The organism is Alphaproteobacteria bacterium HT1-32 (assembly GCA_009649675.1).
Taxonomy (GTDB): Bacteria; Pseudomonadota; Alphaproteobacteria; order Rhodospirillales; family HT1-32; genus HT1-32.
In genome coordinates, this window is record WJPL01000004.1 from 57672 (window position 1) to 115342 (window position 57671).

The window sequence follows — 57671 nt, forward strand, 5'->3', positions numbered from 1 at the left end:
CCATGAAGAGGTCATGGAGCGGCCGGGACAGTATGAAGGGATGCTTGAAGAAGGCGGCATGAACTATTCCGGGGGACAGCGGCAGAGGCTGGAAATTGCCCGTGCGCTGGCCAGTGATCCGCGCATCCTGATTCTGGATGAAGCGACCTCGGCACTGGATTCAGTGACTGAGAAGCTGGTCGATGACAATCTCCGCCGCCGGGGATGTACCTGTCTCATCATTGCCCACCGGATGTCGACGATCCGCGATTGTGACGAGATCATCGTTCTGGACCGGGGGCAGATCGTTGAACGGGGAACGCATGACGATCTGCTGGCGGCAAACGGTGCCTATACCCGTCTCATCGGTATTGAGGGATAGGGCAGATGGCACAGGAGACCGCGGATCAGATTCTGAATTCGATTGATATCGACCAGCTTGGTGGTGAACGTCAGGCAGCGGAAGGCAATACTCCCCTGCATCTGGAAGATGTTGAGTCAGCAGTACTGGTGCTGGACGGACATCTTGATGTGTTCGCGGTCAGTTTTTCCGAAGATGGCAGGATTGACCGGCGTTACAGTCTGTATCGTGCGCATCGGGGCGATCTGGTGGTCGGCCTTCCGCCGGGCGGGCCGAATGAAACCGGATCCCGGTACTTTATTGAGGCTGTCGGTTCTGTCGGCACCGTCGTGCTTGATAAGATCACGACCGCCGCCATGCAGGTTGTTCCGGAGGCTGTTCTCGCCGGAATGCTCGACCGTCTGGCAGAGGGGCATCTGTACAGCTTCGAGCATGGCCGGCCAGCCAGAACAACGACAGTTATGGGCGTTGGCGACCACTCGGAACTGCACAGGGCTATCGCGGCCTTCGGCACGGGCCACAGGCCGGTCTGGCTGCGGGCAGGGAGTGACCTGCTGATGTATGGGGATACCGCCCTGAACGCCACCTGCCTGCCGGTCACATCTTCGGCCTGGGCAGAGGTAACGGACAGCCAGCAGGTCAGTTGCCTCGGGTCAGCAGATCTGGTTGTCGATGGCAGCTGGTATACTGCCCTGTCAGGGTTTCTGACTGTTTGTCAGAATATGTATGCTGTCCGCATTGCAGAAGCTGATGAACTTGTTCGGGCACAACTGACCAGAACGCGTGAGGTCGAGGGCAGGGCGCTGGAGGATGCGCTGCTCGGGATGGCCTCGACCATCCGGCCGTCCCGGTTTCCTGCCGAGATGTTTGGCGATGTTCATGATCCGCTGCACCGGGCCTTTCTTATTGTCGCCCGTGATCAGGAGATTGAGGGCAGTGAAACCCCGATGTCACTCAGGGCGGGCGTTGGTGTAAGCCCCATTGATGCGCTGGCCCTGACTTATCGGGTTCGCACCCGTCCGGTTCTGCTGCGGGACCGCTGGTGGAAGAGCGATAACGGGCCCTTGATTGGCTATCTTGAAGCCGACAACAGCCCGGTTGCCCTGTTACCGGTTGCGGGTGGAGGTTATCGGATTCTTGACCCGCAACAGGGCACCGACAAACGCGTGACTGCCGCTATTGCTGCGGATGTTCTGGTCGAAGCCGTCATGCTCTACAGGCCGTTACCGGAAACGGTTGCCGGCATTGGCGGGCTGATCGGCTTCATCATGCCGAAAATCAGGATGGATTTGCGGCGTATCGCACTGATGGGTGTTCTGGGCGGTATGATTGCGGCTTTCACGCCGGTGATGACGGGGCAGCTGATCGAAAAAGTCCTGCCTCGCTCTGACATGTTTCAGCATGCGCAGATCATCATTGCGCTGGTTTGCGCCAGCTTCGGTGCAGCCGTGTTCGAGGCAGTGAAGTCATTCGCCCTGCTGCGGATCGAAAGTCAGGCTGACCTGTCACTGCAGTCATCCATCTTTGACCGGGCGTTACGGCTGCCGGCCCGGTTCTTCCGGGGCTACACAGTCGGTGATCTGACAGACCGCGTGCTCGGGGTTCAGACGATCCGCCAGACACTGACCGGCACAACCCTGCAAAGCCTGCTGAGCGTCCTGTTCAGCTGTTTCAGCCTGATATTGCTTTTCTTCTATAACTGGAAGCTGGCGCTGGTGGCGGTGGCGATGGTTCTGGTCGCCATTCTGGTCACGATCTATCTCGGAATTCGTCAGCTTGAACATGAACGTGAGCGGATCAGGCATCAGGGGCGCGCCGAAGGCTTCATCCTGCAGATGCTGACTGGCATCAATAAGCTGCGGGCAGCGGCTGCCGAGAAAAGGGCCTATGCCAGATGGGCGAAGTTCTTTACCGAACAGAAGGGCCGGTTTGTTCAGGCCCAGCGGTTTGCCAACTATCAGGATTTGTTCCAGTCGGTTTTCCCGGTTCTCGCTACGGGAGTAATTTTTATTGCCGCATCCGTTTTCATTGAAGATGCGGCGAATCAACTGGCGCTGGATGCACTGGTGGCCAAGGGCGGAGAAGAACCGGCAGAAATCATGTCGACCGGTGACTTCATCGCATTCAATACAGCCTTCGGACAGTTTCTGCTGGCAATGACGGCGCTGTCGACGGCGCTTACCCGGTCGCTGGCAGTCATTCCGTTATATGAACGCATGCGCCCGATCATCGAAGCTGAGCCGGAAGTGAAAGCGGAAAACCTGCTTGTCGAAACCCTGCAGGGCGGCATTGAAATCAGCCATCTCGGTTTTCGGTACGCGGAGGGTGCTCCCCTTGTTCTGGATGATCTGTCGCTGACGATTCGGCCAAATGAGTATGTTGCCATTGTCGGTTCCTCCGGCAGTGGAAAATCAACACTTGTCCGGTTGATGCTGGGGTTCGAGAAGCCGGAGTCCGGTGAAATCCTGTTCGACGGGATACCGCAGAAAAGTATGGATATCTCAGGGCTTCGCCGCCAGATGCAGGTTGTTCTGCAGCATGGAAAGCTGACAAATGGCAGCATCTTCACAAACATCGTCGGTTCGACAACCCTGACCCAGGATGATGCCTGGCAGGCAGCCCGGCTTGCTGGTTTCGACAAGGATATCGAAGCATTGCCGATGGGAATGCATACGGTCATCACCGAGGGTGTCAATACCCTGTCCGGGGGGCAGCGCCAGCGCCTGATGATTGCCCGTGCGCTGGTTCAGCGTCCGGCCATTCTGTTGCTTGATGAGCCAACCAGTGCGCTCGACAACACGACGCAGGATATTGTGATGACATCGCTGCGTGAGCTGAACGCAACTCGAATTCTTATCGCGCACCGGCTGTCCACCGTTCGCCATGTCGACCGCATTCTGGTGATGGACAGGGGAAAGCTGGTCCAGACGGGAAGTTATGACGATCTGATATCAAAACCGGGTCTGTTCGCAGACATGGCCAAACGTCAGTCACTTTAATCACGACAAGAGGGAGCAGGGGTATGCGCAAGGTATTGTTTATTCTGGGGCAGCTGAGTGACAGCGACGCCGAATGGATGTCACGGTCCGGTGTCCGGCGGGCCGTTGGGGACGGAGACATTCTGATCCGGCAGGGTGTTCCGGTGGCCAGTATCTTCGTTCTGCTTGAGGGGCAGTTGCGGATTGAAGATGAAAAGCTCGGCGTGATAGCAGTGCTCGGTTCGGGCGAAATCGTCGGCGAGATGTCCTTTGTGGATGATGCGATGCCTTCTGCTTCCGTCATTTCAGATGGCAGCAGTGTGGTGCTGGAACTGAGCCATGCCGCAATTGACCAGAGATGCGAAACCGACCCGGCATTCGGAATGCGCTTCTACAAGGCGCTCAGCTTCTTTCTGGCAGACCGGCTCCGCGGGACTGTCCGGCGTCTGGGTTATGGTCAGGGCTCCGCTCTGGACAGTGAAGATGTGCTGGAAGACGAACTGGACGAAAAGCTGCTCGATTCAGTCTCGCTTGCCGGTGACCGTTTCGACCGGATGCTGAAACTTCTGTCATCTGCCCGGCAGGGATAGGTGACGTAACAGGTGCTGACTATTGCCGAAGCACTCGACCGGCATGCCCGGATCAATCCGGATGGCGTTGCCTTTACCTACCTGATTGACGGGGAACGAGAGACCACTTCCCTGTCTTTTCTGGATCTCGCCACACGTAGCCGGGAGCTGGCAGCAGTCATGCGGCAGCGCCGCCCCGAAAGCGAGCGGGCATTGATCCTGCAGGCGCCGGGCATTGATTTTGTTGTCTCGCTCTGTGCCTGTTTCTATGCCGGTATTGCTGCTGTTCCGGCGCCGCTTCCTGCAGCACGGGCGAACAGCCGCTCAGCCCGGAGGCTGAATGGTCTGTTTCAGGATGCTGCGCCGGACATGGTGCTGACCCATTCAGAGTCTCTGTCGAGGGTGCGCTGGGTGACCGACCGGCAGGCCGGGATGCCGGACAGTGCCTGGCTGTCAGTGGACCTTGTACCGGGGGAGGGCACTCTGCCGGGCAGTGATGGTGTGGCAGAGGTGACGCCCGACACTTATGCCTTGATTCAATATACATCAGGTTCAACGGCCAGCCCCAAAGGGGTGGTCATCAACCATCGCAGTCTTTCGCATGATCTGGCCGGGATTGCCGAAAAGTTCTCCCTGACAACGGAAAGCGTTGTCGTCAGCTGGCTGCCACCATTTCACGATATGGGGCTGATCGGCGGCATTATCGAAGGGATCTGGAGCGGGTATCACACCATATTGCTGGACCCGAAACATTTCCTGCAACGCCCGCTGCGATGGCTTGAGGCCATCGACAGATACCGGGCTGATGTCAGCGGTGGCGTGAACTTCGCCTTTGACCTGTGCAGTCAGTCTGCCCGGACCTCTCGGCCTGAGGGTCTGGACCTGTCCTGCTGGCGACTGGCTTTCAGCGGGGCCGAGCCGGTCCGGGCTTCGACAATTACCCGGTTCTCGGAAATCTTTTCAGATTACGGATTCAGCGGGGAGGCTTTCTACCCCTGTTATGGCCTCGCGGAGGCGACCCTGATGGCAACCGGCCCTGAGCCGGGAAGCAGGCGGCCGCTCCTGACCCGCTTTGATACGGAAGCGTTGCAGGAGGGTCGTGCTGTGACAGCTGCTGGTGAAGACCGGCAGGTTACGGAACTGGTCAGTTGCGGAAGCCCCTGCCGGGATACAGTGGTCGCAATCAGGGACAGCGAAACAGGTCAGGCCTGCGCCGACGGGATCACAGGGGAAATCTGGCTGTCCGGCCCTGTCCTGATGCAGGGATACTGGAACAGGCGCACGCGGAGGGCGGATGAGGAATTCCGGCCTTTGTCCGACCAGTCAGCAGATCGTTATCTGGCGACCGGTGATCTGGGCTTTCTGCTTGAGGGAGAGCTTTATGTTACCGGCAGAAGCAAGGACCTGATTATCATCCGTGGCAAAAATTATGCGCCGGGAGACATTGAGGAGGCCGCCGGAACCAGCCATCCCAGCCTGTTGCTCGACGGGGTCGCAGCTTTTGGTCTTGATCCGGGGACGGGGGAAGAGCTGGTTGTTGCCTGCGAGGTCCGGCGGGAGGATCGTCACCATGCCGACAAAAGCGGGATACTGAACGCGATACGGCGGAATATTACGGAATGTTCGGGACTGTCCGCGCATGACATCGTTCTGCTGAAACCCGGCTCGCTGCCGCGAACCACGAGCGGTAAAATTCAGCACCATGCCTGTCGCGATTGTTATCTGAACGAAACCTGGTCTGTGCTGCTCAGTCAGAAAACAACGATGACAGCGTCGTCGAATCAGGCGGATCATCGTTCTCTCGTCATCCGGCCGGGCACGCCGGGGGCACGCCTTCAGCAGCTTGAAACTTATCTCGGAATGACACTGGAAGCGTTGACCGGGGTGTCACGGGCCTTCATCAGCCGGGATACTCCCTTGTCTGAAACCGGACTTGATTCACTGAAACTGATCGAATTTTCACTTCATATCGAACGGGATCTGGAGCGACCTGTCAGAACGGACTGGTTCGATGCCGAAACCACGATAGGAGAACTGGCTGACCTGATCCGGGGAAGGTTCTCCGCAGAAGCTGTTTCTGCGACCGGCTGGCATGCAGATGGTGATGGTGCGATGGCACCAATACCCTTGTCGCCGAGGCAGCATGAAGTCCTGCATGCCGGCCTCACAGACCCCGTGACCTTCGTTGAAGTTGTCCTGTTGCGAACGCCGGTTGACGTCGATCAGGCCGCTCTGGCGGCGGCAATTGAATGGATGACCCGTCATTACGACGCTTTCTCCCTGCGCTTTCGGCATGAGGACGACAGGTGGGTACAGCAGTATAGCAAGGCGGGGGATGGTATTGCCTTCGAACGGGTTGATGCCGCAAATATCGCCCCCGCCGGGTTTGCGGAGCTTCGGTCGAAGCTTATGAGACAGTTCAGATCAGAAATCAGTCTTTCGGAGGGGCCGCTGGCGAAGGCCTTTCTGATTGACCGGGGGGCTGGTGAGCGGGGGATGATGATGATCGGTTTCCATCATCTGGTGGTTGATGCGGTATCCCTGTCGATCTGGGTGATGCAGTTCGAGAGCGCCTATACATCTTTCCGTAATAACGGGTCGCATGATATTTCCGTGGCGGCACTGCCTTATGGCCGATGGCTGCAACTGCTTGATGATCATTACCGGACAGAAGATGTCTCCGGACAACTGAAGTACTGGCAGGATCAATGTATCCCAGCACCGGGGAAAACGGCTGAGGGGTACGCTTTTGAAATATCAGATGGTGAGGGGAAAAAGTCATGGCGTATGGCCGGAACGCGAGAGCTTTCGCGGTCCCGGAACCTGCGTCTGCTGCAGAAATTCCCGACCGGTGGGGAACGCAGCAGCGTGATGGCTTCTGCGCTGGCATGGGCCTGGAAACGACTGACCGGTGAGGAAGACCTGCTGGTCAGGCTTGAAGGTCATGGACGCCTTTCCTTTGACCAGTCCGATCCATTCTCGTCGATCGGGTGGTTTGCCTGTCGGTATCCGTTTCGGGTGACAACCCGGCAGCCTCTGACAGTGGATGACATTGTTGATGATACGCTGGCCCGTTTCCGGGCTGTTCCAGCAATGGGAACGGGTTATGACATGCTGATGCAGGGGAGAGCCGGAGATGCAGCCCGGTCAGTGATCGAAAGCCTGCCGAAGCCGCTGGTGGCGCTTCAGTATAGGGGCAGCATTGATGATGCCTTCCGGTCAGACGTCGATTTTCCTGTTATCGGGTTTATTCATGATTCGGTGAACTGGAAGGAACTTGCGGACCTGACAAACGATCCGGCGATTCTGCATATGTCCTCCTCTCTGCGTCGCAACGTCCTGCAATGGAGTTTCGTGGCGTCGGAAGAGCTGGATGAAGATGCGGTCAACCTGCTCTTCGAGGGAGTTGATGAGTTTCTGTCACTTCTGATCCCGGAGCCGGAAGCAGCCTGACGGTCCGTTGCCGGATGACCTCAGGGGATCATCCAGATAATGGCAATGATGATCCCGAGTATACCGGCAGCGATGATAAGGCCGGGACGCCAGGGCGTAATGGTGTCTGGCGTATCAGACTGTTGTGGTCCGCGCAGTCGGGCAATGGCCTTGTCGCGGAACAGTGACTTCCGGACAGTCCGGTCTTTTGCGTCTGGCCCGGTCATCCCTATGTCTCCTCAACCCGTTTATCTTTCGCAAGGATCGCGCGCAGGTCCTGCCGTTGTTCAAAGGCTTCAAATCCGCCGGACCAGGATATGCGTCCAGCCTCCAGCAGGATGATGTTGTCGGCTTCACGGATCGCGCTTTCCCGGTGCGTGACAAGGATACAGGTAAGGCCCAGCATCCGGATATTGGCAAAGATGCGCTGTTGCAGGTCTTCCTGAATGGCATTCGTGGCCTCATCCAGAATCAGGAGGGACGGGTTTCGCACCAGCTGACTGGACAGCAGAAGGCGTTGCTCCTGCCCGGTCGAGAATTTGTCCCGCTCCAGAATTGTCTGCATACCCATTGGCATGTCTGCAATTGTTTCGGTCAGTCCGGCCAGATGGGCGGCTCGTTCTGCGTCTGCCAATGTGTATCGGGAAAAGCCGGTGATATGATTTCTGAGTGTCGAGGCGTTCTGGATACGATCATCCTGCTGGACCATGCCGATGCGGCGACGCCATTGCATCAAATCAAGGCTATCAAATGCAGAATCACCGTATCGGACCTGTCCCTTGTCTGGACGTTCAAATCCCAGCAACAGGTTCAGAAGGGTGGACTTCCCGCTGCCTGATGGCCCGGCGATAGCCGTGATAGTCCCGGGCTCGATCGTAAGGGAAACGCCCTTCAGGGCGGGAAGGCCGGCTCCCGGATAGCTGTACCAGATATCACGGGCCGTCAGGCTGGCCTGTGCGGGAGCGGGCTTGCCGGCGGGTTCCAGCGGTGCATCCAGCAGGTCATGCAGATCCGGCGTAAATGACAGGGCTGCACCAATCTGCCGGATATTTGTCGTGATGGATTTCAACGATATCAGGCAGAGCCAGAAGACAGTCATTGCCAGAATTTTTTCCGGCAAAAGAATGCCGGCGGAGGCTTCGGGCATGGTCAGCAAGGACAGGAAGATGAACGCAGACAGCCAGATTGCAGCCTGTTGCGCCAGTCTGCCGGCCATTGCATACAGGGTGACGCGTCTTTCTGCTGCAATCGACTGACGCTGAATTTTTCCCCAGCTGTCAGCGGCACGGTTCTCGGCTTTCAGGCATCTGAGACGACCGATACCGCGTAACATGTCGGACAGGAATCGCCGTGCGGAGAGGCGGTGATTAAACCAGAGCCGGTGATGCTGACGGCTTCCCGCAGCGGTTATCAGTGATATCAGTAGCGGCGGGAATGTCAGGATCAGCCCTGAAACAGCCAGCCGCCAGTCAATGACAGAGAGGGCGAGAAGCCCCCCGGTCAGCATCGCGACATCGGTTGCTCCGGAAGGTGCTGCGGCTCGCATCTGGTCAAGAATACGGGCGACTGCGCCCAGTCCACGCGCCAGCTTTTCGGGGCGTACCTTGCGGACGAATGCGGGGCTGATTCTGATCAGCCTCTGGTACAACTGGCGCATGACACCGAGTTCAAGTCTGGTGTGCAATCTGACACCGGAGATTGTCAGTGCTGTGGCCAGCAAAACCAGGATACCGGCACCCGCGATAATGCTGATGACCAGCCGGATGGTCATCAGGTTGTCTGTCATATCAAGACGGGCAGCCAAACTGAGGAGGAAGGGAAGCGCCGCGACAATCAGAAGCAATGCCAGACCGATGATGAATATTCTGAGGCAATCGGAACCGATGTCAGTCTGCTTCCGCCAGAAGAGGCTGGATATCCGGTTGTCAGAAAGATCATCTCGCGGATAGACCGCGTATCCTTCGGAGTTGAGAATATCTGCCGGTTCTGTTCCGGGTGGAGTGGCGGTCTTGTACTCATTACCTGCTGGCAGAACGGCCTGCGGCATGCCGCTGCCGGTCAGAATGCCGACAAATGGTGTGATTGCCTCATGCCACCAGTTTCGGCGGTAAATATCGACCGGGCGAACAAAAAATCCGTTTTTGCGGGCTGCGTCGTGAACCGGTTCACTGCTGCTCTCCGCATGCACTTCGCTTTCTGCCGCGGGGGCGGGGAGGGTATATTTTGCGCGAAGGGTTTGGAAAACATCAGACAAATGGTCGTTAAAGATTGCCTCTGAAACTGGTGCCGGATCTTCCCATGGCTCCGTGGCCGGTTGTTCGCTGGTCATCACTGCCGCGCCGGGATTCAGGTCCAGCCGTTCCAGTTTGCCGTGCCGGAGGCTGTACAGCTCGTCGCAGGCGGTCAGGGTCGAAGTACGATGGCTGATGACAATCAGGCTGCAACCGATGTTGCGAAGGTTGCTGCGGAGTTCCTCCTCAAGCAGGGGATCAAGCGCATCAAGCGCCTCATCAAGGACAATGACGGAAGGCTTGTGCAGAACGGCCCGCGCAATTTCCATACGCTGGCACTGACCGCCACTGAAGTTCTTTCCGCGTGCGGCGACGTGACAGTCCAGCCCGTCGGGTCTGGCACGGATGACCTCCGTGAGACAGGCTGCGGCCAGTGCAGCCCAAATCTCGGATTCGGTTATTGAAGCATTCCAGAGCGTCAGGTTATCGCGCAGGCTGCCATCAAACAGGAACACGGACTTGTCGACCCAGGCAACTGGGACAGGCCCCTCATGGCGGATGCAGGAAATGCTGCCGCTCCATGGCTGATGCAGGCCCGCCACGAGGGCGCCAAAGCTCGACTTTCCACCGCCGGAGGGGCCGGTAATGCCAATCTGCCCGCCTTCCGGTAAATCAAGGCTGAGTTCATGAAACAGGGGAGGGCGCGTTCGGGAATGACCGAAAGTGACATCCTTCAGGCTGAGTGCAGTCGTGCCGCCCGGATTGCCCGGAGCTTCTCCGGCTGGTTGTTTTCTGATGCGCCGGTCAATCGCTGAACTTTCATGGATGTCGTCAATCCGGATCAGCAAATGCCATATAACATCAAGTGTGCTGCACAGGCCACGCCAGCGAGAGATAAGTAGCAGGAGACCGCCGGACAGCAGAAGCAGCTGAAAGGAAACTGTTCCGGAGGTTGCGGGCAGAAGCACGGAGGCGCCAGCGAGGGCAAGTATCAGCCAGCTTCCTGCCTGTATCGCCATCTGTTCCGCAGAATTCCGGGCGGCGTCACTTTGCTCATAGACAAGGCAACTGGCGAGGGAACCAAGACCGGAGGCAAGAAAGTCCTCATCGCGTCCGGCTATCTTGCTGCGTTCGATTTCCTCCAGATTGGTCGAGAGGTTGCCGAGATCCTGATCTCTCTTCGATCTGACGATACGCTGTAGGTCGGCAAACCGGAAATAAGCATAAGTGATTCCGGCCAGAACCATGATGAGGCTGGCGGCGACCGCGATCCCGACCGCCGGATGCAGCCAGACCATCACCGAAAGGAGGATGAGCAGTGGCGGCAGGGTCAGAATGGCCGGAAGGATAATTGTCGCCAGCTGGTCTGCGACATTATCGACATTAGACAAGGTCCTGAACATATCGCCGGGAAGACGGTAATTGAGAAAATGATAGGAACTTCCCAGCAGCTTATTCATCAGTGCTGTGGTTTCGGCCCGGCTGATATCCTCGCGGATGAGCCGGAGAGCCAGATGACGACAGGTTGCGAGAGATATCTGTCCCGCCAGTAACCCGGCGATGATGTGGTACGAGGTTGCCAGTGTCGTTAGCAGGTCTGATGATTCAGGGTGACTGATCGTCAGCGCCATCAGGGTCAGCATGATGGCCTCGGCTATGGCGAGCGAGATAACTCCTGCAACAAGCAGTCGGGTCCGCCGGGAGGTGCGCTGCCACAGACCCCTGAAAGACGTGAGCCGGGGCGGGGTTCGTGGTGGCTCGGAATGTGTTTCCCCGACGACATCATCGTCAGGGCGCAGCCGGACAATGATGCCCGTGAAGCTCTGGTCGAGTGTGTCGCGGTGGATCCTGATGCGGCCCTGCGAAGGGTCGTTAAGCGTGAACCATTCATCCCCGACATTTTCCACGACGACGAAATGAATGAAATCCATATGCAGGATGAAGGGTGTGGGTTCGGTGCGAAGCTTATCAAAACTCAGCCGGTGGCCACTGCACCGGAAGCCGAACTCCCGGCCAGCACGGACGATGTCCGAGGCACTCAGACAATCCCTTGAGACCCCGGTAACCCGCCGGATTTCCTCCATGGGAACCTGCCGCCCGTGATAGGCCATCATCATGGCCAGCACGGCAACACCGCATTCGGTCGTCTGAAACTGCAGGCGTGTCGATACCGGGTTTCTGCCGGCGTGGAGGGGGTCAGTTTTCAAGATGGGCAGACCTGAGGGTGAAACAGAATAAACAGTAATGATATAAACTGCTTAACAATTTGACAGAGCCAGTCGGATGCTACGGCAATATCTGCGATTGATGGTATGCGGTCATATGTTTTCGTGCATTCATATCATGGTTGCCAGAGGATGGTATGACGAGAACAGAGGGGATGATCTTTGCGACCATTTGAAGATGTCCGGATTGTGGACCTTACGCATGTTTTGTCCGGTCCGTTTTGCACATATCAGCTGGCTTTGCTGGGGGCGGATGTCATCAAGATTGAGGAACCCGTCCATGGGGATTACATGCGGCGGCGTGGCTCGGATAACCGGTTGCGTGAACGTCATATGGGCGATCACTTCCTTTCGCAGAATGCCAATAAACGGTCACTCGCCATTGATCTGAAAGACCCGCGGGGTGCCTCTCTGGTGCGCCGCCTCGCAGTTGACGCAGATGTGCTGACCGAGAATTTCAGGCCTGGTGTGGCTGCTGGTCTGGGACTTTCCTATGAGGACCTGTCGGCTGACAATCCGGGACTGATCTATTTATCTCTGACAGCTTATGGTGGTGGTGGCCCCCAGTCTGGCCGGGGCGCTTACGATAATGTCGTTCAGGCCGCCGCCGGGATGATGTCCGGAACAGGTGTTCCGGGTTCAGGCCCGCTGAAGACAGGGACGCCGGTTCTCGACTATGCCAGTGGTGCAATGGCTGCTTTTGCTGTTGCGTCGGCCTTGTTTCAGCGCACCCATACCAACCGGGGGCAGTTCATTGATATGTCCATGCAGGATACCGCAATTCTTCTGATGGGGACTGCGGTGATGAACGAATTGCATGGGGGGAAGACCCATAAACCGCATGGCAATGATCACGCTCTGGCCGCAGCGAGTTGTTATGAGGCCTCTGATGGCGAGCTGATTATGCTGGGCTGTTGTACGCAGACGCAGTTCGAGCAACTCTGTCGCCTGCTGGACCGTGATGATCTTGCTGCCGACCCGCGGTTCCGTGATGTCAACAGGCAGGATCCTTACCGGGATGAGCTGGTCGCCGAACTGGCCGCCGTCATGCGGACACGTACAGCCCGTGAGTGGGAGGCCAGTTTGGCAGATACAGTACCTGCGGCCCGGGTTGGCACCCTGCGCGAGACACTGACCTCCGAACATCTCGAGGGACGGGGCGTGTTGCAGAAACTACCTGAAACGGCAGGCGCCGGTGCCGGAATAACAGTGCCGGCGGCTGCCTTCTCTTTCGCCGAGGACGGGCCACGGATCGACAGATCACCGCCCGTGCTGGGTGAGCATAGCAAGGATATTCTGATGGAATCCGGGCTGAATGAAGCAGACATCGCGACCCTTGTGCGGGATGGCGTTGTGGCCACCCCGGTTGTCAGCTCGGATTGAATTCCTCAGCAAAGATTGCTTCCGGAGAGAGGCCAGGCTCATCGAGTTTTGTCCGGGCGGCTGCGATCATCGGAGCTGCTACGCTTCAATCCACCGGGGCCAGTTTGTCGAGTTTGGATCAACGCCAGGGCCCAGAGTGTCTCGGACCTCGCGTTTCAGGATGGTAATCAGCTTTTCCGCCATCCGGTCGAGCGATGGGTGTTGTCGCCAGCAAAGACAAACGAAATGGCCGGAATCGACAACGGTTTCAAATGGGGCGATGAGCGTGCCCCGCCTCAAAGCGTCGGCAACTTTCATTCGTTCGCCGAGGGCAATGCCGTAACCTTCTGTAGCGGCATGGTATGCTGTCATTCCGCTGTCGACAGTCATGCAGTTGGCCTGATCAATGTTGCCTATTCCGGCCCGGTGTATCCAGTCGTTCCACTGGACACTTACATGACGGTAAACCAGCAGGGGATGTTCAAAAATCTGTTGTGGCAGTTCCAGGGGGGCATCAATGCCGGCCCGTCGGGGGCAGCATACAGGTGTGAAGGATTCGAGATAGAGACGTACAACGCGGAATTTATCAGAGCCGCGAGGGGCGAAGTAGTCAGGCACTACCGCGAAATCAATGTCCCGGTATGCGATGTCTGCGCTTGTCACATCAAGGCTCAGGTGAAGTTCGAAATCATGAACGGCTGACTTGATCCGGTTCATGCGAGGTGCCAGCCAATGCGCGCCAAGTGTCGGCAGGGACCATACAATATGCCGGGCGCCAGATTTGGTTCGTTGCTGCAGTCTCTCTGTCACGACTCTGATCTGGTTGAACGACCTGGTGACACTTTCATGATAGGTGCGTCCTGCCGGGGACAAGGAAACACCACGGGTATGGCGTTCAAACAGTTTCAATCCGAGGTGAGTTTCCAATAATTGGATATACCGGCTTACAGAGCCGACAGAGACGTTCAGTTCTTCTGCTGCATCCCTGAAACTCTCATGTCGGCCAGTTACCTCAAACGTTCTGAGGGCATTTGGAGATGGCAGTTCCATGGCCGTAATTACCCATAGTGTTCAATAAATTAGAACACTATGGGTAATTCTTTGAAATTGCAATCCGATGAAACGTGACGCAAAAACCATGCGGCGGAGTTGGCAGAAAACCCGGTTTGTCCGGCAAATTTTTTGATTCCCCCGCTGCATTTGGCGCGCCGAAAACCGCAGACGGCAGCTTTCCGAATGCATCACATAATAAAGTTGGGAGAAGTCCAGAGATGAGAAGTTCAGTTTTAGGGGCTCTGACATTTGCAGCGATGTCAGCGGTTACTGTTGCCGCAAATGCTCAAGCTGTAGAGGTCCGTATTGCGAGCCATGTATCCGAGGCATCGCCGCTCTATGAAAATGCCTTGCTCTTCGTCGACGAAATCAACAAGAAATTGCCGGGTAAGTTTGACTTCGGGTTTTTCCCGAACGGTCAGTTGGGTAAAGAGCCTGCCCTGATCGACAATATCAAACTTGGTACCCTTGAAATGGGTATGGTTGGCGGCAGTGTTCTGAAGCTTGACGATAAGCTTGGCCTGTTTGATCTGCCGTGGCTGTTCAAAGACAGAGCACATGTGGTTCGCAGTGTGAAAGGCGAGCTTGGCCGTCAGGTTATTGCCCGTCTTGAAGACAAGCAGAACTTCATCGTGCTTGGTATTTATGAGAGTGGCTTCCGCCATGTCATCAACACGAAGCATTCAATCAAAACGCCAGAAGATATGAAGGGGCTGAAGATTCGCGTTGCCGGCTCGAAGTACAAGCGAGATGGTTTTGCCGCGATGGGTGCGGACCCGGTTCCTGTTGCATGGCAGGAGACCTTTACGGCCATTCAGCAGGGTGTTGTGGATGGTGCAGAAGCAGCCCTTTATGGCCATTACAGCGCGAACCTGTACGAGATTGCTGAAAATCTCAGCCTGACCAGTCACAATTTCGGCCCTTCGTTTCTGATCATGTCGAAAGCCTTTTTTGCGAAACTCAGCGATGAGGATCAGAAGATATTCCGGGATGTTGCCCGGGATATGATTGATGAAGCCTATGCGCAGGCTGCCCGTCAGGAGAAAGGCTATCTGGACAAGATGGCTGCACAGATCAGCGTCAATGATGTGGATCCGATACCGTTTCAGGTGAAGGCCAAGTCGGTTTACGACAATTACACATCTCAGTTCGGTACGGACTGGCTCGATCTGGTACGGGGGAAATAAGGTGTCTTCTTACTCTTTCCGACAGTGTCTGAGTAGGGTGTCATGAAGTTGGTCATTTATTTGGACCGCGTGATGGCTGTTGTCGCTGCACTGCTTGTGGCGACAACGGCTATTATCACCTGCGTTGCTGTTTTCTTCCGGTCCGTGGTGGGGGCTTCTCTTCCCTGGCCGGAGGAAATCAGTGGCAACCTTCTTGTCTGGACAAGCTTCGCCGGCGCTTATATTGCCGCCCGGACGCATGGGCATATAGCGTTTGATCTTGTGGTTGATAAGGTGCCGCTGAAGTTGCGGAAAATTCTTTTGACCGCAAACGATCTCATGCTGTGCATGTTCTTCGGCTTGCTCTTCTGGTTGTCCTGGCAGGCGATTTCCGTCGTTGGCGGCAGTTCTCTGGAGACAGTCCCCCTCCCCAAAGGTTTGTTCATGGCGGCGATTCCTTTCGGCGCCGGGACTCTGATTATCGCTATCCTCGCGGGTACGTATGAGCGCTGGAAAGGCGTGACAGAAGGAGCGGAACAGTGGTCGGAGTAATTGTCGGTATTTTGCTGCTGTTCCTGGCTCTCGGGATTCCTGTGGGCTTTGGTCTTATGCTCACGGGTGCCGCTGGCATGTGGCTCAGCGATATCCCGCTGCTCACAATCCCCGTTCAGATGTTCTCTGGAATGGATAGTTTTCCGTTGCTGGCCATCCCGATGTTCATTCTCATGGGTGAACTGATGTCGGCTACGAGTATCGCCGAACGTCTTATACAGCTGGCGGCCGCACTGGTTGGCTGGTTGCGTGGTGGTCTCAGTCAGATCAATGTGCTGACCAGTATGTTCATGGCAGAAATGAGCGGGTCTGGAGTTGCTGATGCGGCTGCAGTCAGCAAAATTTTTGTGCCGGAAATGGAAAAGCAGGGATATCCCCGGGCGTTCGCTGCTGCGATTACGGCATCGTCGGCGACACTTGGTATTATTATCCCGCCATCAATTCCTGCTGTGCTTTACGGCGTTACCACGAATACGTCGATCCGGGATTTGTTTATTGCCGGTATCGTGCCGGGAATCATCCTTGGTGGCGGCTTCATGATCGCAAACTACATTTTTGCGAGAAAAGGAAATTTCCCGGTCGACAGCGCATTTGAAGTGGCCCGTCTGGGTGTTGCGTTCAAACGTGCCCTTGTGCCGCTGATGATCCCGGTTCTGGTGATCGGGGGGCTTATTGTCGGCTTCTTCACACCAACCGAAGCATCGGGTATCGGTGTGTTTATTGCTTTCGTGTTTGGCCTTCTGTTGAGCCGTGACCTTACTTTCCGGAAGATTTTCGAGGTTCTGACGGCTACGGCCAGGCAGGCATCAGTCGTGATGATGCTGATTGCCGGTTCGGCCATTCTCGGGCAGGTGCTGGCAAACGAGCGTATTCCGCAAGGTCTGGCGGCTGGCCTCGGTGCGCTTACAGACAACTATGTTCTGATGCTATTGCTGATCAACCTGCTGTTGATTGCTTTGGGCATGATACTTCATGCGACTGCGACGATCATCATCGTTGTGCCAATTCTTCTGCCTCTGGCACAGCAGATTGGCATTGATCCGGTTCATTTCGGGATCATCGTCTGTCTCAATCTTGGTATCGGTCAGCAGACACCACCTGTGGCTTCGATCGTGCTGACGGTTTGCTCGGTCACGGGTGTCAAACTCGAAGAGATCATGCGTTACAACAAGTGGTTCATTCTGGTGATGTTCACGGTTCTGATGCTGGTTTCCTACCTTCCCATAACGGCGCTGTGGTTTCGCTGAGGCGCTGTAACTCAACTTACGACCGGCATGGTTAAGTGCCGAAGAGGTATCAAATGACGAAAAACTGGGTCAATCGACCTGAAGGATCGACCTGGGCTGACTGGGGTGATGAGGATGAGCTAGGCCGGGTCAATCTGCTCAATCCGGAACGGGTCAGGGCTGCGGCCGCAGAAATTCAGGAAGGTCTGACTTTCTGTCTGTCGCTGCCGTTGAATCTGCCCGGCGGGAACAGTGTGAATCCAAAGCGGTTTCCGCCGCGATTCGGGACGGTGAATTATCCGCCGAACACGGATGGGGCATATTACAATATGGCCTGGGAGCAGCATCAGCCCGGTAATAAGGATGTGTCCTCTGACGAGTTCACGACGCTGTGGAACCAGTACTCAACACAATGGGACAGCTTCGCGCATTTCGGCACCCTGTTTGACGTCGATGGTGACGGTGTTGAACGCCGGGTCTATTACAATGGTTTCCGTGCGGATGAAGATGTGCTGGGCCCTGACCATCCGGATGGTCAGGGGGCGCGTCGTCTTTCTGTCGCAGGAATGGCAAAAGCCGGCATGCAGGGCCGTGGTGTGCTGCTCGACATGGTGCCGCATGTCGGTACAGAACGCAGCGTTATTGGATATGACGCGCTGATGAGGATGCTGGATGCGGACGGGATCGAGATTGAGGAGGGTGATTTCTTTCTCTTCCATACCGGCTGGGACAATCTGATTCTCGAAATGAACGGTCAACCTGACGCAGAAAAACTGCATAAGTCGGGTGCGGTGCTGAATGGGTATGATGACAGGCTGCTGGACTGGATTACGGATAGTGGTGTCGTTGCGCTGATTTCCGATAACCTGGCAATTGAAGATGCGCATGGGTACGGGACAACCCGGAATGGCTGTTCACGGTTACCGATCCATCGTCACTGCCTTTTCAGACTTGGTGTACATCTGGGTGAACTCTGGCATCTGGCTGAATTGTCTGCGGCGCTGCGGAAGCATGGGCGCTCGCGCTTCATGCTGACGGCACCGCCCCTGTATCTGCCCGGAGCAGTTGGTTCGCCCCTGACACCGATTGCGACGATATAGGGATATCTGAAGACTCTATATTCTGAGAATTGAGTTTCCGCATAAAACATTGCCGCTCCCTTATCGGGGAGCGGCAATTTTATTGTGCGCCTAAGAGAATGCGCGTTTCAGGGTTGGAATGCGTGAGAGGATCACCTGATCGACTGCCATGACGACAAGGATTGCAATTCCGGCCATCGGGAAGGCGAGTGAGACGGCCAGTCCCACAAGCACGGCACCCTGCCAGAGTGGCATGTTTCTCGGCAAGGCGGGGGCTGCCAGACGGATTGCACCTGCAGGACGACGCCTGAACCACATCACAACACTGCTCAGACAGAGGAACAGGACGGACAGGCAGATTGCCGTATTTGCCAGAACACTCCAGAGACCAAGGGTTCCCATATGCAGGGCAATACCGACAGCCATGGCCTGCCCGGCGAGAGAATAGTCTTCAAAGCGAATATCAGCGAGCACCTTGCCCGTGTACTGATCGATGTGAACCGTGCGGTCAGACATCGGGTCCGGGCTGTCCGTACTCATGGAATCCCGGCTGAAAGTATAGACGCCGGAAGCCCCGCCCGGCAGGTTCATCTGGTAACGACCGTCAAATCCGATCCGGCGGGCGAGATTGTCCATGTTGTCGATCGTCATTGCCGTTCCTTCCGGCATGACTGCCAGGCCAGCCTGACTGCCTGATGCTGGCATCGGCGTTTGTTCCAGTGCCCAGGGCACTTCCTTCGGGCCGTGGTTCATGCTGGCATGGGTTTCGTCCGACAGGGGGACATTATCCCATTTCTCTGCCGGAAAAGTATTCCATGCCTGAACAAATTTACCGCCCCATACACTGGCCCAGGACAGGCCGGAGACCAGAAAGAACACCAGAAACAGCGACAGCCACAGACCAAGAACGCCATGCAGTGATTTCCACAGGCTCCGGCCCTTTTGCGAGAATGCGGGGATCAGGGCAGAGCGCCAACCGGCACCCCGTGGCCACCACATGTAAAGACCTGTTCCGATCAGGACCATGCCGAGGGATGCCGCGATCTCAATCATCAGGTCGCCGGTGTCACCCAGCAGCAGGCTGCCGTGAACATTGTCGGCAAAATCATACCACCCGCTGCGTCGGGGAAAGTCTGTGATGACTTTTGCGGTATAGGGGTCAACGACGACGGTGGTCGCAACGCCGTCAAGATCAACACGAAAAATAGCCGCCAGATCCTCGGCGCGGGGGGCGACATATTGTTTCAGCGTACCACCGGGAACGGCGGCGACGGCAGCGTCTGCCTGTGCTGATACAGGTTGAACAACAGCCTGCGGGACAACCGAAATGCGTTCACCGTCGCGCCCGTCGATAAGGGCAATCCAGGCCATGGTCATGCCGGTAATGGCCAGTATGGCAAAAAAAGGAATGACGTAGAGACCGGCATAGAAATGCCAGCGCCATGCCGCGAGATAGAATTTATTGACGGAATCCGTCGTCGTGGCGTCGTCGGTTGAGACGCCGTCCGTATTGGTTGAGACCATGTGTCTCTCCTCTGGTTTGATGACGATGTGAGTGCTTGAAATCAAACCAGAGGTGGCGGTGCCCTTGCGTTGTGAGTGTTGTGGGTATCCCGTGACAGCAAGGCAGACTTGCCATGTCCGGGTATCCAGTGACTGTAATCTGTTGGGGTAAGCAGCAGGTTGCCGGCAGTGACAGCCACAGCCTGAGCCTGCATCGACCAGTCACAGGGCGCGCGCCTGTCTTCTTCGACGGGCTGGCCGTGCTGGTCAACGGTGATGGTTTGAAAACTGTCGCCGGAACAGATGACGATCTCGATGCCACCCTTTGAGAAGACCGGCATCGTGCTGACAGAGAAAATGGCGAACAGCATCAGGGGCAAAAATAATGCCGCTACCACCATTCTCCGTATGTCTGACTGTCTCAGCGTCTTCAGCATGGCGGCAGGGTTATAGCAATCTGTGGTCTGGTTAAACCTCAAAAATGCATGCCCTGAATACTATCCGAAACGCGAATGAAATGATGCCCGGGATTTACGAAAGAACATTTATGTTCCAATAATCAGGCGATGGTTCCCGGAGGCCAGTGGCCCCAGGGGGGGGCGGTAGTTCCGGTGTTACACCATGCCTTCCAGCACCTGCTTCAGGTTGGCTTTGCCTTCGAAGCCCAGTCCGGGAAGCTGTGGCAGGGCCACGCGTCCGCTGGTAATCTGAAGGCCATCGGTGAAGCCCCCGATCGGCTGATGGGTATAGGGGTAGACTTCGGTTCCGCCGAGCCCGAGCCCTGCTGTGATATGCAGAGACAGCAGATGGCCGCCGTGGGGATAGAGGCTGTCCCGTGACCAGCCCATTTTTTCCATGATGGCGATGGTCCGGATATATTCGCAGATGCCGTAGCTGAGAGCGCAGTCAAACTGCAGGATATCCCTGTCCTGTCGCAGGCCGCCATAGCGCAGCAGATTCATGGCATCCCAGCTGGACAACAGGCATTCCCCGGTCGCCAGCGGCCCGTCATAGATGCGGGCTATCTCTGCCTGCAGATCATAGTCGAGCGGATAGCCGGGCTCCTCGAGCCAGCGCAGGCCATAGGGCTGAATGGCTTTGGCGAAGGTCACGGCGTCCTCAAGCCGGAACCTGCCATTGGCATCGATTGCCAGCTGGTTTGCGGGAAGGACTTCTAGAACGGCTTCGATACGGCGCAGATCTTCATCAAGCGGCGCACCTGCCCCCTTGATCTTGATCACGGTGAAGCCATCATCAAGATAGCGGCGCATTTCATCCTGTAGTGCAGAATAGCCATTACCTTCGGTGTAGTAGCCGCCACCGACATAAACAAAAACCTCATCCGGAACCTGTCCGGTCCCGTATCTTTTCGACAGGAAGGTGTGGAGAGGTTCTTCAGCGATCTTCGCAGCGGCGTCCCATATCGCCATGTCGATGGTGGCAACAGCAATTGCCCGGTCGCCATGGCCACCCGGTTTTTCTTTCTGCATCATGCAGTCCCAGACCCGGAAAGGGTCGAGATTGTCGCCGGCCTCATTGACCAGATCTTCCGGCTTTGCAGCCAGCAGGCGGGGGATCAGCCGTTCACGGCAGATTGCGTTCTGGCTGTATCGTCCGGAGCCGCTGAAGCCATAGCCGACAACAGGTTTTCCATCCCGGATGACATCGGTGATGACAGCAACGAAACCGGTGGTCATGTCACTGAAATCCATCACTGCATTTGATCGTTTCTCACCCGTGTGGAGGGTGAATTCCCTGATGTCAGTAATGCGCATATGTCTGTTCTCTTTCTGTGAATTCCGGGCTGGAGTTTCGTTTTTGTCCGTTGTCTCGTCTCCACGGCCCGCTTAGTGTCCGCGCCGGATGATGCGACCGTAACTGACGGGTCGTGCATGACAGGGCGACCATCTGAAAGGGCTGGAAATGAGCGATAAGGTGAATCTGAGCGCAGCGGATTTTGACAGACTGGCCCGGCAGGCCTTTGAAAATGCGGGCCTGAATCCGAAGCGTGCCGCGGCAGCGGCCCGTGTTCTTGTTGATGCTGAGCTGATGGGCATCAGCACGCATGGCGCAGCCCGTCTTGTCAGCTACAGTGCCCGGATGCAGGAGGGCAGCATTGATGCCGCTGCCGATATTACGGTGGAGCGCCGTGCCGCCTCGCTCGGGCTGGTTGACGGCCGTAATGGTCTCGGCACAGCCGTTGCCGCAGAGGCGCTCGAACTTGCTTTGTCGATGGTTGAAGATACCGGAATTGCCTATGTCGGCTGTCGTCATTCCAATCACCTCGGCGCACTCGCCCCGTACGCGCTGCAGGCCTGCGAGAAAGGCTATCTGCTGATTGCAGGCTCGAACGCATCCGCGATGATGGCGCCCTGGGGTGGGGCGGAAGTCAGGCTCGGCAACAACCCGATTGCCGTCGGCGTGCCGGTCAGCGACGGCTCGCATGTGATTCTGGATATCGCGATGAGCGAAGCGGCGCGGAGTAAAATCCGTGCTGCTGCAAAGGCCGGCACACCAATTCCGTCCGGCTGGGCGGCAGACAGCGACGGTGTGCCGACAACCGACCCGGTTGCAGCGCTGGCTGGTCTGTTGCTGCCCATCGGCGGGCATAAGGGGTCGGGGCTTGCCTTGATGGTGGATATTCTGTCTGGCGTTCTGACCGGCGGGAGTTTTCTGAATGAGGTTGCGTCGGGCGCAGAATCGCCGGACCAGCGATCGAACCTCGGCCATTTCTTTCTGGTCATTGACCCTGACCGGCTCATCGGGCGTGCCGCCTTTGATGAGGCGATGGCACGGTTCCGGAACATTGTCATGTCGACGCCGCCCGCCAGTGGAACCGAACGGGTGACGCTGCCGGGCGAGAGAATGCTGGCCCGCCGCCGGGCGGCGCTGGCAAATGGTATCAGCCTGCCGCACGACCTCCATGCCAGTCTGGTCAGCCTTGCCGGGGGGGACGGTGGCTGAACAGGGCATGTGAGATCGTGCGTACTGCACAGACTTATTTGCCTTTGAAGACCGGCGGGCGTTTGGTGAGGAACGCATCCATGCCTTCATGGAAATCTTCACTCATGTAGCATTTCAGCAGCAGATCGCGACCGCCACCTGCGGGAAGCTGGGGACGCAGACGCAACAGGGCCTCCTTGGTCGCTTCCAGTGTCAGGGGAGCATAGGTTGCGATCTTGCGGGCGATTTCCTCGGCGCGAGGGGCGACTTCTTCCGGTGTTTCGACCATCTCGCTGATAAAGCCGTATTCAAGAGCTGCCGGGGCCTCGATCATCTTCGCCTGGAAAATGAGGTCTTTTGCACGGGCGGTACCGATCAGATCGGACAACCGGGCGTAGTTGGTCATGGAAAGGCAGTTGCCGAGTGTACGGGCAACGGGAAAGCCGAAGCGTGAATTGCGTGCGGCGATCCGCAGGTCACAACAAGCTGCAATACCGGCACCACCACCGGCACAGGCACCGCGGATAGCTGCGATTGTCGGGATGCGGCACCGTTCCAGCGCGCCCAGCGTCCGGTCGATGCGTGCTTCATAGGCAATGGCATCTTCATCTTTATCAAAGGTGCGGAACTGGGACATGTCGGTTCCGGCAGCGAAAGCCTTGTCACCGGCACCGGTCAGAATCAGGGCGCGGATATCACGGGTTTCGCTGGCGTCGGCGCAGATCTGGGCCATGCGCTCGTACATTTCGAACTTCATGGCGTTCCGCGATTGCGGGCGATTGAAGGTCAGGAAGCCGATTCCATCGCGGACTTCATACAGAATGTCGTCACCGGCCTTGCTGGCGAGTTCGGCATCAATCTCGGTGGTCTGAGGCGTGCTCATGCGGGGAATTCCTTTTCAGGTGGTTGTGATGAAAGTTGGCAGACTGCGGATCTGTTTACTGTTTTCCGGCTGAGGCAGGGTACTGATTCCGGCATTACTGCAGGGGGATGATCATTATGGTTATGCCGTCAACAGTCCGGACGCCAAGTTTAACGAACCTTCCTCGCTACTCAACTCGGTCAGCTGGTAACGGGCAGGTTTTCATCGGCACTCTGTGTCTGGGTGTTCTCCGATGGCAGGCGTTGGCGTCGTATTATATCTCCTCCGGATTTTCAGCAAAGCTGCCGCGCTGGCCATAAACTGTCAACAATTTACAAAGAACAATAATCAATACACGATTGACAAAATCGCGGAGCTGGGCGCTACTTGACGGCATGAGTGATACAGCCCTGGAAGCCATAGCCCTCCGCCGCGCCGAATCTCTGACAGCAATTGTTCAGAAGGAACTGGAGCGCATGATCATCAGTGGTGAACTGCGTTCGGGCGAGCGGCTGAATGAACTTGCACTGGCGCAACGCTTTGGCGTCAGCCGTGGTCCTGTCCGGGAGGCGATGAGGGCGCTTGAATGCGCACATCTGGTTACGACGAAGCTTAATCAGGGCTTCTTCGTGCGTGAAATTTCATCAGAAGAAATCTCGGAAATCTACGATGTTCGTGCGGTTGTCTACGGGTTTGTCTGCAGCAGTCTGGCAGAGCGGATCACAGCAGGCGAGATAAGCAATCTTGAAAGCTATGTGCAGCAGATGGATGAGGCGATTTCGTCTGGTAACTCTGCGGAGTATTACCGGATCAATCTGCATTTTCATGACGAGACTGTCAGCTACTCGGGCCATGGATGTGCGGCGCAGACATACCGGTCGCTTGTCAATGAATCGCACCTGACACGGCAACGTTCACTCGACACGGCAGAGCGGATGCAGGAGTCAAACGACGAGCACAAGGAACTGGTTGCTGCCTTGAAAGCCGGGAAGGCTGAACTGGCGCGCAGACTTGGTGAAGATCATGCCCTTGCCGGGCGACGCAGATGGCAGGCTTCCCTTTCCGGCTGACCTGTAATCACGAACAGAATTCTACAAACGGTACCGGCTGCCAGTCTGGCCTGCCGGTAGCTGACGACTAACAAGAAGAAGGCCATAAGGCCCGGACCCGAGAATTGTGAAGCCTGACGTCGGTATGATGCGGGCCGCAGTGCAAAGTGAAGAAACGTTCAACGGAGGAACATTCGATGAGTCTACAGAATTCACTTGGAATGAAACTGAGGGCGCTGGCTCTTGGTTGTGCAGTTACCATGACCGCAGTTATGCCCGGTGCGGCAAATGCTGCGGATTACCCCAGCGAGCGGCTGGACTGGACGATTGCGTTTGGTCCGGGTGGCGGCAACGACATCATGGCGCGTACCATCATCTCGATCCTGGAGAAGTATAAGCTTTATCCGAGCGATATCGTGGCCCAGAACCGTTCCGGCGGCAGTGGCGCAGTTGGCTGGGGCTATCTGTTCAATCAGAAAGGCAATCCCTACAACATCTCGACCACGTCCGGCAGCTTCATTACCACGCCGCTGAAAGCTGATACGCCCTGGGGGCCGACAAAGTTCACGCCTGTTGCACTGCTTGCAGCTGATGATCTGCTGATCGTTGTCAATGGTGACTCGCCGACCAAGTCGTTCGACCAGTTCGTTAGCGAAGCAAAAACCAAGGCACCCGCAATTGGCGGTATCGGTGCGGTCAATGTTGACTTCATCGTTGCCGAGCTTCTGGCTGAGAAAGCCGGGTACGAGTATGAATATGTCTCGTTCAACAAGCAGGGCGAACTGACGACGGCACTGCTTTCGGGTGCTCTCGACGCAATGCTGGTCAATCCCGGTGAAGTCGCGGGTCTGCTGGCCTCAGGCGACATGCGGGCCCTGGCATTCACGGGTGCAAACATCCCGGAATCACTGAAGGGCATTCCGACACTGGCCGAGAAGGGTTTTGATGTCGGCATCTCCGCACCGCGTGGTGTGGTGCTTGCACCGGACGTCTCCAAGGAAGTTCAGGATTGGTGGATTGCAACCATGAAGAAGGTTGTTGATACCCCGGAATGGGCTGAATACGTCAAGAAGCATGACCTCACCCCGACTGTTCTCTGGGGCGATGAGTTCACCAGCTTCCTGAGCAATGCCCAGGACCAGTTTGGTCGTATTCTGAAAGCCAAAGGCATCATCAAGTAAGATGCTGAGATGACAGATGGCCCGTCGGCATATTGTCGGCGGGCCATTGGTCTTTCCCGAGTACCGTCTGCTCCAAATTTCCACAGGGTCAGCAGCACAGCCATCCCCCGGTGGCCCTGCAATCAGATCCGAATCGCCCGAATGGCCTGATCCATGAGAATCGTTTTTACAGTTACCCTGCTGCTGCTGTCCGTCGGTTATGCAGCATTTGCGTTTTCCGAACTGAATTTCCTGAGCGCGCGAGGCCGTATCGGCCCCGGCTTTTTTCCGCAGATCATCGGCGGTCTGCTGGTTGCCTTCACCCTGTACAATACGATTGTCGAGTTTCGTAACCGCCGCTCGGATGACGTGGTTTCGGCTGATTTTCCGGTGACCATCGGGGTCATTGTCATGCTGGCCGGGTTCATCATGGCGAGCCACTGGCTGGGCGCGCTGCCGGGCATGATCCTGTTCATGCTGGTTACATTGTCGGTGCTGAACCGGGGCGGCCATCTGACGAATGTTCTGGTGGGCGTTCTTTTGCCCGTCGGCATGTTCGTGCTGTTTCGCTATTCGCTCAATGCGGCAATGCCGCCGGGTATGCTCGGCCTTCCGTACTAGCACTCACCAGATCACATGCATTGTTCAGCCCTGCTGATATCCACATCTTTTCAGGCGGCCCCAAATGGAACTCTTTGACAACTTAATCCTCGGCTTCTCTGTCGCGATCACGCCGATGAATATCGTTTACCTTCTGGCGGGTTCCATGATTGGCATGATCGTCGGGATTATTCCCGGTCTCGGTCCTGCAGCGGGTCTGTCGATCCTGCTGCCGCTGACCTTCGGGATGGACCCGATCGGGGCGATCATGATGCTGGCTGCCATTTATTACGGTGCGATGTATGGCGGTACGATTACGTCGATCCTGCTCAATACACCGGGTGAATCAGCAGTCGTTGCCTCAACCTTTGACGGCTATCCGCTGGCCCAGCAGGGGCGTGCCGGGCCGGCTCTCGTCATGCAGGCGGCAGCTTCCTTTGTCGGTGGTACGGTCGGCGTTATTCTGATTACGGTGCTGGCCGCTGTTTTTGCGAATGTCACCCGAAGTTTCGGTCCGCCGGAATTTTTCATGCTGGTCATGATGGGCATGGTGACTCTTGTTGTCCTGATTGGTGAACAATGGCGTTACGGGGCCATTTCCGCGCTTGTCGGATTTGCGCTTGGTACTGTGGGTGTCGATCTGGAAACCGGCCTGCAGCGATTTACCTTTGGGTCGGCAGAGCTGATCGGCGGGATCGAGTTTATCCCGATTGCCATCGGCCTGTTTGGTCTGGGCGAGCTTTATTATGCGTTCTATCAGGGGCTGCACCGTGCCGGGACCGGCGGCATTATCCAGTATCAGAAAGAGAACGAGTTCTGGCCGAGTGCGAAGGACTGGATTGAATCGCGCATGGCCTTTGTTCGCGGCTCGATCATGGGCTTCTGCATTGGTGTTGTTCCCGGAGCAGGTGCCACCGTTGCGTCTCTGATGTCCTATTCGATTGAAAAGTCATCTTCGAAGACACCGGAAAAATTCGGCAAGGGCGCGATGCCCGGGCTGGTCGCACCGGAAGCCGCCAACAATGCGGCATCCGCCGGTGCGATGGTGCCGTTGCTGACCCTTGGTATTCCCGGTTCTGCCTCGACGGCAGTCCTGCTGGCGGCGCTTGTCCTGTGGGGCCTCAAGCCCGGGCCGCTGCTGATGCAGGAAAATCCGGAATTTGCCTGGGGCCTCGTCGCCAGCATGTATCTCGGAAACATGGCGCTTCTGGCCATCAATATCTTTGCGATCCCGGTTTTCGTGCTGATGCTGAAACTGCCATACCGCATTCTGGCACCCGCCGTCATTCTGGTCTGCACGATGGGGACATTCAGCGTTCATGGCAGTATCGTCGAGGTCTGGCTGATGTTTGCAGCGGGTATCGTCGGGTTCTACATGAAGCTTTATGGCTTCTCTCCGGCAGCGACGGTTCTGGCGCTGGTGCTCGGACCGCTGGCCGAGGAGACCCTGCGGCAGACCCTGATTATCTCCCGCGGGTCACCCATGATCTTTGTCGAACGCGGGATGTCGCTGACAATCATGCTGTTCACGGTAGCCGTGGTCGTATTCGGGGTGATGATGAGCCGCTCCCGCAAAGCGGCGAAACGCAAGCTCCGGCTGGCTGACGGGCCAGGATAACCATCATTTTCAGCCGGGGATGCCGATTGTGCAGATCTGTGTATGATCGTCTCTCTCGGCTGAACGTAATCTGACAGACAAAGGCTCGTAGAAATGACTGCATCCGACCCCATCGTCCTCGAAGTCTTCTCCGACTATGTCTGCCCGTGGTGTTATCTGGGAGAGAACCGGATCCGCAATCTGCCGGAACGCCTAAACATTACGGTTAAACGTGTTCATTTTCCGCTGCATCCGGAAACACCGTCAGAAGGGCGGAAACTTCAGGATATGTTCGGGGTGCCGGCAGAGGAAATAGCCGCAAAGAACGCCCGTATGCGGGGGCTGATGGAGGCGGACGGATTGCCCTATGAAGACCGCTCCCATACCTATAACAGCCGCCTGGCGCAGGAAATCGGGGCCTGGGCAGATAGTCTGGGTACAGAACACGGCATTCACGATGCCTTCTTCCATGCCTATTTCGTCGACCGGCTGAATATTGGCGATCAGGATGTCATTCTGAAAATCGTCGCTGACTGTGGTCTGGATGTTGATATGGCGACCCGTGTTCTGAACGAGCGCCTGTTCAAGGACGCGGTTGATGCGGACTGGCAAAAATCACATCAGTATGGCGTCACCGGTGTTCCGACATTCGTGGCCGGAGGGCGCGGTCTGGTTGGCGCACAGCCGGGTGAAGCCGTGGAGCAAATGCTGATGAGTGTCGGCGCAGCCCCGCGGGAAACCGGCGCTTAACGGTGATCGTCGGCCGTCACTTCCCCAGACCGGCCACGCCAGTTTCCCTGGCAAGCTCTTCAAGTGACCTGAACAACCCGTCAGGCATCGGAACACCATTTTTCTGACGATCTTCCCTTATGCCGTGGCTGCGTTCACCGGGCAGCAGAATGTCGGTGAAGCCGGGCATTGTGGGTGATGCCTTCATGGTACGGATGACGTTGTCGACGTTATTTTTGAATGTCTCGACGTCAGCAAAAGCGGCAATGTCGATGGCAACAATGAACTGACCGGTGTTGGTCGTGGTTTTGAAGTCCTTGTTGAAATCCACCACATTCTTGCCGAAAGCAGCACCATTCAGGGTTCCGGCCAGCAGGCCGAACATCAGGGCCAGCCCGTAGCCCTTCGGTCCGCCGATCGGCAACAGAAATCCATCCTCGGCCTTGTTGGGGTCGGTCAGCGGATCGCCATTGCGGTCAACCATCCAGCCCTCGGGCATGGTCTCGCCACGCTGGGCTGCTGTCTTTACCTTCCCGTAGGCGGCAACTGTCGTCGCCATGTCCAGAATGATCGGGTTCTCTTCAAGTGCCGGAACAGCGATTGCTATAGGATTTGTGCTGAGAAGCATATCAGTCCCGCCCCAGGGCGGCAGATGATTGGCATTCCCAACGGCGACATAAAGCCCGATCATGTTGTGGGCAAGCGGCATCCGGGCATAGAGCGAAGCCGGACCCGCATGATTGCTGTGATGGCATCCGACCCAGGCCACACCGCTTTTCCGTGCCTTGGCGATGGCCAGTTCAGTACAGAACTTCATCACCAGATGCCCCTGGGTGTTGTCACCGTCCACCAGTGCCATGGCATCCTTTTCAGTTTCGACCCGGATATGCGGATCAACATTCAGACCACCGGCCCGGATACGTTTTACATAAGCGGGAAGCCGGAAGATGCCGTGCCCGTCAGAGCCGTTCACGTCGGCTTCGGCCATAAGGTCAGCGATGGTCCGGGCATTGTCGCTGCTGAATCCGGAGGCCACGAGCACCCGCTGAATGAAATCAGCAAGTTCAGCGCCGGAATAGTGTCGGATGGTCTCGTTTGGGCTTGTCATTGATATGGCCTGATTATCGGTGGTCTGTAAGAGGCTGAGCCGAAGGCCTCATGTCAGAGGGGCTTGTTCTCCAGCACATGCATGGCAGCGGCTTTTCTGGCTTTTGACGGGCTCCCTGCCTCAATGGCGTCGACAATGCTTTCATGCGATGCGGCAATCTCGTTGAGGTCGCTTTTGTGGCGTGAGACGTTGATCAGGGTGCGGGACTTCACATTCAGGGCCGACCAGATTTCAAACAGGATGATGTTGTCGGCCGCCTGCATGATGATGCGGTGGAAAGCGGAGTTATGCGTGGCAAAATCTGCTGAATTCTCAGATTTTGCCGCCGTTTTCATTGATTCTATGAGGGCCCTTAATTCATTGCTGACCGGCGCCTTGTTCCGCGCAACCAGTTCCGTGGCATAGCCTTCCAGCTGGGCCCGGACATCGTACATGTCTTTCAGTTCATCATCACTGATGATGCGCACCCGCGAGCCTTTGTTGCGGAGTGATTCGACGACGCCGATAGCTTCCAGTTCTCTGATGGCTTCCCGGACAGGGGCCTGGCTGGTTTCCATTTCAGCGGCGATCTTCATCTCGACCAGACGATCACCGGGCTTGAGCACGCCGCTCATGATTTTTGCCAGCAGATGATCTTTGATCTGTTCCGGCAGCGAGGTGCGGGTAAGAACGGGGGCAGTCTGCATCGTCAGGTTCCTTGGGGGTATTCAGAGGTCAGCGACTTATAGTTAGTCTCGACGCTTTCGGCCAGAAAGCGGGAAATTCGAAAAATGGCCATCAACATAACAGATGGTCGTCCTCAGGATAAACGATTTGCGATTATCGATAATCAATGATTTCATAATCTGCAAGTAACCTTGAGAGTTACAGCATGTCTGAGTCTCCGGCATGCAGGGAGTGATGATGGGAACCGCAGGATTTCAATGACCGACATTCTATGCCTCCGGGCAGCCTTTCTCTGTTTGCGTAGGGCATCGCAGGATAGACGGCCATGACCGGTGGCCGGCAATCTAATAATTCTTATCTGTTTGTCTCAATAGCCAGCGCAGTTCTCGCAGCGGGTATGTGGGCTCTGGTGCCCTATCAGGTGGACAAGCCGGTCGCGATGTTTGGATTTGGTTCTCAGGGACTGGATCCGAAAGCTTTCCCGTATCTGGTAACGGCAGCCTGGTTCCTGGTCAGCCTCTGGAATGTTGTCGAAGCTGTGCGGTCGAAGGAGCAGGGGGAGGCGCAAAGCCGGGTAACGGTTAGTGTCCTGATCACGGTTGTCGTGTCCTTTGCATATGCCCTGCTGCTGGAGCCACTTGGCTTCGTGTCCTCCAGTGCGCTGGTCGTTGCCGGGCTGGCCCTGTTCTTCGGTGCGCGGGACTGGATGCCGATTCTGATCTGCGCGCTCGGGGTGCCGGGTGTCGTGTTTTATGTCTTCACGCGCCTGCTGCATGTGTCGCTGCCGCCGTTCCCCTCCTGGCTGGTGGGGGGCGTGTGATGCTGGCTGATCTCTATGAAGGTCTGATGATGGTGTTCCGGCTGGACACCATTGCGATGACATGTGTCGGGCTTGTGCTTGGCATTTTCGTTGGTTCTCTTCCCGGTTTCACCACGGTTATGGCGATGGCGGTTCTGCTGCCGATATCGTTTTTCCTGGACCCCCTGATCGGTCTTCCGTTTCTGATTGGCGTTTACAAGGGCGGTATCTATGGCGGGTCGATTCCGGCTATTCTGGTTGGCATCCCCGGAACCGGCGCCTCAGTTGCAACGACTTTTGACGGACCGAAGCTGACCAAGCTGGGGAAATCCCGAAAGGCACTGGAAATGGCGCTGGCTGCGTCCGTCATCGGGGATACCGCATCAAGCCTGCTGACGATCTTCCTGATTGGCCCCATTGCACTGATTGCCCTGCATATTGGTCCGCCTGAACTGGTTGTTGTGCTGGTACTCAGCATGGTCATCATTGCGTCGACAACCGGTGGTGCGGTCGCCAAGGGGCTGCTGATGCTGGTGATCGGCATGTTCCTGTCGCTGGTCGGGCAGGACCCGATCGGGGCACTGAACCGCTTTACCTTTGATTTCTTCGCTATTCAGGCAGGGATCGACCTGCTGCCGATGCTGATTGGTCTGTTTGCGATACCGGAGATCCTGCTGGCGGTGGAGGAACGCGCAAAGCTAGCGCTGAAATCGAGCAGTCTGCGTCCGGAAGGTGAGCGCCTGCGCTGGTCTGAACTGATGCGCTCCAGAAAGACCATCATGCGATCGACATTCATCGGAGCCTCGATCGGGGCCGTGCCGGGGGTCGGGCAGGTGGTTGCCGCCTTCATGGGATATGCGGCGGCGAAGAATGACTCTCCGACACCGGAGAATTACGGCAAGGGAGAACTGGACGGGGTTGCTGCACCGGAAGCTGCGAACAATGCTGTGAACGGTCCGACCATGGTTCCCCTGCTGACATTGGGTATCCCGGGTGACAACATCACGGCCATTCTGCTTGGGGCGCTGGTTGCACAGGGACTGCGTCCTGGCCCGCAGCTTTTCACCGAGCAGGCGCCGATGATTTATGCACTGCTCAGCTCCATGGTTATTGCCTGCCTACTTCTGGCGGCGGTCGGTTATGTACTGATCCCGGTGTTTGCCCGGCTGGTGTCGATCCGACGGGCTTTCCTGGTTCCGCTGACGCTGGTTTTCGCCGTGGCCGGTACGTACGTCTATCGTTCAAGCCCGTCCGACCTGATGTTTCTGATGGCTTTCGGTCTGTTCGGATATGCGATGCGGAAGCTTCGTTTTGACGTCACACCGCTGGTCATGGGTTTTATTCTGACACCGCCACTCGAATATGCGTACGGCCAGACCGTTCTGCTTTCGCAAGGCGATGTTCTTGGCTTCGTACTTGCAGAACGGCCAGTGACCGTTGTGCTGCTGACTGTGATTCCGATCATCCTCGGCTTTTTCTGGTGGCGGGGCAGCCGCCGGAAAAACAGCTTACCGATAACGCAAGGATGACGGCTGCCTGCCCAACCAACAAACCCTGTTAATGGGAACTCAAGGAGGAGGACGAGATGAAGACGTGGTTCAAGACAGCGAGTGTTCTCGCAATTACTGCCGTTACGGCGCTGACCTCATGGTCGGCAGCTGCCGAATACCCGGAAAAGCCGATCACCATGATCATTCCGCTGGGGGCCGGTGGTTCGCATGATCTGAATGCGCGGGTTATCAGCAGCATTCTGCCAAGCTATCTTGGTCAGCCGGTCATCGTGAAGCTGATGCCGGGCGCGGGTGGTCAGACCGGAACCGCTGCAGCATCCAAGGCCGCGGCAGATGGCTACACCCTGCTGTTCACGCATAACTATATCGATCAGTTGCAGCAGCATGTTGCAAAGCTGCCCTATGATCCGACAAAGGATTTTGTGACCGTAGCCCGCACCAACTATGCCTCGCCGTCGCTGATCGTCAAAACTGACAGCAAGTTCAAGACCTACGAAGACATCATTGCTTTTGGTAAGGCCAATCCCGGCAAACTCAGCTTTGGTCACTCCGGAAACTGGGGTGCGTTTATGGTTCCGGGGGCGATGCTGTTCAGTGCGGCGGGCGTTAACCCGCAGCTGATTCCGCACAAGGGTGGCGGCCCCGCCATGCAGGCACTGCTTGCCGGTGATGTTGATGTGTCCATGGGCTTCAATTCTTCGATCTCGGGACAGGCCGGTCAGGTGCGTCCGCTGGTCTCGGTTTCGTCTGAGCCTGTTCTGGATGGTGTCCCGACGGTCGCTGACAAAGGGATCGGGGGAGTTGCGAATTCCGGAACCATGCACCGGGTCGTGCTGGTCAATCGCGATGTTCCGGCAGATGTTCTCGCAAAACTGCGCAAGGCATTCGTGGATATGCAGCAGGACAAAACTTACAAAAATCTGCTGAATAAACTCGGCGAGAATGCAGCCTTCATGTCTGGTGAAGACTATGAGGCGGTACGTCAGGAACAGTCTGAAAAATATAAGGCGTTCACGGCGTCGCTGGCGAAATAGCATTAACAGGGGATTACGGGGTGGCCTTGAAAACGGCCGCCCCGCCCGACTGGATACGGAAGTACAAATGCGTTTGAAAATTGGCGGATATCAGAGCGAAGGTTCCGTTCACACGGCGGGTGTCAGGGCGTTCCTTGATGCTCTTGATGCTAAAGCTCAGGGGTTTGATCTGGACCTCAGTATCAATGTGACGGCTGAAGGGATCGCAGCCGGCAGTCTGTTCTCCGGTACGGAAACCGGTGATTTTGATGTCTGCTACATGGCGAGCGGCTATCTCAGTGGACGAGTGCCGTCGCTGGACCTGCTGGATGTGCCGTTTTCAGTTGTCGACAGGCTGAAAGCCTATGACGCGCTGGATGGCGATGTCGGCGAAATTCTGCGCCGCGATGTCAGGGCTGAGACCGGTCTGCATGTAATGGCGTTCTGGGACAATGGATTTCGGCATGTTTCCAACAGCGTCCGCTCTATCCGGCATCCGCGGGATTGTGACGCTCTGGTCATTCGCACGTTGAATAATCAGTCTTATATGGATTTGCTGAAGGATCTGGGTTTCCAGCCGGTCGTGACGGATGTGAAGGAACTAGTGGAAAAGGTCCGCAGCGGTGCTGTCGACGCGCAGGAAAATCCACTGACCAATCTCGTCAATTTCGGCCTGCACGAATATCACCGCCATGTCACCATGACCTCGCATATCTTTGGCGTCGTCCTGTTTGCGGCGAATGGCCGGTGGTGGGACGGATTGTCGGATGCCCAGCGCAGCCGGGTTGAAACCGCAGCCCGCAGCGCATCGGCTGTGCAGCGTCAGGCCAGCATTGATGATGACAGGAAGTTGCTGGATGTCCTGATTGATGACGGCGTCGAAGTGCTGTCCGCTGATGCGATTGATGTGCAGGCCTTTCGCGATGCAAGCGCAGCCTGTGCCGGAAATTTACGGAAGAAACTGCCTGACGATTTGTGCCAGGCCTATTTGCAGGCCTGAACGGGTCTGACCCAACGAATGATTGTGAAGAATGATTTCTTCGATATATATTATCGATAATCGAGAATATGGAGAGAGCCATGACTGACGGACCGATGGTCAAGACATCCCCGGACTACCCGCTGCCTGAGACAATGAAGGCGTGGGTTCTGGGTAATCCCGGTGAAATGATTCTGACCGAAAAACCGGTGCCGAGCCCGGGACGGGCTGAGGTTCTGGTGCGCATTGATGCAATTGCGATCTGCGCGACGGATCTGGAAATTCTGGATCATGGTGTTCCGGCAATGGTTGAAGGCGGTTTGCCGTTCAACAAGAACTTCACCTTTGGTCACGAATATATGGGAACTGTTGTGGCACTCGGGCCGGGGGTCGATGAGTTCGATATCGGCGACCGGATTACGGTCGAGATTCATGCCGGTTGCGGACAATGCAAGCGATGCCGCCAGGGCATGTACACCTCCTGCCATAATTACGGCATGAATTACGGTGATGTGGACAAGGGCCATCGTGCCAATGGTTTCACGACTGATGGTGGCTTTGCCGAATACGCCATCAACAACATCAACACCATGATCCGTGTGCCCGATGAAATGTCAGATGAAGAGGCAACGCTGGTCGTGACGGCGGGCACATCAATGTACGGCCTGACTGAACTGGGCGGGCTGGTTGCCGGTGAAAGTGTGGTTGTTACGGGGCCGGGGCCAATCGGTCTGCTGGCCGTGGGGGTCGCCCGTGCGCTGGGTGCGAACCCGGTGATCCTGACGGGAACCCGCGATGGTCGTCTGGAGATTGGCCGCAAGCTTGGTGCGACCCATACGATCAATGTACGCAACGAAAATGCTGTTGAGGCGGTGAAGCGGATCGCCGGGCCGAAAGGTGTTGATTATCTGATCGAATGCGCCGGCACGGATACCGCGATCAACGAGGCGGCCCAAATGGTAAACCGGGGCGGGAAAATCTGCCTTGCAGCCTTCCCGCACAAGCCGGTGGAAGTCGATATCGCCAAATTCGTCATTAATAACATCTACCTCTATGGCATTCGCGGTGAAGGTAAATCCGGCACCCATCGTGCGATGAGTTTCATGGCAGAAAAGCGCTTCGATGCCTCGCTCATTCACACCCATACCTTCAGTCTGGATGACCTGCCGGAAGCAATCCGTCATGCGAAAGAGCGTATCGACGATGCGATCAAGGTGGTTGTGAAAGCCCGCGGTGTGGAACGGGTGTCTCAGGCAGCCGAATGACAATTATCAGTTCAGAATATTCTTGTTGGAGATGATCTAATGACAAAAGCAATCCGCGGCATCTATGCCGCAGCCCTGACCCCGTTTACCCGCTCCGGAGATGTCGATACGGGTATGCTGAGTGCATACTGCACCTGGTTGCTGGAGCAGGGTATTGACGGGGTTGCGCCGCTCGGCACAACGGGCGAGGGAAACTCCATCAGCCTGGCAGAGCGTTGCCGGGTTCCGGCAGCCCTTGCTGCTGCAGGCATTCCGGCTGACCGGGCCATCATCGGCACCGGCTCCTGCGCATTTGCGGATGCGGTGAAGGCGACAAAATCGGCGCTGGATGCGGGCTATAACAATGTGCTGGTACTGCCGCCATTCTATTTCAAGAACGCAACTGATGACGGGGTCTATGCCTATTATGCCCGTCTGATCGAGACGATCGCCGATGACCGGTTGCGGGTCTATCTGTATCACTTCCCACAGATGTCGATGACACCGTTCAGCGTCGGTCTGGTTCAGCGCCTGAAAGCCGGTTTCGGGCCGGTTATTGCGGGCCTGAAAGACAGCTCCGGTGATCTCAGCGCCTCAATCGCCTTTGCTGCCGCCACAGAAGACTTTGACGTTTATCCGAGTAACGAAGGTGTCTATGTCGATGCGGTCAAGGCGGGTTGCGCCGGGGTGATATCGGCTACGACCAATGCATCGGCGGGCTATGTCTCAAAGGCAAAGGCAGGGGACGAAACAGCTGCGCTGGCCGCTCAGGAAAAACTGGCGGCTGTTCGCAAGGAAATCGCCAGATATCCGCTGAGTGCAGCTCTGAAAGAGATCCAGATTGTCCGTTCCGGTGACGATGCATGGCGTGAAATTCTGCCACCGCAAGTGGCGCTGGATGAGCAGTCTCGCCGCGGACTGCTGAATGCACTGGCGGATCTGTCGGATGTGGTCGGCATCCCGGCCCTTAACGACAAAGCCGCCTGATAACGCCCAGTCTGAAAGGAGAAAGACAATGCCTGAACCTGTACTTGTAGAACCGGCCAGCCCTGGTCCCAACCCGCGCGCCCACTGGCCGGTCGAATTGCAGCAGGAGTTTCTGGAGAATGCAGAAAATCCCTGCGTCGGAAATATACTGGTCTCTGAAACAGATGAACTCCGGGTCTGGCATTTCACGCTGCCAAAGGGGGAGCGCTATACCTTTCACTGTCATGTCCTGAATTACTTCTGGACCTGCCACACGAACGGGATTGCCCGGGGCTGGTACGATGACGGCCGGATTCAGGACGTGCATCACTATGCCGGCGAGACCAAGCATTTCGTGTTCGGAAAAGGTGAGCGGTTTGTCCATTCCGTTGGCAATGTCGGGGATACGGACTTGCTGTTCACAACGGTGGAATTCAAGAACAGCGCAAACACACCGCTGGTCGTGCCGGAATCTGTGCGGCTGATACGACCCAGTTGAGTAACCGGACACTGGCTTTGTAACAGTCAGCAACAATACTGATAAAGGCTATCAGCAAAATTGACTCATTAAAGTGAAGGCCGGATTGCATACTCAAAGACCCGTGAACTGCAAAATACCATTCTAATAATCAAAAAATAAATGTGCAGTTCTTAATCAGAGAACAGAGGAGACGTCGATATGGGAGACGGGAATTCAAAGCTCACAAAAGTAACGGCTGATACTGGCATGATGACAGGTCGCCGGACATTCATGGCGGGTATGGCTGCGGCAGGTGCTGTTGCGATGACCATCGGCCCGGGTCGGGCAAATGCTGCAAACTGGCCATCACAGCCGATCACACTGGTGGTCATGTATGGCGCAGGAGGTGGCACGGACACGGTTCTGCGAACCCTCGCCGGGGAAATGGCGAAGTCCAAGGGATGGACAATCAATGTCATCAACAAGCCGGGGGCCGTTGGTGCCGTGGCAACGGAGTTTGTCGCCGGAAAACCGGGTGATGGTCACTGGCTGCTCGGGGCAGCGAACTACAACAAGTTCGTCCGCGTTATGGGTCATACCAATGAGAAGCCGTGGGAGAACTGGACCTATTTCCAGGCAGCCAATGCGGTTGCGTCCTGGTCCGTACCGGTCGATTCACCTTTCAAGACACTTGATGACCTGATCGCCCACGCCAAGAAGAATCCGGGCAAGCTGGCTATTTCAACCTCCGGAACCGGTGGTATCTGGCACGAACTTGCCCTGATCGTCGCTGACGCTGCGGGTATTGATATCGGGTTTGTACCTTACAAGGGGGGCAAGGCCGCAACGCTGGCTGGTCTGCAGGGTGAAGTGGATATCGCCGGTGGCGGCGTGCATGAGCATGTCGACCTGATCCGGGCTGGCAAGCTGCGTTGCCTGCAACAGACCTCGGATAAGGACATTACGCTGGCTGACGGTACGGTGCTGCCGACCGTCGGGAAAATGTTGCCCGACCTGGCTTCCCTGCTGCCAATCGGACCTCAGTATAATCTGGTGATGAAGCGGGATACGCCGGTTGAGGTCTTGCGGGAGATCAAGGAAGCTTTTGTTGCGGCCGTGGAATCTGACGCCTTCATGAAGATCGCGGAAAGCCAGTATTTCACGATTGATGTGCGCACGGGGGATGCTGCCGACAAACGCGCGGCTCAGCTGGAAGCACTGACGGCGGCGACCTTCCGTAAATATTCGGGTCAGATCAAGGGGACGGTCAAGTCACCCGCAGAACTCGGACTCCCTGAGCCGAAGGATTTTGACAAATGGTGGCCACCCCAAGGTTACAGCAAGCTCGACGTTTAACGGCCTGCGTTCTTCGGAGCGCATGAAATCCACAGAGCGGAGTTTGTACGTCAATGTCTGACGGAACTTTCCGCGGCGAGGACGAGAATGCGGGTGCTGCGCATCCGGCACTCGACCTTGTCGCGGGTCTTTTTCTACTTGCAATCGGACTCTGGTTTGCTGCGATGTCCCTCGCGCTGCCAGTCCCCGGCGGTATCTTATCGGCACCGGGGTTGCTGCCGTTCCTGACGGCAGCAAGTCTTGGGGGCATGGCCGTGATTCTCGCAATTTCCGGCATTCGGGGAATACGTATGTCGCCGCGACTTGATCTGGTCCGGACGTTATTCGATCCGGAAAGTCAGCGACGGACGATGCTGATTCTGACGGTGATCGTCTATGTGGCTGCGCTGGATACGCTTTCCTTCGAGCACTACCTGGCAGTCGGTAGCCTGTCCGTACCTGTCGGAAGTTTTGAACCAGTCACCATCGTTGCCCTGACGGCGCTGCTGCGGCTGTTCTGGACACCGCGGCTTGCCCATTGCCTGCTGGTTTCGCTGGTCTGGACCCTGATTCTGGCCTTCACGTTCCGTGGTGTCTTCAAGATACCGATGCCCGGGTGACGATGATGATTGATGCCTTTCTTATTCTGCTGTCGCCTTATCTGATGATGCTGACACTGGCCGGTGTTGTGCTGGGTATCATCTGGGGTGCCCTGCCCGGACTGTCGACGACCATGGCAATGGCGCTGCTGATCGGCCTGTCAGCGACCATGGAACAGAATTCCGGTCTTTGTTTCATGCTGGGTGTCTATACGGGATCGGTGTTCGGCGGGGCAATTTCAGCCGTTCTGATTAATATTCCGGGCACGCCCGATGCCGTTCCCACGATGATCGAGGGGCATGCTCTCGCCAAAAAGGGTGAGGGTGGGCAGGCGCTTGGAATGGCAATTGCCGCGTCTTTTGTTGGTAACTGGATTGGCATATTGCTGCTGGTCACCTTCATTCCGGCCTTGCTGACTTTTGCCCTGAATTTCAAGTCCTGGGAAATGTTCATGCTGGCGATGATCGGCGTGACCATCTGTGGATCGATGGCGGCAGGTGCCATGCCCCTGAAAGGCTGGATCGCTGGCTGGATTGGCTTGCTGGTTGCCTTTATCGGGCTGGATCTGATCCACGGGGTGCCCCGTTTTACGTTCGGTGTCCGGGGACTGGAAGATGGTCTCAGCTATGTTGCGGTTCTGATCGGTGTGTTTGGTATTACCGAAGTCCTGAAGGCATTGCCACAGGGCGGACAGTCGGCAATTCCCGAAGATTGCGGGCGGGTTATTCCGCCTTTTCGTAAACTCCTACGCCATATCAAGGCAGCCATCCGGTCGGGGCTTATCGGCACCTTTGTCGGTGCAATTCCGGGTGCCGGGGCCAATGTTGCCTCGTTCTTTGCCTATGATATCGGGCGCCGGCGGGCAAAGCCGGAAGAACAGAAGAAGTGGGGTAAGGGCAGCTACGAAGCCATCGTCTGTGCGGAAACCTCGAACAATGCGAATATCGGTGGCTCGATGCTGCCGACCCTGACCCTGGGCATTCCCGGTAATGCTCCGGCGGCGGCCCTGATAGCGGCATTGCAGCTGAAAAACGTAGTGGTTGGACCGACCATCGAAGTCGATCATCCCGGTCTCATCTATTTCATCTATGCGGCACTGATTGTCGCCAACCTGATGATGTATGCGGCGGCGATTGCCCTTATCAAACCCTGTGTGAAGCTGTTCAGTCTGCCACGCGGCCTGCTGATGCCGCTGATCATTCCGGTCTGCATTATCGGCGCCTATGCGGTCCGGCTGTCGATGTTTGATACCTGGGTGATGCTGGGGGCCGGTCTGTTCGGCTACCTGCTGGTTGCCTTTCGTTTCCCTGTCGCCCCCATTGTGCTCGGCGTCATTCTGGCACCACTCGCAGACGAGAACCTGCGCCGGGCTCTGATGATATTCGAACGCAAGGGCCTTGAATATGCCCTGACACAGCATATCGGAAACCTGCTGCTGGTGGCGGTTCTGTTTGTCATAGGGGAGGGACTTTATCGGGGCTGGAAAAACCAGCGCCGCGACACAGCAGGCTGACCTGGTCTGCGTCGCGGCTTCGATGCGGGGATGTCAGTCTGCGTTAAGGAAGGATGAGACGGCTTTGCTGAACGCGGCAGGCTGTTCGATGTTTGAAAGATGTGCCGCTTCCCGGATGATGACAAGACTCCCATCAGGTGTCTTGTCGGCCATGTCCTGCATGACAGCGATCGGTGCGGCCGGATCTTCTTCCCCGACGACGTAGAGTGTCGGGCAGCGGATATCACTGAGATGCGGTAACAGATCTAGCGACTGCAGGCAGCGGGCCGCGAGTTCATATCCCGCATCCGGGGTCTTGCTGATCATGTCGCGTACCAGATCAAGCGTTGCGGCATTCACCGGGTCATCACGAAATGAGGCGGTGAACCAGCGTTCCATCGTCGGCTCGCAAAGCGGCCCGATACCGCCTTCATGCAGCCGGGCGATATTACCGTCCCAGATTGCCCGATACATGTCCGGTGCGTCAGCCCGGGCATCGCAGCAGACAAGTCGCCGAATGCGATCCGGTGCCAGCAGTGCGGTTGCAAGGCCGGTCATTCCGCCCATGGAAATACCGGCCATGTCGGCGGTCCGGATATCCAGACTGTCCATCAGCTGAACAACGTCACTGGCCAGCGTCGTAAAGCTGAAACCCGTCGGAGACAGCCCGCTGCTGCCATGACCACGGCTGTCGTAACGCAAGACGCGATGGCTGGACGTAAACAGATCCAGTTGTGGACCCCACATGCGAATGTCTGTTGCGAGGGAATTGGACAGGATCAGCCAGGGCGCGTTCTCCGGGCCATCAATCCGGTAGTAAAGGCTCACGCCATCTGTGGTGCTGACGGTTCCGGTATTGGATGTGCTCTGGCTCATGCTGCCTCTGCCTTCAGGGCGTCATTGATTTTCGGCATGACCTTTTCAGCCATCAGGATCATTGAGTTGCGACCAAGATCGTAGTCCGTCCAGTCGTGCCCGGCATAAACCAGATGTCCGAAGTCGCCGGTTTCCTCACGGAAGGCGAGCACCTGATCTGCGACGCTGGAGGGATCACCGTGGATTACCAGCTTATCCAGTACGTAATCCAGAGTGACTTCGTCATCCGGCATTTCCTGGTCCTGCTTGAACAGATTCAGCCGTCCTCCTTTGCGCATCTTCGTCAGCAGCTGTGAATAATACAGGTGATAGGGGCTGCCGGGCTCACGGGCGTAGCGTTTTGCTGTCGCCATGTCCTCGGCAACACAGATATTCTTCGCAATACGCCAGTTTGCCGGATCGGCTTTCCGTCCGCCGATCTCGCATCCCTCAACATATTTTGGCCAGTGGGTGGCAACCCATTTCGGCAGGAGGAAGTTGCCGGATATCGCTTCCCAGCCACGAGCTGCCATTGCCGTGATGCCCTTCGAGAAGGGGGCGACGACTGTGCCGACGATTGGCGGATGCGGAGCCTGAAACGGTTTCGGGATTTCGCCCTGTCCGATCTCGGGGATCATGGTTTTCCCGGTTGTGACCGAGAAAAACTCGCCCTTCAGATCATAGGGTGGCTGCCCCTTCCAGATATCGAGGACCATGTTGATGCATTCGAGGAACATGGCATTCCGATCCTTGTCGAGATTGCCATAGGCTTCAGCATCGGACATCAGTCCGCCGGGGGAAATACCGAAATTCAGCCGGCCTTCTAGCATATGATCCAGCATGGCAACTTCCGCGGCTACCCTGACGGGGTGTGAATTCGGCATGTTGATGGTGCCGGTACCGAGACGGATCGATTTGGTCTCGTAGGCAACGCTGGCCAGAAACGCGACGGTGGAGGTGATGATTTCCGCCTGATCTGTGGAATGCTCACCGCAATAGGCTTCGGCATATCCCAGTCTGTCAGCGAGGATGAAAGCTTCCCTGTCCTCTTTCAGGCTCTGGGCTATCGGTTTTCCCAGGGGGTGAATAGGCATTGTAAAGAAAGACAGTTCCATCACGATTGACCTCGTCCGTTGATCCATTCAATGGACATTTATCGCGCAGTGATCTGTGTCGGCGTTAATGATTGTTTGTTATGCCGCTTATCAGCTTTTCAAATGGAAACCCTATGCCGGTTATATGTCTGCTGCATGGGGGTGACCGAAACGCCAGGGTCAGACTTGTGCTGATTGCTTCTTTGCTACGGCAGGTGAAGCGCCGCTTTCAATGGCCTTGTCGAGGACTTCCAGCAGCAGGTCATAGAAAGCCTGTGCTGCAAAGTTAAGGGGTTCGGCGCTGTGCTCGATACGAAGATACTGAACAGGAAGATCCGGCCCGGTGATGGGGGCAATCTTTCGCAGCCCTTCCCTGCGGTCCGGCGTACAGAGAATGCCGGGCAGGATCGTAATCCAGTCGGAATTGGCGACCAGGTCAAGGGTGCCGAACATGGCATCCAGTTCCAGTATCCGGTCGACCTCAATACCGTGGGTGGCAAGATAGGTGTCGATCATGACACGACGGGCATTGTTCCGGCTGGGAAGCACCAGTTTCGGGATTTCCAGTTTCCTGAGATTGGCAGTCTTCCCCGGATTGAAGTCACTGTTGGCGGACCAGACGAGATATTCACGGTCGGTTCGCATGGCAGTGACGGTCAGGCTGTCGTTTGATGCTGAATAGGGGACGACGGCAAAATCCAGTTCGCCATCAACCACCTGCCGCGACAGCTGCCCTGAATAGGCTTCGGTAATGGAGACCTGCACGTTTGGAAACTGTTCCGAAAATTCAATCAGTGTCGGGCTGAGAATGGCGCGGGTGAAGGTGGGCATCAGTCCGATGCGGATATGGCCGGTTACGCTTCCCGACAATTCCCGGAGGGTGTTTTCGGCATGGACGGCTGAACGCAGGGCGCGCAGGGCAACATCATAAAACCGCTTGCCGGCTTCGGTCGGGACAACGCCGGTTGAGCTGCGTTCGAGCAACTCGACACCATAGCGGTCTTCCAGCCAGCGGATGTGCATCGACAGACCTGACTGTGTCGCGCCGACACGTTTGGCACCCGCTGAAAATGAACCCTCTTCGTAAACGGCGATGTAATGCCGGAGATGTAATAACTTCATGGTCTGCCCTGTTTCAGGGAAACATGACCATCAGGTTTTCTGATGTCAAATATATTTTATTATTAATACTTTAGGGGAGAGGCAGCAGGTATATCTGGTTTCGGTCAGCCCGTTGGGGAGAGAGAAATGCAGTGCTTTGATGCCACCCGGAATTCCGCGCCGTTCGATCAGGATGAGCTCAGGCAGACTTTCGGCTGTTTTGCCACCGGCGTTACGGTGGTGACGACGCTGGGTACGGACGGTTTGCCGGTCGGTCTGGTCGTGAATTCCTTTTCATCGGTGTCACTCGACCCGCCACAGATATTGTGGAGTATCGGACTGGCAGCGCCGTCGCGCCCGGCCTTTACCTCGCATACGGCATTTGCTGTGAATATCATGCCGGTGGAAGCCAAGGACGAGACGATGCAGTTCGCCCGGCCGTCTGATGACAAGTTCTCCGGGGTCAGCTGGGAGGCTGGTTTCCACGGGGTGCCGGTACTGAAAAGTGCGATTGCCACGCTGGAATGTGAAACCGCCCGCCGGATCGAAAGTGGCGATCATGAGATTTATATTGGCGATGTCCGGGCGATCAGTCGCACTGATGGCATACCGCTTATCTTTCATCGCGGCAGGTTTGCCGATCTGGGACAGGTTATCTGATGTCTGAAAATTCGACGACTATTGCCCCCTTCACACTGGCTATTGCCGGGTTTGGCTGGTGGGGGCGTCATATTGCCAACCGGCTGACGGGCCATCCCTATATCCGGGTTACAGGGATCATTGATCCGAACCCGGAACAGCGGGCGGCAATTCAGGCAGCAGGGCATGCCGCCTTTGCGACGCTTGATGAGGTGCTGGAAAACCCGGCCATCGACGCGGTGGTGCTGACCACGCCGAACCCGCTGCATGAAGAACAGGTCACGGCCTGTGCGCGGGCCGGAAAGCATGTTTATTGCGAGAAGCCGCTGGGCCTGACCGCGGCCAGCGCCAGACGTTCTGTCGAGGCAACCGTTGCTGCGGGTGTCCAGCTTGGGATCGGACATGAGCGGCGGTTTGAGCCGGCGATGATGGCCCTCAAGGCGGATATCGTCGCCAATGGTCTGGGTACGGTCATGCATGCGGAGTCAGCCTTCTCGCATGACAAGCTGATCGGTGTCCCGAAAGATGACTGGCGGACGAAGCCCGAGATTTCACCGGCTGCAGGCATGACGGCGATGGGCATCCATCTGACCGATCTGCTGATCTGGTTCTTTGGTCCTGTCGAGACCGTTCAGGCCATGACGGCCAGCCGGTCGCTTGGCTGGGAAACCGGTGATGTCGTAACCGTTCAGCTTGGCTTTGAAGCGGGGATGACAGCGACATTGTCGGCCGTCCTGCATACGCCCCACTTCATTCGGATGCATGTCTTTGGTACCGATAAATGGGTTGAGGTTCGCAACCACTCACATCCGGATACGCCGGGTGGTGAAGTCGCCTATGTAGAAGCGGTCACCGGCAAGCCGCACCAGACAAACATGATCGAATGGACGGATGCGGTCGTCGCCAATCTGGAAGCCTTCTGCGCAGCGTCACAAAAGCGCGCAGACTATCCGTTCACGCCGTTTGAAATGCTGCATAATATCGAAGTTCTCGAAGCCATCACACGATCAGCTGCCGACCGCAGAACCGTTGCCATCAGTGAGTTACGCTGAGGCTGTTCTGAGGTTGCAGCAGATCTGACAGGCGGTAACAGACCGGACAGGCTGTCTCAGCGTTTCCGGTTTGCGGCCTTCAGATCGGCCAGTTGGGCGAGGGTCCGGTTCGACAGGGGCAGGTCAACAGGCTCTCCGGTGTCGGCAGAAACATCGGCGGCGCAGTATGATTCCATGACCATGCGGGCATGTTCGGGGGAGACCATTACCGGACGGTCCAGCAGGACAGATTCCAGGAAATGAATTGTCTCCGGCCCCATCTGACCGGCAAAGACATGGTCAACCTGTTCGCCGGGCATGGTCGACATCGGATACTGGGTGCCGCCGGAAACCGTATTCAGCCAGTTGTCCCGCGATGTGTCATCCAGCATCAGCGAACCCTCGGTGCCGGTGATCTCGATCCAGGTGCCGCAATAGTTCGGATAGCTTGGGGGCAGGTTCCAGCCGCCGCCAATGACCACCAGCGTGCCATCATCCATGGTCACGGTTGTCCACATGCAGTCGTAGGATCCGTTCAACTCCTTCATGTAGCCATAGGCGCCCTGCGAATAAATTTTCACCGGTTTGGCGGGTTCCAGCAGCCAGAAGACGAAATCCAGATCATGCGTGGATTCCATGGCTGCCGGTGACAGCTTGACCCGGTTGGCGATTTTCTTGCCGAGATTGCGCGACAGGTGACGGCTGACCATCACATTGACCACCTTGCCGAGCGTCCCGTCTGCGATGGATTTCTTGGCATAGGCGATTTTGGTGTTGAAGCGCTGGGAATAGCCGATGGTGAATTTCAGATGCTTCTCGCGGGCGATGGAAATCAGTTCGTCGGCCTCGATAAACTCCATTGCGATGGGCTTTTCGAGCAGCACATGTTTGCCCGCTTTCAGGCAGTCACGGGCAATCGGATAATGCGTATCTTCCGGTGTGGTGGAGATATAAACCACCTCAATGGCCGGGTTGTTCACAATGTCCTTATAGTCGAGAGTTGCGGTCGCCGGGTTGGTCAGCGCGGCGACTTCCGCCAGTCTTTCAGGTTTGATCTCACAAATATGAAGCTTGTCGACCAGTGCTGTTTTCGAAAGTGTTTCGGCGCGGATGCCGCCACACCAGCCGGTACCGATCACTGCTGCTTCAATCTGTCGCATTTTATTTTCCCGTATTGCCGTCATCATCGGATATATGAATTGGTGGATATTATGCCGGGCAGCAGGCTGATGGCAGTTATGTTTACTGATGCTGCATATCAGCACATATTCTAGCTGTTGCCGCTGGCTTCACGTTACCGCCGGGAATGGCCATGGTAGCCTGTGGTATTGGGTTTCAGCGTCACGCCGGGAGGCGGGTAAAACGCACTCCGGGGGACGGTCTTGTTTGAAGAAATCGCCTTTGTCATTGTGCCGGTACTTCTTATGGCGGGTGTCGGATATGCGATCAGCCGCAGCAGTCTCGACATCGACAGCGAATCGCTTGGCCGTCTTGTTGTCATGGTTGGCACGCCTTCGCTTGTTTTCTCGACCCTGACATCTCCGGACCTGCCGGAACTCTCACTCAGCGGAACGGTTCAGGCAGCACTTCTGGTGACAGTTTGCGCCGGGTCTCTGAGTGCCGGGTTTCTGTTGCTGACCCGACAGCCCATCCGCTCCTTCCTGCCCAGTCTGACCCTGCCAAATTCCGGAAATGTCGGATTGCCGGTTGTGTTGCTGGCCTTTGGTCAGCAGGGTCTGGCCATTGGTGTGGCCTTCTTCTTCGTGATCGCGCTGCTGCAATACAGTTTCGTGCCGGCTATCATGGATGGTCGCTTCAGCCTGACCCGAATTCTCAAGGAACCGCTGGTTTACGCATTGCTTGCGGTATTTTTGTTCCGGCTGACAGATACAACGCCGCATCCGATCATCCTGCAGACGACGGAACTGCTGGGTGGCATGATGATTCCCGTCATGGTCATCCTGCTGGGCTATTCGCTGGGGCAGTTGCAGGTCTCCGACCTCCGGCTGTCGCTGATCCTGGCGCTGGCAAGAATTGTCATCGGTACAACCAGCGGGCTGCTGGTAATCTGGTTGCTGGGACTGCAGGGAGTTGAGGCCGGGAGTGTTTTCCTGATGGCGTCAATGCCCTGTGCCATGGTGATCTATCTGTTTGCACTGCGCTATAACCGGGCGCCAAGGCGGGTCGCCGGACTGGTCGTTGTCTCCACGCTGATGACCTTTTCCGTTCTGCCTGTCCTGTTGTGGATCGGAATTGCGATCAGCAAGGGCAGTTTACCGTTTTTCAGCTTTCTGGGCGGGGCCTGAGACAGGTCCGGCATTCAGCTTATCGGATGCCGTTTATCAGTTCTTGTAATACCGCCGACCGGACCGGGCGCGATAGATTGTTCTCAACAATCAAATCAGACGTTCATTTTCGGAGGAAGCGGACATCATGCCGCATAAAGTTGGAGAGCAGATCGGACTGGCTATCATCGGATGTGGCACCATCGGCCGCATCAGGGCTGAATTCGCCCGCGCCTATCCGGGGGTTGGCTGGATCGGGCTGTGCGATCTGAAATCTGATCTCGGGCGGAAGCTGGAGAATGATGTAAAGGCCGACTTCTTCACTACCGATTACAAGGAACTTCTGGCGCGGCCTGAAGTGACTGCCGTGATCGTCGCGACCGATGAAAATTTCCACGCCGGGCCGACAATGCTGGCTGCTGAAAAGGGCCATGACCTGTTCATCGAAAAGCCGCTGGCAACCGATGCACGGGAGTCCGCCCAGATTCTGAAAGCCATTCAGGATGCTGGTGTTGATGCAGTTGTTGGCTACACCCAGCGTTTTCGCCGTCGTTTCCTCGCCATCAAGGAAAAGCTGATCACCGGCCAGATCGGCGATGTGCATTCTGTCGTCACCCGGGCTTTCATGAACCGGATGGTGCCCATTGCCACGGTCCGCCGTACGCAGGACAGGGCTACCCTGACACCGATGGTGGTGTCGGGGACGCATAGTCTGGATATGTCGCTCTGGCTGATGGAAGGCAAGACACCTGTTTCGGTTTATGCCCGTTCTACGGATAAGGTGCTCGGGGAGTGGGGGACAAAGGATTCGACCTTCGGCGTCTTCACAATGGATGACGGCACAATCTGGTCGATGAATATCTGCTGGGCCCTGCCTGAGGTCTGGCCGGGGGCTGTCTATGGAATTGAGATCGGTATTGTCGGCACCGAAGGCGTCATTGATGTCGAAGATACCCATCGCGACCTGGTGCTGGCCAGCAATGTGGCTCAGGGCGGGGGATATGTGCCCGACGGCTATTCTCCGCCGCCGCGCCATGTCGACTTCCTGACCAGCTATCCGCCGGGCGATCTGCATGACGGCCAGTTATGGGGGCCAATGCGGGAAGAAACCAACGCCTGGTATCAGCGGCTTTATACCGGACAGCGGACACCGCATGCGACCGCAGTCGATGGTCACCGGAACCTGCTGCTGACCATGGCGATGGATTTGTCGGCAAAACGGGGCGAAGCAGTCAGCCTGCCGCCAGATCCGGAAGAGCTGATGCGCGATCTGGTGTGATGTCGCGGGCGGTGTGATTGCCTGTCTGTGTGGTTTCTGAATAGAGGACCCTTCGTCAGGGTTCGACCTGAGGCATTGTGCCGTCTATTATTGGCACAATTCATCTGAGGGAGCATCGCCTTGCCGCGCATTTCACTGATCCATGCAACGCCGCTTGCCATTGACCCGGTGGTCGAGGCGTTTACCCGGGAATGGCCGGAGGCAGAGGTCTGCAACCTGCTTGAAGACTCACTTGCTTCCGATCTTGCGCGGGACGGTGAAATCACGCCGGCGATGACCGGTCGCTTTGTGCATCTGGCAAACTATGTCCGCGATAACGGGGCCGATGCGATTCTGTTCACCTGCTCGGCTTTCGGTGCGTCAATTGAAGCTGCTGCACAGGCACTGGCCCCTGTGCCGGTGCTGAAACCGAATCAGGCGATGTTTGAAGATGCCATCAGGCAATCGAAAAAGATCGGCATGGTTGCCACCTTCGCTCCCAGTATCCCCTCGATGGAGCGGGAGTTCACAGAGATGGCAGCGGGTACCGGCGCTGTCCTCCGTTCTGCCTGTGCTGACGGCGCCATGGCCGTGCTTGGTGCAGGCGACGGGCCTGGACATGACAGGATGGTTGGCGAAATGGCCCGTACTCTGGAGGATGTCGATATCATCCTGATGGCACAGTTCTCGACAGCGCGGGCCCGTAATCTGGTTGAGGACCTGACGGGTAAGCCAGTGCTGACCAGCCCCGACAGTGCCGTCCACAAAATGCGCCGCCTGCTGGAAGCGAAATAAGCGACAGGAATCTGTTTTTGTGCCGTCTCTATAGCTGGGCGCTTGCGAGGGGGTGATCTGTGGTCAGGTGATGTACTGCCGCGCGGATATCGTCGATCAGTTCCCGGGCAATGCGGCCCAGAGGGCGGGCGCTGGAATGTGCAAAGGCGATATCGTAGCGGATTGAAGGGGATAATTTCCGGATTGCGATGCGGGGATCTTTGACCTCATAGGCGGTAAAGGGGTCAATGATGCCCATGACGCCGCTTTGCGCGACCATGGCGCAGATACTTGCAGACAATGACGTTTCCATGACCATCACCGGGCGGGCATTGCATTTTGCCAGGGCATGATCGACCTGATGGCGCAACAACCCGTGCCGCCCGAGCTCGACAAATCGCTGCGAGGTCAGTTGTTCCAGCCGGACAGTTTCCTGTGCGGCCATTGGATGGTCTGCCGGAAGCGCCAGAACGGCCGCCAGATCGGGCAGTTCTTCGACGACAACACCGGGATAGCCAGACCTGAAAGCACCAAACCCGAATTCGTAATGTTGCAGTGAGACCTGTTCGAGTATGGTCCGCGAGTTTTCGGTATGCATCCAGACATTCGTGCTGGGATGCCGTTTCATGAAATCGGCGATCAGCCGGGGCAGGAATGCCATGGCCGGTGCATTCATCGCGGCAATCCGGATGGCACCACTTTGCATGGTGCGAATGTCTTCAAGGGTCCGCTCAATACGTTGCAGCCCGGAGAACTGCCGGTCTACCTCTCCGGACAGTTCCATGGCTTCCAGCGTCGCCTGAATGCGCGGGCCATTCCGTTCAAACAGGGTAAAGCCGGCGAGGGCTTCAAGGTCGCGGATCAGGCGGCTGACCGCTGGCTGGGTGATATGCATCATATCGGCAGCACCGGTCATGCTGCCTGTCAGCATGACGGCGCGGAAGGCTTCTATCTGGCGATGGTTAATCCGGCTCATGGCCTGCCCTCATTATAATATTTAGACATGCTAGCAGAACTAAATGCCATTTGCTTTATGAAACTGGCCTGTGCCACGATTTCAACATGACAAGAACCCACGAAAACACCCCTCTGACGTTTCAGCCTGCGAAGGGCGTAAACGCAGCATCACAGGTCAGCATCGAGATCGATGGCGAGGCCGTAGCCGTCGCATCTGACAGCAGCCTCGCATCGGCATTGCTGCTGGCGGGCAAGGCTCCCTGGCGGAGCAGCAATGTGTCGGATACACCGCGTGCGCCCTATTGCATGATGGGGGCCTGCTTTGAATGTGTGGTTGAGATTGACGGCGTACCGGGGCGGCAGAGCTGTCTGGTGGCGGTGCGCTCCGGCATGAAGGTGCGGACTTCCGGCACGAAGGCAGGCCAATGACCGAACGTCACTATGATCTTGTGGTTGTCGGGGCTGGTCCCGCCGGTATGGCTGCTGCCCTTCAGGGGCATAAGCTGGGTCTGAAAACCTGTGTGCTGGATGAACAGCCGGGCGTTGGCGGACAAATTCACCGGGGGATTGACCGGAATCTGACCAAGTCGCTGTGCAGTGATGACCCGGATGCCCGGCGTGGTGCCCGGCTGGTGGCCGAGTTTCAGGCCAGCGATATTGATTATTCCCCGGAAACGATTGTCTGGCATCTTGACCCGGATGGCCGGATGGCTGTCATGCGGGGCGATGAGACAGAGGTTATCAAATACAGGCATATTATTCTGGCAACCGGGTCGATAGAACGCCCGATGCCGGTGCCGGGATGGACATTGCCGGGAGTTATGACCGCCGGTGCCGCGCAGGCGACGCTGAAAAGCGCCGGTATTGTGCCTTCAGGGCGGATCGCGCTTTGCGGCACGGGCCCGCTTCTGTATCTCGCAGCAGCACAGCTTGTCGAGGCGGGTGCAGACGTTCGCATTCTTGTTGATACGCAACAATCGGGACGCCTCAGGGCGGCGCTGTCTGCGCTGCCCGCCGCGCTGACCGCACCGGATTACCTTTTGCGCGGAATCCCCCTGCTACGCGCCCCGGCGAATGCTGGTGTCGAGGTGGTCCGGTCGGTTAGCGGTCTGAAGATTAACGGTGATGACCGGGCGCAATCGGTGTCATGGGATGCCGGGGGCAAGACCCGTACGGAAGACGTCGACTGGGTGCTGCTGCATCAGGGAGTTGTGCCGAACATCAACCTTCAGCAGGCAGCCGGATGCGATATCTCCTGGAATGAACGACAGCATTGCTGGCAGCCGGTCCTGGATGACTGGGGCGTAACCAGCCAGCCGAAGATTTCCGTTGCCGGCGATTCCGGCGGTATTCTTGGCGGTGAGGCGGCCCAGCATCTGGGTAAGATCGCAGCCCTTGGCGCAGCGATGAAACTTGATTGTCTGAGCCCGGCTGCTGCGAAAGAACAGGCCGCGCCGGCCCATCGGTCCCTGCGACGCCTGAAGGCAATCCGTCCGTTTCTCGACATTCTGTATATGCCCGGACGTGAATACCGGATGGCAGGTCAGGACACGCTGGCCTGTCGCTGTGAAGAGGTCACAGGCGGCGAAGTACGGTCGGCCATCCAGTCCGGTTGTGCCGGTATCTATCAGATCAAGATGTATACCCGTTGCGGCATGGGCCCCTGTCAGGGGCGGATGTGCGGTCTGACCATCGCGGAGATGGTGGCCGATGAGACCGGCAAACCATTCAGTGAAGTCGGCGAGTTCCGCCAGCGCACCCCGGTCAAGCCGGTTCCCCTGACGGCGCTGGCGAAATTGCCGGATGCATTCTCGGATATGGAAATCGGCGATCAGGTCAGCGAGAAACCGGCAACAGCGGAGAAGGTGGCATGAGCCGGACAATGACCGCAGATGTCGTGATCATCGGTGGTGGTCTGCACGGTTGCTCGGCTGCCCTGAATCTGAGCCGGCGCAATCTCTCCTGTATCATTGTCGAGAAAGACCATGTCGGACGTCATGCCTCCAGCGCGAATGCGGGTGGCGTGCGGACCCTGATGCGTGATCCGCGGGAAATTCCGCTGGCGCTGGCCTCACTGGATCTGTGGCACGACATGCAGTCACTGGTCGATGATGATTGCGGCTTTGAAGAAACCGGACAGCTTCGGATTGCCGAAACGCCGGAAGACTTTGAAACTCTCAGGAAACGGGCAGAGCTGGTAAAAGGGCTGGGCCACAGCCATGAAGAGCTGATTGACGAGAAAGAGTTATACCGTCTGTTGCCCCATATGCGGCCGGGTTGTGTTGGTGGCCTGATTTGCCGCCGGGATGGATCAGGCAATCCGCTGATCGCCATGCGCGCCTTTCGGGCGGCTGTGCTGAAGGCTGGCGTTACGCTGCATGAGGGTGTGGCGGCGACGGGTGCCGAGCGGGCTGGTGAAGGCTGGCGGGTCAATACCACAGCGGGGCCGGTAGAGGCCGGTATGGTGGTCAATTGTGCGGGAGCCTGGGCAGACCGGGTTGCTGGCTGGTTTGGCGATCATATCACTGTGACACCGGCGGCTCCGATGGGGATGATTACAGCCCGTCTGCCGCATCTGGTCGGACCTGTTGTCAGCTCTGTCTCGCGATATCTGTCACTGAAGCAGTTCGAGAACGGCACGGTACTGATTTCCGGTCATCTGCGCGGTGATGCCGACCGGGACCGGAATATTGCGGCCCTGAAGATGGGGGACTTTGCAGAACGGGCACGGACGGTGCTCGACCTTTTCCCGCAGTTCAGTCAGGCGCAGGTTGTCCGGTTCTGGGCAGGTATCGAGGCGATCACCGATGACGGTTCTCCGATCATCGGACCGTCAGCGAATTCACCGAATGTCATTCATGCTTTCGGGTTCAACGGGCATGGCTTTGAACTGGGGCCGAAGGTTGGCGCGGTTGTCGCTGAAATCGCAGCAACCGGGGGCACCAACACGCCACTTGATGGCCTGACCATTCACCGGTTTCTGGACAACGCGAAAATGACTGCCACGCAGATGGCGAACAGCGAGGAGATAAAGATTGCCCAGGGTTAGTACAGTCGACCTGTCAAAACTGCCGGAAGATGTCCGTAACGTCGTCACCCGGCGGGGATACAGCAAGGTAGGAGAGCCAACCTGGGAAGCGGTTTCTGCACATTGCCCGCATCAGACCCGGCAGATGATGGAGCTGATGAGCAGCTTCTCCCGTCACGGCACCATGCCGAAGCGGTATATCGAAATCGCCATCGTCACGGTCTCACGGCTGAATGCCTGCCGGCATTGTGTCGGGCGTCACTCGGTCCGGCTGGGTGAACTTGGTCTGGCGCAAGTCACCGCCGAACGAATTCTGGAAGATGACTGTCCGGGACTGGATGAGACCGATTGTCTTGTCCGGGACTACGCGGTCGCCGTGTCGGAGAACTCAGCGCAGATGCGGGACAGTTTTGTCGAGCGGCTGAAACTTGTTTTCGACGAACCGCAGATTGTTGAACTGACCTGGCGCATATCGATCGCCGGGGCATTCAACCGGTTCAATAATGCACTGCAGATTGATCTCGATGAAGGTCATCTCGCGGTTCTGCTGTCGCAGGACGGTACGGCGGGCAATCTTCCGCCGTCTCCGGGCGATGACGAGGAGGAAGTGGCCATTTAGCTACTTGAGTGGGCGTCTGGCGGTCTGCCGGATGTCATGAATGACTTACATTCAACAACAGGGAGACATCGAATGACCTTACACAGATCTGTATTTGCTGTTGCCGCACTGGCAATGGGCCTCACGTCGCAGGCGGCTGTCGCCGAGACGATCATCTTCGCCGGTCCCGGCGGTAGCTGGCAGAAAGTCATGGAAGCCGAAGCCATCCGGCCTTTCGAAAAAATCTGTGGCTGTGATGTCCGGTATCAGGCAGGTACCTCGAATGAATCGCTGGCCCGCGTGGTCGCGACCAAGGGGAACCCTGAAATTGACGTCATGTATTCAGGTAACCTGCAGCAGGTTCAGGGCGCTAATCTGGGCCTGTTCCTGCCGCTGGATGAAACCAAGGTGCCGAACCTGAAGACGGTCTGGCCGAACCTGCGTACACCGGGCGACATCAACGCGAATCTCGGCGTAATCGGTGGCGGGCTGATCTACAATGCTGACATCTTCAAGGAAAAAGGGTTCGCGGCCCCGACGTCCTACAAGGATCTGGCCCGGCCGGAATTCAAGGGGCGCATTGCCCTGCAGCCGGCATCGAACAACTATGGTCTCGGACTGGTTCTGCTGATGGCCAAGGATGGCGGTGGCGGTGCCGACAATATTGATCCGGGCTTTGAGATGGCAAAGAAGCTGTCAGAAAGCGCCGCAGTTTACGCCCGTAATGCAGCCGACATGTCCCGTGGTTTCCAGCAGGGTACTGTCTGGATTGCCTGGTGGGGCGATGTTCGCGCCAATACGCTGGCGAAGACTTTCCCGGCTGCGAAGTGGGTAAAGGCGAAAGAGGGCATTCCGCCGATTTTCATGGGTGCATCTGTTGTAAAGGGCACGAAGGTCGAAGGAACCGCCTACAAGCTGATCGACTATCTTCTCAGCAAGGAAGTTCAGGAACGTCTGGCCGGCAAACTGTCGATTGGCCCGACGGTCACGACGGCAAAACTTGACCCGGCTGTCGCTGATAAGGTGATTGACGGCAAGGACGAAGTCGAAGCCCTGACGGACATCGACTGGAACATCGTGGCCGCCAAGAAGGCCGAATGGATCGAGCGGTGGAACCGCGAAGTCCAGCATCGCTGAGGAAAGAGTATCATGACCACGGTCCCGACAATTGCCCTTGAAGGGCTGACGAAGCGATTTGGCAATCTGACAGCCGTCGACAGTATCGATTTGCAGGTTTCGCAAGGCGAACTGGTAAGTCTGTTGGGGCCGTCCGGTTGTGGCAAGACAACGACACTCAGCATGGTTGCGGGTTTCCTCGATCCGGATGGCGGTGATATCCGGATCGAGGGCAACTCCGTCATCGGACAGCCTCCCAGCAAGCGTAATGCCGGGATGGTGTTTCAGTCCTACGCGCTGTTTCCTCATATGTCGGCTTTTGAGAATGTTGCGTTCGGACTGCGCGTCCGGAAGCTTCCCGGCGACGAGATTGATCGTCGGGTCAACGAAGCCCTCGGTCTGGTTCGTCTGGACGGACTTGGCGAGAGGATGCCGCGCCAGCTTTCCGGTGGTCAGCAGCAACGCGTCGCTATTGCGCGTGCGCTGGTTTACCGGCCCGGTGTTCTTCTGCTTGATGAACCGTTCAGTAATCTCGACGCCAAACTGCGTGTCGCGATGCGGACGGACCTTGTCGAGATTCAGAAAGAAACCGGCATTACCGCCCTGTTCGTGACCCATGACCAGGAGGAGGCGATGCATATCTCCGACCGGGTTGTGGTCATGCATGGCGGCCGTATTGAACAGGTCGATGCCCCCAGCAGAATTTACCGGCATCCGACCAACCGTTTTGTTGCTGATTTTCTCGGAGACGCCAATCTGGTTCAGGGCAGCTTTGTCGGTGCGGATGGCGACTTCGGTCGTATTGCGCTGAAAGGCAACGACATGATCGGGCGTCTGCCGAATGGCCGGAACAAGAAGGGTGATGATGTCTGGGCGATGATCCGTCCCGAACATATTACCATGACAGCAGCTGGTTCTGCGGGCGACCCGAAAGGTGAAAACCGGGTTGCGGGTATTGTCCGGCGACATGCACATCTCGGCGCATCGCATATCTTTGAAGTCGAGCAGGATGATGTCGTCTGGCGCGTCAAACGCCCGGACAGCCACGTTGCCCTGCCTGCGGTCGGTGATCCGGTGGACCTGACCTGGCGGGCTGAAGACGGAGTGGTTCTCTATGATTGATCGCCGGCTGCCTCCTGTCATCACCTGGCCGGCCATTGCCTTTCTGGCAGTGTTCCTGATCTATCCGATCGGCATCACGGTTGCGATCAGCTTCTGGGATTACCAGTCGATGCGCGGGATGGAACCGGCTTTTCTGAGCAAGAATTACCTGAAGCTTCTGGCTGACTCTTATTATCTCGGCATTCTTGCCAATACGGTCAGGATCAGTGTGACGGTGACGTTGCTCTGCCTGATTATCGCCTATCCGCTGGCCTTCTGGATCACCCGCCTGAGTGGCGTGATGCGGGCGCTGGCGACTTTTGCCGCTCTGGCACCGCTGATGATCTCGGTGGTGATCCGGACCCTCGGCTGGGTGACCATCCTGGCGGATGACGGGGCAATCAACGGTTTCCTGCTGTGGGCCGGAATCGTCGAACAGCCTTTGCGCCTGCTCTATAATGAATTTGCCGTCATCCTCGGGCTGACCGAGGCATTGCTGCCGTTCATGATCATCTCCCTGCTGACATCGCTGCAATCTATCCCGCGAGATCTGTTTCATGCCGCGTCCATTGCTGGCGGCGGAGCCTGGACGATCTTCCGGCGGGTGATGCTGCCCCTCAGCCTGCCGGGTATTGCAGCCGGAAGCCTTCTGGTTTTTGCAATTTCCGTCAGTTCCTTCGTTACGCCGCGCATCCTGTCCGGTGGTTCGATACCGATGATTGCCAATCTGGTGGTCGATAACTTCCTGGTGACACTGAACTGGCCGTTCGGTGCAGCTGTCGGGATTGTGCTTGTTGCAATTGTGCTGCTGGTCTTTGCGGTTCAGCACTGGATTACCGAACGCATTCTGGGAGCCTACCGATGAACAGACGATTCAGCCCCGGAAACATCGCGCTGGTGACTGCGGCGGTACTGGCGATGGCCTTTCTGATTGCGCCGCTGGTTGTGGTTGTCGCCATCAGTTTCACCGCAAATTCAATTCTGCGATTTCCACCGGAGGGTTTT

Annotated in this window: 52 protein-coding genes (2 of these 52 cut by a window edge); 38 read left to right on the plus strand and 14 right to left on the minus strand. The window is 56.9% G+C overall.

Annotated features, from left to right (window positions below):
- The 4 genes in view from GH722_19520 to GH722_19535 are tightly spaced (at most 23 nt apart) and all read left to right on the plus strand, a layout consistent with a single transcriptional unit that may run on beyond the window.
- A protein-coding gene (locus GH722_19520) for an NHLP family bacteriocin export ABC transporter peptidase/permease/ATPase subunit (protein ID MRG73953.1) crosses the window boundary here: on the plus strand, window positions 1–361 show its end. Its footprint begins 1835 nt before the window's first position; the window shows 361 of its 2196 coding nt (coding positions 1836–2196); the start codon falls outside the window, past its left edge; the stop codon is at window positions 359–361.
- 5 nt (window positions 362–366) lie between these two features.
- On the plus strand, window positions 367–3339 hold the full coding sequence (locus GH722_19525; GenBank protein ID MRG73954.1) for an NHLP bacteriocin export ABC transporter permease/ATPase subunit: 2973 nt from the start codon (window positions 367–369) through the stop codon (window positions 3337–3339).
- A gap of 23 nt (window positions 3340–3362) precedes the next feature.
- Window positions 3363–3908: a cyclic nucleotide-binding domain-containing protein gene (locus GH722_19530; GenBank protein MRG73955.1), complete on the plus strand. Its 546-nt coding sequence runs from the start codon at window positions 3363–3365 to the stop codon at window positions 3906–3908.
- A gap of 12 nt (window positions 3909–3920) precedes the next feature.
- Complete coding sequence (locus GH722_19535; protein MRG73956.1) at window positions 3921–7340, plus strand: AMP-binding protein; 3420 nt, start codon at window positions 3921–3923, stop codon at window positions 7338–7340.
- Window positions 7341–7360: 20 nt separating this feature from the next.
- On the opposite strand, the gene GH722_19540 is transcribed toward GH722_19535, so the two are convergent.
- Together GH722_19540 and GH722_19545 are read right to left on the minus strand one after the other, a co-directional pair.
- Complete coding sequence (locus GH722_19540; GenBank protein ID MRG73957.1) at window positions 7361–7546, minus strand: hypothetical protein; 186 nt, start codon at window positions 7544–7546, stop codon at window positions 7361–7363.
- Between the two features lie 2 nt (window positions 7547–7548).
- On the minus strand, window positions 7549–11757 hold the full coding sequence (locus tag GH722_19545) for an ATP-binding cassette domain-containing protein (protein MRG73958.1): 4209 nt from the start codon (window positions 11755–11757) through the stop codon (window positions 7549–7551).
- Window positions 11758–11937: 180 nt separating this feature from the next.
- On the opposite strand from GH722_19545, the gene GH722_19550 reads away from it, so the two are divergent.
- Window positions 11938–13158: a CoA transferase gene (locus GH722_19550; GenBank protein MRG73959.1), complete on the plus strand. Its 1221-nt coding sequence runs from the start codon at window positions 11938–11940 to the stop codon at window positions 13156–13158.
- A gap of 78 nt (window positions 13159–13236) precedes the next feature.
- Here the strand turns inward: GH722_19550 and GH722_19555 are convergent, their stop codons facing one another.
- The gene (locus GH722_19555; protein MRG73960.1) at window positions 13237–14187 is read right to left on the minus strand and encodes a LysR family transcriptional regulator; all 951 of its coding nucleotides are present in this window, start codon (window positions 14185–14187) and stop codon (window positions 13237–13239) included.
- Between the two features lie 221 nt (window positions 14188–14408).
- Between GH722_19555 and GH722_19560 the strand changes: the two genes are divergently transcribed.
- From GH722_19560 to GH722_19575, 4 genes are read left to right on the plus strand one after another with little or no spacing between them, the layout of a single operon-like run.
- Window positions 14409–15377: a DctP family TRAP transporter solute-binding subunit gene (locus GH722_19560; protein ID MRG73961.1), complete on the plus strand. Its 969-nt coding sequence runs from the start codon at window positions 14409–14411 to the stop codon at window positions 15375–15377.
- A gap of 42 nt (window positions 15378–15419) precedes the next feature.
- Complete coding sequence (locus tag GH722_19565; protein ID MRG73962.1) at window positions 15420–15908, plus strand: TRAP transporter small permease subunit; 489 nt, start codon at window positions 15420–15422, stop codon at window positions 15906–15908.
- Window positions 15896–17155: a TRAP transporter large permease subunit gene (locus tag GH722_19570; protein ID MRG73963.1), complete on the plus strand. Its 1260-nt coding sequence runs from the start codon at window positions 15896–15898 to the stop codon at window positions 17153–17155. The genes GH722_19565 and GH722_19570 overlap by 13 nt, the downstream gene beginning before the upstream one ends.
- 53 nt (window positions 17156–17208) lie before the next feature.
- Window positions 17209–18234: a cyclase family protein gene (locus GH722_19575; protein MRG73964.1), complete on the plus strand. Its 1026-nt coding sequence runs from the start codon at window positions 17209–17211 to the stop codon at window positions 18232–18234.
- A 90-nt stretch (window positions 18235–18324) separates the two neighbouring features.
- Here GH722_19575 and GH722_19580 read toward each other — a convergent pair whose 3' ends face one another.
- From GH722_19580 to GH722_19590, 3 genes are all read right to left on the minus strand, one after another.
- Window positions 18325–19737 (minus strand): PepSY domain-containing protein, encoded by a 1413-nt coding sequence (locus GH722_19580; protein MRG73965.1) that lies wholly within the window; start codon window positions 19735–19737, stop codon window positions 18325–18327.
- Between the two features lie 41 nt (window positions 19738–19778).
- Window positions 19779–20153: a hypothetical protein gene (locus tag GH722_19585; GenBank protein MRG73966.1), complete on the minus strand. Its 375-nt coding sequence runs from the start codon at window positions 20151–20153 to the stop codon at window positions 19779–19781.
- A 177-nt stretch (window positions 20154–20330) separates the two neighbouring features.
- Complete coding sequence (locus GH722_19590) at window positions 20331–21491, minus strand: mandelate racemase (protein MRG73967.1); 1161 nt, start codon at window positions 21489–21491, stop codon at window positions 20331–20333.
- Window positions 21492–21639: 148 nt separating this feature from the next.
- On the opposite strand from GH722_19590, the gene GH722_19595 reads away from it, so the two are divergent.
- Window positions 21640–22680 (plus strand): Ldh family oxidoreductase, encoded by a 1041-nt coding sequence (locus GH722_19595; protein ID MRG73968.1) that lies wholly within the window; start codon window positions 21640–21642, stop codon window positions 22678–22680.
- Window positions 22681–22714: 34 nt separating this feature from the next.
- Here the strand turns inward: GH722_19595 and GH722_19600 are convergent, their stop codons facing one another.
- Window positions 22715–23542, minus strand: coding sequence for an enoyl-CoA hydratase (locus GH722_19600; GenBank protein ID MRG73969.1), 828 nt, complete (start codon window positions 23540–23542; stop codon window positions 22715–22717).
- A 374-nt stretch (window positions 23543–23916) separates the two neighbouring features.
- On the opposite strand from GH722_19600, the gene GH722_19605 reads away from it, so the two are divergent.
- The 5 genes from GH722_19605 to GH722_19625 all read left to right on the plus strand — a co-directional run bounded on the left by GH722_19605 (window position 23917) and on the right by GH722_19625 (window position 28677).
- The gene (locus GH722_19605; protein ID MRG73970.1) at window positions 23917–24591 is read left to right on the plus strand and encodes an FCD domain-containing protein; all 675 of its coding nucleotides are present in this window, start codon (window positions 23917–23919) and stop codon (window positions 24589–24591) included.
- Between the two features lie 176 nt (window positions 24592–24767).
- Window positions 24768–25751: a tripartite tricarboxylate transporter substrate binding protein gene (locus GH722_19610; GenBank protein ID MRG73971.1), complete on the plus strand. Its 984-nt coding sequence runs from the start codon at window positions 24768–24770 to the stop codon at window positions 25749–25751.
- Window positions 25752–25904: 153 nt separating this feature from the next.
- On the plus strand, window positions 25905–26351 hold the full coding sequence (locus tag GH722_19615; protein MRG73972.1) for a hypothetical protein: 447 nt from the start codon (window positions 25905–25907) through the stop codon (window positions 26349–26351).
- Window positions 26352–26415: 64 nt separating this feature from the next.
- Window positions 26416–27948: a tripartite tricarboxylate transporter permease gene (locus GH722_19620; protein ID MRG73973.1), complete on the plus strand. Its 1533-nt coding sequence runs from the start codon at window positions 26416–26418 to the stop codon at window positions 27946–27948.
- Between the two features lie 93 nt (window positions 27949–28041).
- Window positions 28042–28677 carry a hypothetical protein gene (locus GH722_19625; protein MRG73974.1) on the plus strand — a complete coding sequence of 212 codons (636 nt, stop codon included), beginning with the start codon at window positions 28042–28044 and terminating at the stop codon, window positions 28675–28677.
- Between the two features lie 16 nt (window positions 28678–28693).
- On the opposite strand, the gene GH722_19630 is transcribed toward GH722_19625, so the two are convergent.
- Entirely contained in the window at window positions 28694–29764 is a 1071-nt protein-coding gene (locus tag GH722_19630) for an Ldh family oxidoreductase (GenBank protein ID MRG73975.1), read from the minus strand.
- 53 nt (window positions 29765–29817) lie between these two features.
- Window positions 29818–30450, minus strand: a complete 633-nt coding sequence (locus GH722_19635; protein ID MRG73976.1) for an FCD domain-containing protein — start codon at window positions 30448–30450, stop codon at window positions 29818–29820.
- Window positions 30451–30755: 305 nt separating this feature from the next.
- On the opposite strand from GH722_19635, the gene GH722_19640 reads away from it, so the two are divergent.
- The 10 genes from GH722_19640 to GH722_19685 all read left to right on the plus strand — a co-directional run bounded on the left by GH722_19640 (window position 30756) and on the right by GH722_19685 (window position 40850).
- Window positions 30756–31250 (plus strand): hypothetical protein, encoded by a 495-nt coding sequence (locus tag GH722_19640; protein ID MRG73977.1) that lies wholly within the window; start codon window positions 30756–30758, stop codon window positions 31248–31250.
- Window positions 31250–32758, plus strand: coding sequence for a C4-dicarboxylate ABC transporter permease (locus GH722_19645; GenBank protein MRG73978.1), 1509 nt, complete (start codon window positions 31250–31252; stop codon window positions 32756–32758). Before GH722_19640 ends, GH722_19645 begins: the two co-directional genes overlap by 1 nt.
- 56 nt (window positions 32759–32814) lie before the next feature.
- Complete coding sequence (locus GH722_19650) at window positions 32815–33774, plus strand: PhnD/SsuA/transferrin family substrate-binding protein (GenBank protein MRG73979.1); 960 nt, start codon at window positions 32815–32817, stop codon at window positions 33772–33774.
- Window positions 33683–34753, plus strand: a complete 1071-nt coding sequence (locus GH722_19655; GenBank protein ID MRG73980.1) for a hypothetical protein — start codon at window positions 33683–33685, stop codon at window positions 34751–34753. The genes GH722_19650 and GH722_19655 overlap by 92 nt, the downstream gene beginning before the upstream one ends.
- 80 nt (window positions 34754–34833) lie before the next feature.
- On the plus strand, window positions 34834–35997 hold the full coding sequence (locus tag GH722_19660; GenBank protein MRG73981.1) for an alcohol dehydrogenase catalytic domain-containing protein: 1164 nt from the start codon (window positions 34834–34836) through the stop codon (window positions 35995–35997).
- A gap of 39 nt (window positions 35998–36036) precedes the next feature.
- On the plus strand, window positions 36037–36963 hold the full coding sequence (locus GH722_19665) for a dihydrodipicolinate synthase family protein (GenBank protein ID MRG73982.1): 927 nt from the start codon (window positions 36037–36039) through the stop codon (window positions 36961–36963).
- A gap of 28 nt (window positions 36964–36991) precedes the next feature.
- Complete coding sequence (locus GH722_19670) at window positions 36992–37441, plus strand: hypothetical protein (protein ID MRG73983.1); 450 nt, start codon at window positions 36992–36994, stop codon at window positions 37439–37441.
- Window positions 37442–37621: 180 nt separating this feature from the next.
- Window positions 37622–38758: a hypothetical protein gene (locus tag GH722_19675; GenBank protein MRG73984.1), complete on the plus strand. Its 1137-nt coding sequence runs from the start codon at window positions 37622–37624 to the stop codon at window positions 38756–38758.
- 53 nt (window positions 38759–38811) lie between these two features.
- Window positions 38812–39357, plus strand: coding sequence for a hypothetical protein (locus GH722_19680; GenBank protein MRG73985.1), 546 nt, complete (start codon window positions 38812–38814; stop codon window positions 39355–39357).
- A complete protein-coding gene (locus tag GH722_19685; GenBank protein MRG73986.1) occupies window positions 39354–40850 on the plus strand; it encodes a transporter in 1497 nt (498 codons plus the stop codon). Before GH722_19680 ends, GH722_19685 begins: the two co-directional genes overlap by 4 nt.
- Before the next feature lie 33 nt (window positions 40851–40883).
- Here GH722_19685 and GH722_19690 read toward each other — a convergent pair whose 3' ends face one another.
- From GH722_19690 to GH722_19700, 3 genes are all read right to left on the minus strand, one after another.
- Window positions 40884–41705 carry an alpha/beta fold hydrolase gene (locus GH722_19690; GenBank protein MRG73987.1) on the minus strand — a complete coding sequence of 274 codons (822 nt, stop codon included), beginning with the start codon at window positions 41703–41705 and terminating at the stop codon, window positions 40884–40886.
- On the minus strand, window positions 41702–42799 hold the full coding sequence (locus GH722_19695) for an LLM class flavin-dependent oxidoreductase (GenBank protein ID MRG73988.1): 1098 nt from the start codon (window positions 42797–42799) through the stop codon (window positions 41702–41704). The genes GH722_19690 and GH722_19695 overlap by 4 nt, the downstream gene beginning before the upstream one ends.
- Before the next feature lie 159 nt (window positions 42800–42958).
- Complete coding sequence (locus tag GH722_19700; GenBank protein MRG73989.1) at window positions 42959–43900, minus strand: LysR family transcriptional regulator; 942 nt, start codon at window positions 43898–43900, stop codon at window positions 42959–42961.
- A 126-nt stretch (window positions 43901–44026) separates the two neighbouring features.
- Between GH722_19700 and GH722_19705 the strand changes: the two genes are divergently transcribed.
- Window positions 44027–44539: a flavin reductase gene (locus GH722_19705; GenBank protein MRG73990.1), complete on the plus strand. Its 513-nt coding sequence runs from the start codon at window positions 44027–44029 to the stop codon at window positions 44537–44539.
- Entirely contained in the window at window positions 44539–45570 is a 1032-nt protein-coding gene (locus GH722_19710) for a hypothetical protein (GenBank protein MRG73991.1), read from the plus strand. The genes GH722_19705 and GH722_19710 overlap by 1 nt, the downstream gene beginning before the upstream one ends.
- A 56-nt stretch (window positions 45571–45626) precedes the next feature.
- Here GH722_19710 and GH722_19715 read toward each other — a convergent pair whose 3' ends face one another.
- Window positions 45627–46709 (minus strand): gfo/Idh/MocA family oxidoreductase, encoded by a 1083-nt coding sequence (locus GH722_19715; protein ID MRG73992.1) that lies wholly within the window; start codon window positions 46707–46709, stop codon window positions 45627–45629.
- A 222-nt stretch (window positions 46710–46931) separates the two neighbouring features.
- On the opposite strand from GH722_19715, the gene GH722_19720 reads away from it, so the two are divergent.
- The 3 genes from GH722_19720 (at window position 46932) to GH722_19730 (ending at window position 49887) form a co-directional block, all read left to right on the plus strand.
- A complete protein-coding gene (locus GH722_19720; protein ID MRG73993.1) occupies window positions 46932–47855 on the plus strand; it encodes an AEC family transporter in 924 nt (307 codons plus the stop codon).
- Window positions 47856–47982: 127 nt separating this feature from the next.
- Window positions 47983–49113 carry a gfo/Idh/MocA family oxidoreductase gene (locus GH722_19725; GenBank protein ID MRG73994.1) on the plus strand — a complete coding sequence of 377 codons (1131 nt, stop codon included), beginning with the start codon at window positions 47983–47985 and terminating at the stop codon, window positions 49111–49113.
- A gap of 114 nt (window positions 49114–49227) precedes the next feature.
- Window positions 49228–49887, plus strand: coding sequence for an arylsulfatase (locus tag GH722_19730; protein MRG73995.1), 660 nt, complete (start codon window positions 49228–49230; stop codon window positions 49885–49887).
- 28 nt (window positions 49888–49915) lie between these two features.
- On the opposite strand, the gene GH722_19735 is transcribed toward GH722_19730, so the two are convergent.
- Window positions 49916–50842: a LysR family transcriptional regulator gene (locus GH722_19735; GenBank protein ID MRG73996.1), complete on the minus strand. Its 927-nt coding sequence runs from the start codon at window positions 50840–50842 to the stop codon at window positions 49916–49918.
- 86 nt (window positions 50843–50928) lie between these two features.
- On the opposite strand from GH722_19735, the gene GH722_19740 reads away from it, so the two are divergent.
- The 8 genes in view from GH722_19740 to GH722_19775 are tightly spaced (at most 36 nt apart) and all read left to right on the plus strand, a layout consistent with a single transcriptional unit that may run on beyond the window.
- On the plus strand, window positions 50929–51252 hold the full coding sequence (locus GH722_19740) for a (2Fe-2S)-binding protein (GenBank protein MRG73997.1): 324 nt from the start codon (window positions 50929–50931) through the stop codon (window positions 51250–51252).
- Window positions 51249–52697 (plus strand): FAD-binding protein, encoded by a 1449-nt coding sequence (locus GH722_19745; protein ID MRG73998.1) that lies wholly within the window; start codon window positions 51249–51251, stop codon window positions 52695–52697. Before GH722_19740 ends, GH722_19745 begins: the two co-directional genes overlap by 4 nt.
- A gap of 8 nt (window positions 52698–52705) precedes the next feature.
- Window positions 52706–53872: an FAD-dependent oxidoreductase gene (locus GH722_19750; protein MRG73999.1), complete on the plus strand. Its 1167-nt coding sequence runs from the start codon at window positions 52706–52708 to the stop codon at window positions 53870–53872.
- Window positions 53859–54470: a carboxymuconolactone decarboxylase family protein gene (locus tag GH722_19755; protein MRG74000.1), complete on the plus strand. Its 612-nt coding sequence runs from the start codon at window positions 53859–53861 to the stop codon at window positions 54468–54470. Before GH722_19750 ends, GH722_19755 begins: the two co-directional genes overlap by 14 nt.
- 36 nt (window positions 54471–54506) lie before the next feature.
- Entirely contained in the window at window positions 54507–55586 is a 1080-nt protein-coding gene (locus GH722_19760) for an extracellular solute-binding protein (GenBank protein ID MRG74001.1), read from the plus strand.
- 12 nt (window positions 55587–55598) lie between these two features.
- Window positions 55599–56687 carry an ATP-binding cassette domain-containing protein gene (locus GH722_19765; GenBank protein MRG74002.1) on the plus strand — a complete coding sequence of 363 codons (1089 nt, stop codon included), beginning with the start codon at window positions 55599–55601 and terminating at the stop codon, window positions 56685–56687.
- Window positions 56680–57531: an ABC transporter permease subunit gene (locus GH722_19770; GenBank protein ID MRG74003.1), complete on the plus strand. Its 852-nt coding sequence runs from the start codon at window positions 56680–56682 to the stop codon at window positions 57529–57531. The genes GH722_19765 and GH722_19770 overlap by 8 nt, the downstream gene beginning before the upstream one ends.
- A protein-coding gene (locus GH722_19775) for an ABC transporter permease subunit (GenBank protein MRG74004.1) crosses the window boundary here: on the plus strand, window positions 57528–57671 show its 5' end (the start). The gene runs 669 nt beyond the window's last position; 144 of the gene's 813 nt are visible here — the first part of the coding sequence; its start codon is at window positions 57528–57530; its stop codon lies beyond the right edge, outside the window. Before GH722_19770 ends, GH722_19775 begins: the two co-directional genes overlap by 4 nt.

What these genes read in the sequence shown, in the direction of transcription:
- GH722_19650 (MRG73979.1), top strand. Translation starts at nt 32,815, where the DNA reads ATGAAGACGTGGTTCAAGACAGCGAGTGTTCTCGCAATTACTGCCGTT.
- GH722_19670 (MRG73983.1), top strand. Translation starts at nt 36,992, where the DNA reads ATGCCTGAACCTGTACTTGTAGAACCGGCCAGCCCTGGTCCCAACCCG.
- GH722_19575 (MRG73964.1), top strand. Translation starts at nt 17,209, where the DNA reads ATGACGAAAAACTGGGTCAATCGACCTGAAGGATCGACCTGGGCTGAC.
- GH722_19630 (MRG73975.1), bottom strand. Translation starts at nt 29,764, where the DNA reads ATGACAAGCCCAAACGAGACCATCCGACACTATTCCGGCGCTGAACTT.
- GH722_19680 (MRG73985.1), top strand. Translation starts at nt 38,812, where the DNA reads ATGTCTGACGGAACTTTCCGCGGCGAGGACGAGAATGCGGGTGCTGCG.
- GH722_19615 (MRG73972.1), top strand. Translation starts at nt 25,905, where the DNA reads ATGAGAATCGTTTTTACAGTTACCCTGCTGCTGCTGTCCGTCGGTTAT.
- GH722_19620 (MRG73973.1), top strand. Translation starts at nt 26,416, where the DNA reads ATGGAACTCTTTGACAACTTAATCCTCGGCTTCTCTGTCGCGATCACG.
- GH722_19705 (MRG73990.1), top strand. Translation starts at nt 44,027, where the DNA reads ATGCAGTGCTTTGATGCCACCCGGAATTCCGCGCCGTTCGATCAGGAT.
- GH722_19590 (MRG73967.1), bottom strand. Translation starts at nt 21,491, where the DNA reads ATGCGCATTACTGACATCAGGGAATTCACCCTCCACACGGGTGAGAAA.
- GH722_19740 (MRG73997.1), top strand. Translation starts at nt 50,929, where the DNA reads ATGACAAGAACCCACGAAAACACCCCTCTGACGTTTCAGCCTGCGAAG.
- GH722_19655 (MRG73980.1), top strand. Translation starts at nt 33,683, where the DNA reads ATGCAGCCTTCATGTCTGGTGAAGACTATGAGGCGGTACGTCAGGAAC.
- GH722_19600 (MRG73969.1), bottom strand. Translation starts at nt 23,542, where the DNA reads ATGAGCACGCCTCAGACCACCGAGATTGATGCCGAACTCGCCAGCAAG.
- GH722_19675 (MRG73984.1), top strand. Translation starts at nt 37,622, where the DNA reads ATGGGAGACGGGAATTCAAAGCTCACAAAAGTAACGGCTGATACTGGC.
- GH722_19635 (MRG73976.1), bottom strand. Translation starts at nt 30,450, where the DNA reads ATGCAGACTGCCCCCGTTCTTACCCGCACCTCGCTGCCGGAACAGATC.
- GH722_19595 (MRG73968.1), top strand. Translation starts at nt 21,640, where the DNA reads ATGAGCGATAAGGTGAATCTGAGCGCAGCGGATTTTGACAGACTGGCC.
- GH722_19525 (MRG73954.1), top strand. Translation starts at nt 367, where the DNA reads ATGGCACAGGAGACCGCGGATCAGATTCTGAATTCGATTGATATCGAC.
- GH722_19715 (MRG73992.1), bottom strand. Translation starts at nt 46,709, where the DNA reads ATGCGACAGATTGAAGCAGCAGTGATCGGTACCGGCTGGTGTGGCGGC.
- GH722_19605 (MRG73970.1), top strand. Translation starts at nt 23,917, where the DNA reads ATGAGTGATACAGCCCTGGAAGCCATAGCCCTCCGCCGCGCCGAATCT.
- GH722_19640 (MRG73977.1), top strand. Translation starts at nt 30,756, where the DNA reads ATGACCGGTGGCCGGCAATCTAATAATTCTTATCTGTTTGTCTCAATA.
- GH722_19540 (MRG73957.1), bottom strand. Translation starts at nt 7,546, where the DNA reads ATGACCGGGCCAGACGCAAAAGACCGGACTGTCCGGAAGTCACTGTTC.
- GH722_19565 (MRG73962.1), top strand. Translation starts at nt 15,420, where the DNA reads ATGAAGTTGGTCATTTATTTGGACCGCGTGATGGCTGTTGTCGCTGCA.
- GH722_19725 (MRG73994.1), top strand. Translation starts at nt 47,983, where the DNA reads ATGCCGCATAAAGTTGGAGAGCAGATCGGACTGGCTATCATCGGATGT.
- GH722_19625 (MRG73974.1), top strand. Translation starts at nt 28,042, where the DNA reads ATGACTGCATCCGACCCCATCGTCCTCGAAGTCTTCTCCGACTATGTC.
- GH722_19745 (MRG73998.1), top strand. Translation starts at nt 51,249, where the DNA reads ATGACCGAACGTCACTATGATCTTGTGGTTGTCGGGGCTGGTCCCGCC.
- GH722_19750 (MRG73999.1), top strand. Translation starts at nt 52,706, where the DNA reads ATGACCGCAGATGTCGTGATCATCGGTGGTGGTCTGCACGGTTGCTCG.
- GH722_19580 (MRG73965.1), bottom strand. Translation starts at nt 19,737, where the DNA reads ATGGTCTCAACCAATACGGACGGCGTCTCAACCGACGACGCCACGACG.
- GH722_19710 (MRG73991.1), top strand. Translation starts at nt 44,539, where the DNA reads ATGTCTGAAAATTCGACGACTATTGCCCCCTTCACACTGGCTATTGCC.
- GH722_19760 (MRG74001.1), top strand. Translation starts at nt 54,507, where the DNA reads ATGAATGACTTACATTCAACAACAGGGAGACATCGAATGACCTTACAC.
- GH722_19555 (MRG73960.1), bottom strand. Translation starts at nt 14,187, where the DNA reads ATGGAACTGCCATCTCCAAATGCCCTCAGAACGTTTGAGGTAACTGGC.
- GH722_19695 (MRG73988.1), bottom strand. Translation starts at nt 42,799, where the DNA reads ATGGAACTGTCTTTCTTTACAATGCCTATTCACCCCCTGGGAAAACCG.
- GH722_19765 (MRG74002.1), top strand. Translation starts at nt 55,599, where the DNA reads ATGACCACGGTCCCGACAATTGCCCTTGAAGGGCTGACGAAGCGATTT.
- GH722_19585 (MRG73966.1), bottom strand. Translation starts at nt 20,153, where the DNA reads ATGCTGAAGACGCTGAGACAGTCAGACATACGGAGAATGGTGGTAGCG.
- GH722_19530 (MRG73955.1), top strand. Translation starts at nt 3,363, where the DNA reads ATGCGCAAGGTATTGTTTATTCTGGGGCAGCTGAGTGACAGCGACGCC.
- GH722_19770 (MRG74003.1), top strand. Translation starts at nt 56,680, where the DNA reads ATGATTGATCGCCGGCTGCCTCCTGTCATCACCTGGCCGGCCATTGCC.
- GH722_19660 (MRG73981.1), top strand. Translation starts at nt 34,834, where the DNA reads ATGACTGACGGACCGATGGTCAAGACATCCCCGGACTACCCGCTGCCT.
- GH722_19560 (MRG73961.1), top strand. Translation starts at nt 14,409, where the DNA reads ATGAGAAGTTCAGTTTTAGGGGCTCTGACATTTGCAGCGATGTCAGCG.
- GH722_19610 (MRG73971.1), top strand. Translation starts at nt 24,768, where the DNA reads ATGAGTCTACAGAATTCACTTGGAATGAAACTGAGGGCGCTGGCTCTT.
- GH722_19700 (MRG73989.1), bottom strand. Translation starts at nt 43,900, where the DNA reads ATGAAGTTATTACATCTCCGGCATTACATCGCCGTTTACGAAGAGGGT.
- GH722_19645 (MRG73978.1), top strand. Translation starts at nt 31,250, where the DNA reads ATGCTGGCTGATCTCTATGAAGGTCTGATGATGGTGTTCCGGCTGGAC.
- GH722_19735 (MRG73996.1), bottom strand. Translation starts at nt 50,842, where the DNA reads ATGAGCCGGATTAACCATCGCCAGATAGAAGCCTTCCGCGCCGTCATG.
- GH722_19665 (MRG73982.1), top strand. Translation starts at nt 36,037, where the DNA reads ATGACAAAAGCAATCCGCGGCATCTATGCCGCAGCCCTGACCCCGTTT.
- GH722_19690 (MRG73987.1), bottom strand. Translation starts at nt 41,705, where the DNA reads ATGAGCCAGAGCACATCCAATACCGGAACCGTCAGCACCACAGATGGC.